The following is a 55691-nucleotide window of genomic DNA, read 5'->3' on the forward strand; positions in this document are numbered from 1 at the left end:
CGAGCGGAAAGCCGTCGTCGTCGGTGAGCGCGGCCAGCTTCGCCAGACGCTCCGCCGCCGCCGCCCGCAGCCGCGGCGAGGCCTGCGGGTCCACCGTGGTGGCCCGGAGCTCGGCGACGAGCGCGGACACCGACAGCGGGCGGCGCGGCCGGTTGGTGATGTCGACGGGCTCGACGCCGAGCTCGGCGAGGAAACGGGACGGCTGGTCGCCGTCGTCCGCCGGGGCCTTGACCGCCGTGACCACCAGACGCTCCTTGGCCCGGGTCGCGGCCACGTAGAACAGCCGGCGCTCCTCGGCCAGCAGCGCCCCCGGGCTCAGGGGCTCGGCGAGGCCGTCCCGCCCGATCCGGTCCGCCTCCAGCAGGGAGCCCCGGCGGCGCAGGTCGGGCCACAGCCCCTCCTGCACCCCGGCCACCACGACCAGGCGCCACTCCAGGCCCTTGGACCGGTGGGCCGTCAGAAGCCTTACGGCGTCCTGCCGCACCGTCCTCGTGGTCAGCACATCGGCCGCGATGTCCTGTTTCTCCAGCTCCTCCAGGAAGTTGACCGCTCCTCGGTGCCCTGCCCGGTCCTCGGCGCGGGCCGCCGTCTCGAACAGCGCGCAGACGGCGTCCAGATCCCGGTCCGCGTTGCGCCCGGCCGCCCCTCCGCGCCGCGCCGCCCGCTCCAGCCGCCCCGGCCACGGTGTGCCGTCCCACAGCTCCCACAGGGCCTGCTCGGTGGAGCCTGCGCCCGCGAGGAGTTCACGCACCTTGCGCAGGAGCGTGCCCAGGCGCTGCGCCCCCCGGGCGTGGGCGGGGTCCATGGCGACCAGCCGCTCGGGCTCGGCCAGGGCCTCGGCGATCAGCTCGTCCGAGGGCCTGACCACACGCGGACGCCGACCGCCGGAGTCGAGGGTGTTCGCCTCCCGTTCCTCCTCGCGCAGCGCCCGGCCCAGGCGGCGCAGGTCGGAGGCGTCCATGCCGCCGAGCGGGGAGGTGAGCAGCGTGATGGCGCTCTCGGTCGTCAGCGCGTCCTCGGTGGCCGCGCGCAGGGCGAGCAGGAGGGGGGCGACGGCGGGCTCGTCCCGCAGGGGCAGGTCGTCGCCGTCGATCTCCAGCGGGACCCCGGCCGAGGTCAGCGCGCGCCGCACCCCCGGAATGGACCGGGCGCCCGCGCGCACCAGGACCGCCATCTCGCCCCAGGGCACCCCGTCCTCGAGGTGGGCCCGGCGCAGGATGTCGGCGATGTTGTCCAGCTCGGTGCCGGGGGTGGGGAAGGTCAGCGCCTCGACCGTGCCGCCCTCGCGGGAGGCGGTCAGCTCGCGGTGCGCCCTGACCGCCTCGGCGGGCAGCCTGCCCAGGGGCATCCGCCGGGCGACGGTCCGCGAGGCGGCGAGCAGCGTGGCCCCCGAGCGCCGGGACACCCGCAGGACCCGGACGTCGGCGGGCGTTCCGTCGCTTCGGGGGAAGTGGTGGCGGAAGCCGAGGATGCCGTTGACGTCGGCGCCGCGGAAGGCGTAGATCGACTGGTCCGGGTCGCCGAACGCCACCAGGTCGCGGCCCCCGCCCGCCAGCGCTCGCAGAAGCCGCACCTGCGCCGGGTCCGTGTCCTGGTACTCGTCCACGAAGACGGCCTCGTAGCGCTCCCGCAGGAGGAGGGCCACCTCGTGCTCCTCGGCGAGCAGGACGGCGCGGTGGACCAGCTCGGCGTAGTCGAGCACCCCCTGGGCGTCCAGGACGTCCAGGTACTCGGCCAGGAACCCCGCCGCGGCCCGCCAGTCCGGCCGCCCGGTACGGGTCGCGAAGTCCTCCAGCGACCTCGGGTCCAGTCCCAGCTCCCGGCTGCGCGCCAGCACCGCGCGCACCTCGTCGGCGAACCCGCGGGTGGTCAGGCAGGCCCTCAGCTCGTCCGGCCAGGACACCCCGATCCCCGGCTCCTCGGCGTGTCCGGCGAGGAGCTCGCGGACGACGACGTCCTGCTCGGGGCCGGACAGCAGCCGCAGCGGGTAGCTGAACAGCTCGGGGTCCTGGTGGGAGCGCACCAGCGCGTAGCAGAAGGAGTGGAACGTGGTGGCCTGCGGAGCCCGGGCGGCCCCCATCCGCAGCGCCATCCGGTCCCGCAGCTCGACGGCGGCCCGGCGGCTGAAGGTGAGCACGAGGATCCGCTCGGGGGAGGTACCGCGCCGGATCCGCTCCGCGACGGCCTCGACGAGCGTCGTGGACTTCCCCGTACCGGGCCCGGCCAGGACCAGCAGCGGGCCCGCCCCGTGCTCCACCACGGCCCGCTGGGACCCGTCCAGCTCGGGCGGCGCCGGTGCCTCGACGGCCGTGCGCACCAGCCGGTACGGCGAGGAACCGGTGAGCGGTGGTGCGGGCGAGGTCACTGTGGGGTCGTCCCGAGAGGATGTGGCGCTGGTGGTCTGTGTGGCCGAGGTGACGACGATACGTCGCCGGGGCCGTGCCGCTCACCGCTCTCCCCCGTGCGGGCGACGTGGATGGCATGGGAACCCGCGCGATGCCGGAAGCTGGAAGCGTGGGAGATGCGAAAGCGACGTCAGTCGCCGAGGGAGCCGTCCCAGCGCGCCCGGGCCAGATCGACGCGCGGCAGGTGGTCCTTGCCGGAACGCCCCCGCTCACGCAGCGGGGTCCCCTCCTCGCGGTAGCGCTCCAGCGCACGCAGCTCGTGCCCGGGCAGGAGCCGGCCGTCGGCCCGCACCACCCGCCACCACGGGACGGGCGCGCCGTACAGGGCCATCACCCGGCCGACCTGGCGGGGGCCGCCCTCCTCGAGGTATTCGGCGATGTCGCCGTAGGTCATCACCCGGCCGGGCGGAATGCGCTCGGTCAGGTCCAGTACGCGCTCGGCGAAGTCCGGCAGGTCGCCGCCCGTGCCCCGACCGTCCCGCTCGCCCGGCTCCGGGTCGTACTCGCGGTGCTCGCTCATCCGGCACATCCTGCCGCAGCACTAGGACATCGAGGGGCGGTTCCCCGGGGCGCGAGCCGGGCTCGACGACGGGTCGAGACCCCGCGAAGCCGGGCCCACGGCCCCCCTGACTTGCCCCCCGGATCCCCCCTGCTGCCCACTGCGGCGCCCCCGACATGTCACCATCGTCCCGGCGGTGACTGGTGATACGAGACCAAAATGACACGACGGACCAGGGTGCGGAGACCGTGAAGGGGTCCCGCGCCCATGTCGTCGCGCCCGAATCCGAGGCCGGACGCCCGAGCAGCGCCCAGCCGGGCGCAGAACGCGACCCCGGCTCCGCCGAGTCCGGGAACGCCCGGGACCGTGGCCCCTCCGAGGCATCCGGGGAGCCGCAGGACACGGCGAAGGCCGGGAAGCCGCGAGAGCCCGGCACGGGCCGGGACCGCTCCGCCGCGCAGGACTCGGCCGCGGCCGCGGACCGCCGGGAGAACGGGGAGGCCGGGGCGTCCGGGGAAGCCGGGAGGCCGGACCCGGGCGCGGGCCGGACGGACGCCGCGGAACCCGGCTCCGCCGACGGCGCGGGCGCGGGCGCGAAGGGCAGGGCGGCCTCCGGGAGGCCCGCCGCGCCCGAGGACTCCGGCGCCGCCCAGGGATCCGGCGAGTCCGGTGGCGGCCAGAAGGGCGGCGGCGCCGACGGCGCGGGTCCGGCTGCCCCGCCGTCCGAGTCCGAGAAGGTCTCCTCCGACGAGCCGCTGCTGCCCGCTCGGGTCCACCGGCCGATCGATCTCATCCGGTTCTTCATGGGGGCCCTCGGCATCGCCTTGGTCCTCGTCGTCGCCGGGATCGCCAAGGGCACCACCTCCGGGCTCGAGGCCGACATCCTCGAGGGGACCAAGAAGGCCCCGGCCCTGCTGATCAGCTTTGCCGGGTTCGCCTCCAGCATCGCCGTGCTCATCGTTCCCGTCGCCTTCGCCATCGAGCGGCTGATCAAGCGCGACGGCCTGCGCGTCGCCGACGGCGTGCTCGCCGCCGTGCTCGCGCACGGGGTCTCCCTCGCCACCGACCTCTGGGTGGCCGAGGCCGCCCCCGAGTCGGTGCGCAACGCGCTCACCCAGCAGGCACCCGGCAGCCTCGGACTCACCGACCCGGTCCACGGCTACCTCGCACCGGTCATCGCCTATATGACCGCCGTCGGGCTTTCGAAGCGCCCACGCTGGCGGGTCGTCCTGTGGTTCGTCCTCATCCTCGACGCCCTCGCCGTCCTGCTCGGCGGCTACACGACCCCGTTCTCGATCATCCTCACCCTGCTGATCGGCTGGACCGTCGCCTACGGCACCCTCTACGCCGTCGGCTCCCCCAATGTGCAGCCCACGGGCCAGACCCTCCTCGCCGGGCTGCGCCGGGTCGGCTTCTCGCCGGTGCGCGCCCTCCGCGTCGAGGACGGCGCGGGCAGCCAGGCCGCCGAGCACCGCGAGTACGAGCGCGGCCGCCGCTACCTCGTCGAACTCGAGGCGGGGGCCCCGCTCGACGTCACGGTCGTGGACCGCGAGCGCCAGGCGTCCGGTTTCTTCTACCGGGTGTGGCGCCGCCTGCAACTGCGCGGGATCACCCAGCGCCGCAGCCTCCAGTCCCTGCGCCAGGCGCTGGAGCAGGAGGCGCTGCTCGCCTACGCGGCCATCGCGGCCGGAGCGAACGCGCCCAAGCTCATCGCCACCTCCGAACTCGGTCCCGACGCGGTGATGCTCGTCTACGAGCACATCGGCGGCCGCTCCCTCGACGCCATCCCCGACGAGGAGATCGGCGACGAACTGCTGACCGGGGCATGGAAGCAGGTCAAGGCCCTCCAGTCCCGCAGGATCGCGCACCGGCGGCTGGTCGGGGAATCACTCCTCGTCGACCGTTCCGGCGCGGTGTTCCTCACCGAGCTGCGCGGGGGCGAGATCGCCGCGGGCGACCTGGTCCTGCGGATGGACATCGCGCAGTTCCTGGTCACCCTCGCCCTGCGAGTCGGCCCGGAACGGGCTGTCGCCTCCGCCTCCGCCGTCCTCGGCCCCGACTCGGTCGCCAACTCGCTCCCGCTCCTGCAGCCCATCGCGCTCAGCCGTGAGACCCGGGCCACCCTGCGGCAGCTCAACAAGGAACGGGCCCAGCGCGAGCGCGAAGCGGTGATCGCCGCCTCCCGCACCGGTGAGGAGGCCGCCGACAAGGCCGGAGGGGACCGCAAGGCGGCCAGGAAGGCCGCGCGCAAGGCGGAGAAGCGGGCCATAGACCAGGCGCTGGAGGAGGCCCGCGAGGAGGACCTGCTCTCGCGGATCCGGCAACAGGTGCTGCTGATCCGCCCGCAGGCCCCCGTGGAGCCGGTCCGGCTCGAACGCATCCGGCCGCGCACCCTCATCAGCGTGATCGCGGGCGCGTTCGCCGCCTACTTCCTCCTCGGCCAGATCTCCCAGGTCAAACCGGCCCAGCTGTTCGCCGAGGCCGACTGGGGCTGGGCGCTGGTCGCCGTGTTCGGCTCGGCGCTGAGCTATGTGGCGGCGGCGCTGGCGCTGGCCGGGTTCGTCCCCGAGCGGCTGTCGTTCGGCCGGACGGTGCTGGCGCAGGTCGCCGGCTCGTTCGTGAAGCTGGTCGCCCCGGCGGCGGTCGGCGGAGTGGCGCTCAACACCCGGTACCTCCAGCGGTCCGGCGTCCGGCCGGGACTCGCGGTCGCCAGCGTCGGAGCGTCGCAGCTGGTCGGTCTGGGCTTCCACATCCTGCTGCTGCTGACCTTCGGCTATCTCACCGGCACCGAGGAGTCCCCGTCGCTGTCGTCCCCGCGCACGGTGATCGCGGGCCTGCTGACGGCCGCGGTGCTCGTGCTGGTGGTCACCGCCGTCCCGCAGCTGCGCAAGTTCATCTCGACGCGGGTGCGCTCGCTGTTCGCCGGTGTCGTGCCGCGCATGCTCGACGTGCTCCAGCGCCCGTCGAAGCTCGCCACCGGGCTCGGTGGCTCGCTCCTGCTGACGGTGGCGTTCGTGATCTGCCTGGACGGATGCATCCGGGCGTTCGGCGGGGAGCTGAGCTACGCGAGCATCGCGTTCGTCTTCCTCGCGGGCAACGCGCTCGGCTCGGCCGCGCCCACCCCGGGCGGCGTGGGCGCGGTGGAGCTCGCACTGTCCGGTGGTCTGATCGCCGCCGGGCTGCCGAAGGAGATCGCCACACCCGCCGTGCTGCTGTTCCGGCTGCTGACGTTCTGGCTGCCGGTACTGCCGGGCTGGCTGTCGTTCACCTACCTCCAGCGCAAGGAAGCGCTGTAGGGCCGCGGAGGACGCGGAGGCCCGAGGGGGGAACGCCGGGGGCGCTCAGCGGCCGGCCGCGTTGCCATAGGTGTGCTCGACGGGCAGGCGGACCACCAGGCGGCGCTCGGCGACCATGGCCCGGCGGAACTCGTCCCAGTCCGGGTGCTCCCCCACGATCGCCCGGTACACCTCGACGAGCTCGTCGACCGTGGCATCGCCCGGGTCCTGGGCGACCGGCGTCAGCTCGGCGGTCCCCTCGGCGACCAGATACGACCAGAAATCCTCACTGGCGACATGGAAGCTCGCGCGCGGATCCCGGCGCAGATTGCGGGTCTTGGCGCGGTCGTCGGTGACCGAGACACGGATCACGCGGCCGATGTCGTCGTAGGCGAAGGCGACGTTCGACAGCTGGGGGCGGCCGTCGCGCTTGAGTGTGACAAGTACTCCCCGGCGCCTGTCGCGCAGCAGTTCATCCATGCGGACAAACGTAGACCTCGCGGCCGGGCGGGGGGATCAACGACGTCGACTGTCCCGGCGGGACCGGTGGTGGCACGGCAAGGTCGAGGGCTGGGTGTCGGACGGATGGCACAGACGTCCGGCCACCGCGGGGTTGCCGCCGCCCCGAGGAATTTCCCGATCGGCGATCTTCCTGCATCCCAGGTGGTGGCCAAGTGCCCCCTCGCCTCGCCATGCTGGGGCGATGCCCAAGGTGAATATCTCTCTCGATGCCGAGCTGGTGGTCGAGGTCATGGTGCTGGCCGGGGTCGGGAGTCCGCAGGACGCCGTCGAGGTGGTCGTCCGCGACTACATCGAGCGGGCGCACCGGACCGAGGCACGGGTGGAGGCGACGGCGGAGGGTCTGCGGGAAGTGGAGACCAGGCCCAGGGGGCAGGAGGGATGATCCGGCGAATCGGAGCCGAGGAGCGCCGGGCTCGGCTCGGCGTGCGGCACCGGCTGGCCCTCTCCGCCCGCGCGGCGACCCCCGAGGAGGTCGCCGACGCTGTCGTGGCACTGCACGCCACCGACCCGGCCACGGTGTTCCTGGCGGCGGGGGCACGGCTGCGGGAGCCGGGGCCGGGCCCCGTCGAGCGCGCGCTGTACGAGGACCGGACCCTGGTGCGGATGCACGGCATGCGCCACACGATCTTCGTCCTTCCGGCGGACCTGGCACCCGTCGTGCATGCCTCGACCACGCGGGCGGCCGCCGTCAGGGAGCGTTCCCGGCTGGTCAAGCACCTCGCGCAGTGGGCGAACCTCGACGAGCGGTGGCTGGGCGAGGTCGAGGCGGGCACCCTCGCGGCCCTGCGGGAGCACGGCCCGGCCACCGCCAATGAACTCGCCGTCCGGGAGCCGCGTCTGCGCACCCGGATGGTGGTCTTCCCGGGCACGGCTCAGGAAGGCCCGCAGGGCGTCTCCACGAGGATCCTGAGGGTCCTGGGCATGGACGGCCGTATCGTGCGCGGCCGTCCGCGCGGGGGCTGGACGAGCGGGCAGTACGAGTGGGCGCTCGCGGAGGAGCTGCCGGAGCCGTCGCCCACGGCGGCCAGGGAGGATCTGGTCCGCCGCTGGCTGGCCTCCCACGGTCCGGGCACGGCCGCGGATCTGAAGTGGTGGACGGGCTGGACCCTCACCGATGTGCGCAAGGCGCTGTCCGCCGTGGGCGCGGAGGAGGTCGGGCTGGACGAGGGGCCCGGCTACGTCCTGCCCGGTGACACGGTGCCGACCGCCGAGCCCGAGCCCTGGGCGGCGTTGCTCCCGGGCCTGGACCCCACCCCGATGAGCCGTCGGCACCGCGACTGGTACCTCCCGCAGGAGCACCGGGCCGACCTGTTCGACCGGTCGGGCAATATCGGCCCCACCGTGTGGTGGAACGGCCGCATTGTGGGCGGCTGGGCCCAGCGCCCGGACGGTGAGATCGTCCGCCGCCTGCTGGAGGACGTGCCGCGGGAGGCGCGGGAGGCGATCGACGCGGAGGCCGCCCGGCTGGCCGGCTGGGTGGGGGAGGTCAGGATCACCCCGCGCTTCCGCACCCCGCTGGAGCGGGAGCTGTCCGCGTAGTCCTTTCCGTGGACCTGTCCGCGCAGGACCTGTCCCCCCGCAGGGCCTCTCCGCGTAGACGTGCAGGCGTGGACCTGTCCGCTGTGCCTCGGCGCCGACTCACCTGTGCCACGGCGACTCACCTGTGCCACGGCGCCGGACCCGCCGACGCACCGCGGCCCCGTCTCCCTCGGGTTGAGGGAGACGGGGCCCGGCGCAGGATGGCTGTCGAACGATGGCTACGGGACGCGGTCGGCGCGGACGCCCGGTGGAGCGGGCGCCTAGTAGACCGGCTTCTCGGGCTCGATCTGGTTCACCCAGCCGATCACACCGCCACCGACGTGGACGGCGTCGGAGAAGCCCGCGGACTTCAGGACGGCGAGTACCTCGGCGGAGCGCACACCCGTCTTGCAGTGCAGGACGATCTTCTTGTCCTGCGGCAGGCCCTGCAGGGCGGTGCCCATGAGGAACTCGTTCTTCGGGACGAGCCGCGCGCCCGGGATGCTGACGATCTCGTACTCGTTGGGCTCGCGGACGTCGATGACGTCGATGTTCTCTCCCGCGTCCATCCACTCCTTGAGCTGCTTGGGAGTGATGGTGGACTCGCGAGCGGCCTCCTGGGCCTCCTCCGACACGACACCGCAGAAGGCCTCGTAGTCGATGAGCTCGGTGACCGTGGGGTTCTTGCCGCAGACCGCGCACTCGGGGTCCTTGCGGACCTTGACCTGGCGGTAGGTCATCTCGAGGGCGTCGTAGATCATCAGACGGCCGACGAGGGGCTCACCGGTGCCGGTGAGGACCTTGATGGCCTCGGTGACCTGGATCGACCCGATCGACGCGCACAGGACGCCGAGCACACCGCCCTCGGCGCAGGAGGGGACCATGCCCGGGGGCGGGGGCTCCGGGTACAGGCAGCGGTAGCAGGGACCGTGCTCGGACCAGAAGACCGACGCCTGGCCGTCGAAGCGGTAGATCGAACCCCACACGTACGGCTTGTTCAGCAGAACGCAGGCGTCGTTGACCAGGTAGCGGGTGGCGAAGTTGTCCGTGCCGTCCACGATCAGGTCGTACTGGGAGAAGATCTCCATGACGTTGTCGGCCTCGAGGCGCTCCTCGTGGAGGACGACGTTCACGTAGGGGTTGATCCCGAGAACGGAGTCGCGGGCCGACTCGGCCTTCGAGCGGCCGATGTCCGCCTGGCTGTGGATGATCTGGCGCTGCAGGTTCGACTCGTCGACCTCGTCGAACTCCACGATGCCGAGGGTGCCGACGCCGGCCGCGGCCAGGTACATCAACGCGGGCGATCCGAGGCCGCCGGCGCCCACACACAGCACCTTGGCGTTCTTCAGGCGCTTCTGCCCGTCCATCCCCACATCGGGGATGATGAGGTGGCGGGAGTACCTGCGGACCTCGTCGACAGTGAGCTCTGCAGCAGGCTCGACCAGGGGTGGCAGCGACACGGGGACTCCGTTGGTCGGTGGAAGTACGTTTTCTCTTCCCCGTAACAGTGCCACGGCCGTCGGCATTCCGAGACACAGGGTCCGTAGAGCGAGACACACGGTGGCCGTATCCCGGGCAGTCCGCGAATTGCCCGCTTCGACCCGCTTTGCCCCTCGCGATCCGCGAGGGTCAGCCGGTGCACGGCGGCGGGCCGTCACGCACCGACCGCACCTGCTGCGCCCAGTACCCCGGCAGCCCCTCCCACGGGTCCGCGCCTGTCCGGTCGGTCAGGTGGACGGTGGCCGCCCCCTGCCACCGGGCCAGCCGCAGGGCCGTCTCCATATGGGCTCTCGGGACGCCGTGCACGAGGTGGCAGAACCGCTCCGGCGGGTGGTTCTCGGTCCAGGCGGCCGGCTGCGCCCACCGGTACCGCGACCAGGGGCCCTCGAACGTCACCAGCTGGTCGGCCGCCTCCAGGTAGCCGGGATCGGGGTACGCCCCATGGCCGGAGACGATGTGCGCCCGCCCGGTCAGCGCGCGGAGCCTGGCCACCGTCCTCCGGTACTCCTCCAGCGCGTGCCCGTCCAACGGCGCCCGGTCCAGGTAGTAGCCGTCCACGCGGTACCACTCCAGATACCGGCCGGCCTCCGGCAGCAGCTCGCCCGCACGGCGGCCGCCGCGGGCGGCGTCGAGCAGGCCGAGCAGCCGCACCCCCGCCTCACGCAGCCGGGCCGCGGCGTCGAGGAAGAGCGGGTCGGGGCGGACGCCCGGCCCCCGGTGGACATTGATCACGACCCAGTGCAACGGGGTGCCGGGGCGGGTCAGCTCCGCCCACTCGCCGGGGGCGAAGAGGGGATGGGCGTAGGCGAGCACGCCGAGCCCGAGCCGGTCGAGGGGGACGCCCGCGCGCCGGGGAACGGGAAGGTGCCTGCGCCCGGTCCGGGAGAGGGCCGGGCCGGCACCCGGCGTGCCGGGGCCGGTGCCGCCGGTGCCGCCGGTGCCGCTTTCCGGGGCGCCGGGGCCGCCGCCGGCCCTTCCCGGGGCGCCGGGGCCGCCGCCGGCCCTTCCCGGGGCGCCGGGGCCGCCGCTGCTCCTTCCCCGGGCGCCGGGGGCCGCCGCTGCTCCTTCCCCGGCCGCCGCCGGGGGGCCGTTTCCCGGGGTGCGTCTGCCAGGGGTACCGCCGCTGTCCGGGGTGGGGGTCAGACTCGGCATGCCGCCTCCATCCACACATCCGCCAGGGACTCGTCCATCCCGATCCGGGCCCGCCAGCCGAGCCGGTCCCTGGCGGTGCGCACATCGGCCTGCTGCCACACCCCGCAGCCGTCGAGCGGGCGCCGGTCGCCGTCGGGGCCGAGGTCGCCGGGCTCGTCGAGTTCGAGCAGGCGGCCGGTGAAGCCGGCCGTCCTGGCCAGCGCCGAGGCCGCGTCCCGCAGGCGGACGGCGTGGCCGGTGCCGATGTTGATCACCCCCTGCGCCGCCGAGAGCGAAGCCGCGTGCACCGCGCGGGCCACGTCACGGACATCCACGAAGTCCCGCAGCACCGACATGCCGCCGACCTTCACCTCGCCCTCCCCGATCTGCATCGCCCGGCGCAGCGAGTCGGCGATGCGGCCGAGCGGGGTGCCCAGCGGGGTGCCGGGGCCGATGGGGGTGAAGACCCGCAGGACGACGGCGTCGAGTCCGGAGCCGAGGACGAGTTCGGTGGCGGTCAGCTTGCTCACTCCGTAGGCGCCATTGGGCCTGGGCAGGGCTTCCTCGCCGGTGGAGGAGCCGACCGGGGACGGCCCGTACTCGGCGGAGGAGCCGATCTGTACGAGCCTGGCGGTACAGGTGCTGCGGCGGACCGCCTCGCAGACGGTCGCCACGGAGATGGTGTTGGCGCGCACGAGGTCGCGGGCGGTGCCCACGGTCGTTCCGGCGCAGTTGATCACGACTCCGGGCTGGATCGCGTCCATGAAGCGGGCGAGCGCGCCGGGGCTGCCGGTGGAGAGGTCGAACCGGACGTCGGCGCTGTCGCGGCGCCCCAGTGCGGTGAGCTGGACGGCCGGGTCGGCGAGCAGCCGGTCGGTGACGTGCCGGCCGAGGAATCCGTCCGCGCCTAGGAGAAGAACCCTCATGGTGTCGCGTTCCTTTGATCTTGAAGAGTGGGTTGGAGCGGTGAACTGTGGCTCGAGGCACGACCGAGGGCGCGGAAGCCGTGGGCGAGCAGCGCGAGGGCGGCGGCCGAGCAGGTCAGGCCCTGGACGGCGCCGGGGTGGGTGGCGAGCAGTCCCTCGTGGGGATGGGTGAGGGCGGCGCTCGCGGCGGCGAGGGCGAGGGCCGCCGCCTGCAGGGCGCAGGCGAGGGCGCAGCCCAGGCCCGCGGCGGCCGGGTGGCCGTGCACGGTGAGCAGGCGGGCGAGGAAGAACAGCAGCCCCAGGGCGGCCGAGGCGGCGATCCCGGCCGGGTCGGCGCGTCCGGTGGCGAGCAGGTCGGCGGCGGCGAGCAGCCCGAGAAGGCAGGGCAGGAAGAGCAGGACCGCGCCCGCGACGAGAGGGCGCACGGCGGCGGCGAACTCGCGCAGGCTGGGCGCGGGTGCGAGGCGGGACCGGGCCTTGCGGGCGAACCACGCCGCGCACCAGGCGGCGGGCAGGACGGCGAAGGCCAGGGCGGTGGTCCGGGCGACGGCGGCCGGGTCGGGATGGAGGGCTTGGAGGTGGGTGGGCGGCCGACCGGACAGGCCGATGGCCAACGCGCGCTCGCCGAGCAGCGAGAACGCCGCCAGCCAGAGAGTCCACAGCCACTGGCCGGGCGACGAGAGCGCCGCGCCGCGGTGCAGCGGCCCCCGGCGCAGGCAGAGCAGAAGCGCCGACCCGGCGGCCACGGCGGTGAGGACCCCGGCCACGAGCTCATCGGCCGGGCGCAGCCGCATGGTCACCGCGCCGGTGAGGCAGCAGAGCCCGGGCAGGAGATGGACGAGTGGCATGACGGCGGTGCGCTGGGGTTCAGCAGCGCGGTGCTCGTGGCCGGGCGCGCGTTCCCTGGGCACCCGGGCGTAGAGCTCCTCGGCGAGCGAGAACACATCCCGGTGCCGAAAGTCCCAGGCCACCCGGTCGGTGATGCCGTGGGCCTCGAGCCCGGCCGCGATCTCCAGGGGATGGGTGGCCCGAGCGCACAGCTCACGATGGCGGTGCATGAGAACCCGCACGGGATCGGCGGGGCCCCGACGGCGAGAAGCCTGAGTCGCGCTCAAGACCGCACCTCCGAAGCCCCGACGCCGAGCGGCCGGCACTCGTCGAGCGCTTCGGGCCGCGGGAGCGTCTCGCGGTCCACGAGGGCCGGACCGTCCGTGAGGGGGGCCCGCTCCTCGTAGGGCTCGTCCGCGAGGCTCCCGTGGTCCACGAAGTGGGCGCCGTCCGTCCAGTGCTCGGGCTCCTCGAAGGGCTCGCCGTGCTCCAGGGCCTCGCGGCCTGCGAGCGCCGCACCTTCATCACGGCGCGCACGGCCCTCGACCGGCTCCCGGTCGGCGTGGTGTACGTGGTCCTGCGACCGGTCGTGCGCCCCGAGAGCGGCGCGGTCCTCCAGGAGGTCGCTGCGGTCCAGGAGTCCGGGCGCCGCCGGAGCCTCGTGGGTGCCGTCGTCCAGCAGCTCGGCGGGCTCGAACGCCCCGCCCTGCGCCGCGGCTTCGCCGGCCCACCTCGGGGCGTGTCGGTCGGCCTTGCCCGAGGTCCACCTTCCTGGGACGTGGGGCTGCGCAGGGCGGGTGAAAGGGGACTCGGCACTGGGGGCCGGGCGGGCCGGGCAGTGCGAGACCAGGTCCAGGTAGATCTCCCGGAACGCCTCGACCGTCCGTTCCACGGCGAACAGTTCCTGGGCCCTCGCTCTCGCCGCAGCTCCCAGCCGGTCCCGGCGTTCCCGGTCCTCCAGCAGATCGAGGCATGCCGCCGCCAGCGCCTTCGGGTTGCGTGGCGGGACCACCAGGCCGGTGCCGCCGATGACCTCGCGCACGGCGCCCGCGTCGGTCGACACCGTCGCCCGGCCGCAGAACATCGCCTCGACCAGCGTCCCCGGGAAGCCCTCCACGATGCTGGAGAGCACCACCACGCTCCCGGCCGCGTACGCGTCGCGGATCGTCGGGACCTCGGGCGTACCGATGTCCTCGAAGGTCACCGGGCTCTCGCCGACGCTGCGGGTGTCCTGCGCCTCGTCGGGGAAGAGCTGCGCCGCCAGCGTCCGGCAGTGGGCCAGGTAGGGCTCGCTGCCGCGCCGCACCGGGCCGATGATCCGCAGCTTCGCGTGCGGCAGTTGCTGCCGCACCCCGGTGAAGGCGTGCAGCAGCGCGGCGATGTCCTTGGCGGGTTCCAGGCGGCCGACCCACACCAGCGTCGGGTCCTCGGGCTCGTCCCCGGCCGGGGCCAGCCGGGAGGCGTCGATGCCCGGGTACACGGTCCGGATGCGGGAACGGTCGGCACCGCATCGTTCCTGCCAACGCCGGTTGTGCGTATTGCCCGGCGTGGTCAGGTCCGCCCGGCGGTAGATCTCGCCCGCCAGCAGCCGGTGGAACGCCGACAGCAGCGCCCGCACGGGTGCCGCCGTGCCGTGGCCGCGCCCCGCGACATACGCGTCGCGCAGCTGGATGCCGTACTCGGTGACCAGCAGCGGGGTGCCGAAGAAGCGTTTGGCCACGAGCCCCGGCAGCCCCGCCAGGCCACCCGAGGCGGCATGGCACAGATCGGCCCCCGCCAGCCCGTCCTCGTCGTACCAGGGCGCGGACAGCGGCCGGAGCCTGCGCTCCAGCAGTTCCGTGGCCGCTATGAGGTCGCAGACTCCCGCGGTGGCGACCGCGGCGGGCGCGCCCGCCGCCCCGCACCGCTCCTCCAGCGCCCGCAGTGCCTCCTCGGAGCGCAGGAAGGGTCCCAGGGGCCCCCGTTCGCGGGCGAGTTCGGCCAGTCCGTACAGCCCCGAGGCGAAACGGTCCGCCACGCGGGACGAACCCTCCACGGCGTCCCCGGCGGTCAGCGCCCCCAGCAACTCCCGGTAGTGCGCGAGGTGTTCACGCGCCCGTCGGCCTCCCACCGCGGTCCCGCCGTGCGCCGGGCCCCCCAGCGCCTGCGTCCGCACACCGCGCACATTCGCGGGCAGCCGGCCCTCGTCCCTCTCACCGGGCCCCCAGCCCAGGGTGTAGACCTCGAAGTCATGGCCGGGCATTGCGCGGACCAGCCGGTCGCACCAGGCGCCGGGGCCACTGCTCGCATACGGATAGCCACGTTCCGTGATCAGTGTGATGCGCACGGCGGCATCTCCCTCGTGGACAGTCGGGCCAGTGGACGATCGGGCCAACGGATCGGGTCCCGCACGACGTTAGGCCCGCACACCGATGGCGCGACGGACGGTTGTCCACCGCGCCATCAGAAGGGGTGAAAGCCCGTAACCTTCCCGGCGATCATCCGTTAGTTCGCGGCCAGGGCTCGGCGGGCCCGCCTGCGCGCCGCGGACTCCCGCGGGTCCAGCACGGGGACGGCCGCCAGCAGCCCCTTGGTGTACGGGTGCCGCGGCGAGTCGTACACCGCGTCGGCCGCGCCCTGTTCGACGACCCGGCCCTGCCGCATCACCGCCACCCGGTCGCTGACCTGGCGCACCACCGCGAGGTCGTGCGCGATGAACACCAGGGTGAGCCCGAACTCCTCGCGCAGTTCGCCGAGCAGCCGCATCACCTGCGCCTGCGTGGTGACATCGAGGGCGGAGACCGGCTCGTCGCACACCAGCAGCCGGGGCTTGGGCGCCAACGCCCGTGCGATGCCGACGCGTTGGCGCTGCCCTCCGGAGAACTCGTGGGGATGGCGCTCGTACCAGTCGGGGTCGAGCCCCACCCGCTCCAGCAACTCCCGCGCCCGTGCCACGATCTCCCGCTCGGTCAGTGCGCCCTCGGCCCGCAGCGGGTCGGCGATCGACTCACCGATGCAGCGCCGGGGGTTGAGCGAGGAGGCCGGGTCCTGGAAGACCATCTGCATCTCCCGGCGGAACGGACGCAACCGCCGTTCGCTCAGCCGGGTGATGTCGCGCCCGTCGAGGACCAGACGACCGGACGTGGGTTCCAGCAGGCGCACGAGCATCCGGCCCAGCGTGGTCTTCCCGCTGCCCGACTCCCCCACGACGCCCAGCGTCTCGCCGCGCCTGATCTCCAGCGAGACGTCCTCGACCGCGCGCACCCGCGAGCCCCGGCGCCCGAAATCGCGGCCGAGTCCGTCCACCGAGACAAGGATCTCGGGATCGGAGACGGTCCTGGGCGGCCCGGGGGCCTCCAGCCGGGGCACGGCGCCGAGCAGTTCCCGGGTGTACGGCCGCCCGGGTGCGCCGAGGACGCGGTCCACCGGTCCTCGTTCCACCTCCCGGCCCTCCCGCATGACCAGCACGTCGTCCACGCTCCCGGCCACCACACCCAGGTCATGGGTGACGAGCAGGAGCGCCATCCCCGTCTCGGTGCGCAACTCGTGCAGGAGGTCCAGGATCTGCGCCTGCACCGTCACATCCAGGGCGGTCGTCGGCTCGTCCGCGACCAGCAGGTCCGGCGAGCAGGACAGCGCCATCGCGATGAGCGCGCGCTGGCGCATCCCGCCGGAGAACTCGTGCGGCCGTGCCCGGGCCCGCCGCGCGGCGTCGGGGATACCGACCCGGTCCAGCGACTCCACGGCCCGCCGCCGGGCCGCCTTGCGGGAGGCGCCGGTGTGCACCCGGTACACCTCGGCAATCTGGTCGCCGACGGCGTAGTAGGGGTCGAGCGAGGAGAGCGGGTCCTGGAAGACGAGCGCGGCCCGCGCACCGCGCAGCCGCCGCAGCTCGGCGTCGGGCGCGTTGAGCACATCGGTGCCCGCCACCCGCACGGAGCCGGTGAGCTCGGCGCCCGTTCCGCGGTGCAGTCCCAGCAGGGAGAAGGCGGTGGCGCTCTTGCCGGAGCCGGACTCCCCGACCAGGCCGAGCGCCTTGCCCTTCTCCAGGGTGAAGCCGAGCCCGTCGACGGCCCGGACGGTGCCGCTCTGCGTGGGGAAGTCGATGGTGAGGCCGTCGACCTCCACCAGGGCGCCCGTCGTACCGGCGCCCGTCATGTCAGCACCACCCGTCGGTCGGCCACCGCGTAGAGCACGTCCGCGAGGGCGTTGGCCACCACCACGAAGAATCCGGTGACGAGCACCAGGGCGACCACGACCGGCAGGTCCACGGCCTTCACCGAACGCACCAGCAACTGGCCCACCCCGGGCAGCCCGAACATCGACTCGGTGAGCACCGCGCCGCCGAACATCGTCCCGAAGTCCAGGGCGCTGAGCGCGATGACGGGTGGCAGGGCGCCGCGCAGCGCGTGCCGTCCGACGATCCCGCGCTCCCCCACGCCATGGGCGCGGAAGGTGCGGATGTGGTCCTCCGCGAGCGTCTCCAGCATCGAACTACGGGTCAGCCGGGCGTATTTGGCGGACTCGACGAGCGCCAGCGCCACCCAGGGCAGGAGCAGGTTCCACGCCCACTGCTCGGGATCCTCGGTGAACGGCACATAGGTCGGGAACGGCAGCCACCTCAGATGGGCGCAGAACAGCATCATCAGCAGGAGCCCGACGATGAAGACGGGTGTGGCCGTCCCGGCGAGGGTGAGCAGGGTCAGCACCCGCTCGGTGAGTCCCCCTCGCCGCAGCGCGGACAGCAGCCCGGTGCCTATGCCGAGCAGGAGCCAGATCACCATGGCGCCCAGCGCCAGCGAGCCGGTGACGGGCAGGCGCTGGGTGATGAGGTCGGTGACCTGCTGGTCGTTCTGGTACGACAGCCCGAAGCACGGGGCGCCGCAGTGCTGGACGGAGGTTCCGGTGCTGTAGTCGTGCCCGGCGGCGATCCCCTGGAGGAAGTGCCAGTACTGGGCGGGCACGGGGTCGTTGAGGCCGAGTTGTCCACGTACGGACTCGACCTGGATCGTGTTGCATCGCGGCCCGCAGGCCAGCCGTGCCGGGTCGCCCGGCATCAGATAGAACAGCGCGTACACCAGGGCGGACAGCGCGAACAGCACGAGCACCATCCCGGCGAGGCGCCGCAGCAGATGGCCCGTCACCGGCCCGCTCCCTTCGACGTGCCGACGCCCAGGCGGGAGGCGGCGCGCGGGTCGAGTGCGGTGCGCACCCCGTCGCCGAGGACGGTGAAGGCGAGCACCGTCACGAACAGCAGGGCGGCGGGCAGGAGAACGTACATCGGGTCGGCGCGGAACCACATCGTGGCCGTCGACAGCATCTGCCCCCATGACGGGGTGGGCGGCTTCACGCCGACGCCGAGGAACGACAGGCCGGCCTCGACCACGATGTTGGTGGGCAGCAGGATCGCCCCGTAGGTGATGACGGGCGCGGCCAGGGACGGCAGGAGCTCACGCCGTGCCACCCGCCATGGCCCGGAGCCGCCGAGGCGGGCGGCGGCGACGTGGTCGAGGCTTTTGAGCGTGAGCGTCTGGGCGCGGACGATCTTCGACGTTCCGGCCCAGCCGAGCAGGGCGATCACCAGGGCGAGCAGCACCGGACGGGGAAAGCCCGACGGCACGACCGCGAGCAGCGCGATGGCGAACACCAGGTGCGGCAGGGCGAGCATGACGTCGGTGGCGCGGCTGAGCAGGCTGTCCACACGGCGGGGTCCGAGCCCGGCCAGCAGGCCGACGGCCACCCCGATGAGCACCTGGACGAGGGTCGCGCCGACGGCGACGCTCAGCGAGACCCTCGCGCCGGTGATCAGCCGGGCGAACAGATCACGTCCGGTGCCTGGCTCCACACCGAGCCAGTGGTCCGTGCTCACCCCGCCGAACGAGCCCTTGGGCACTCCGCCGGCCGCGGAGTCGACCAGGGTGTCGTGGTAGGCGTCGGGGTCCTGGCCCTCCAGTGCGGTGAGCGCCGGGGCGGCCCACGCCGTCAGCGTGAGCAGGGCGATGACGGCGGCGGCGGCGACCGTGCCGCGCCGGGCCCGCAGGCGCCGCCAGACGTGCCGGGCCCCCGAGGCGGGGACGGCCGCGGCAACGGCCGGCCCCGCCTCGTCGGCGACGAGGGTGTCGGCGCTCACCTGACGGCGACCTGGGAGACGTCGAGGACGCCGGTCCAGTCGCTGATCACGACATTCTTGATGTCCTTGCCGACAAGCCGCTTGTAGACGGGGTGGAAGAGCGGGACGGTCAGGGCCCGCTCACCGATCCTCTTGTCCAGGGCACCCCAGCGCTTGGCGGCGGCCTTGAGGTCGGTCAGCTTGTTGATCTCGTCGATCTCCTTGTTGACCGCCGGGTCGTTCAGCAGGCCGCTGTTGAAGTTGTAGCCGTCCTCGACGATCTGGCGCCCGTCGAAGATGGGGGCGAGGAACGGGCCGCCGGAGGGCCAGTCGGCGCCCCAGCCGGTGAGGAAGAGGCCCGGCTCGGTCCCGACCGAGTGGATCCTGTCGGAGAAGTCGTTGTGCTCCAGGCCGTTGAGCCTCACCGTGATCCCGGCCCGCTTGAGCGCGTCCTGCACGGCGGTGGCGACCTCGGGCCCCTGCTCGTCCTGCTTGGTGGTGTCGTGGGTGAGGGTCACGGTCAGCCGGCCGTCCTTGTACCCGGCCTCCTTCAGCAGTTCCCCGGCCTTTGCCGCGTTGCCCTTCCTGCCCGCCGGGAAGTGGTCGTAGGGCGTGTGGCCGAACGACGCCTGCTCGGGCAGGTACGTGGTGGCGGGCTCGGCGAGCGAGGAGCCGCCGACCGCGTTGACCGCCGTGGTGCGGTCGACCGCGTAGGCGATGGCCTGGCGCACCTTCGGGTTGTCGAAGGGCTTCACCTTCGGGTTGAACGCGATGTAGTCGGTGTAGCCGAAGTGGCCGGTGCCCACGCGCTTCTTCAGCTGGGCGTCACCGCCGACGACCTGGGCGAGCTCGGCGGGGCCGAGGTTGGTGTCGGTGGTGACGGCGGCCGCGTCCTTGCCGCTGCCGGTGGACAGGCGCTGGTTGATGACGGCGGCGTCGAGGCCGGAGCGGACGTCGATCCGGTCGGGGTAGGCCTTGCGCTCGTCGTCGGTGGCGGCCGACCAGTGCTCATTGCGCTCGAGCACCAGATGCTCTCCGTCGCCCTCGTTCTTCACGACCTTGTACGGGCCGGAGGAGATGGGGTGCTCCTCGTACTTGGTGCCGTTGTCCTTGGCCTTGGGCACGGGGGCGAACTGGGTCTGCGTGGCGAGGTACGGGAACTCGCCCTCGGGCTTGTTCAGATGGAAGACGATGGTCTTCTCGTCCGGGGTCTCGATGGCGTCGAGTCCCTTCTTGTCCTTGTAGGGGCCGCGGTACCGGGCCCCGCCGACGAGCCAGTCGCGAAGGTAGGGGGCGCCACCGGACAGCTCGGCGGCGAACGAGCGCTCGATGCCGTACTTGATGTCGCCGGAGGTGATGGGCGAGCCGTCCTCGTACTTCAGGCCGTCCTTGAGGTGGTACGTCCACACGGTGGCGTTCTTGCCGGGAGTGCCGAGGTCGGTGGCCAGGTCGGGGACGACCTTGGAGCCCGCGGCGCCGTTCTCGCGGTTGCGGGTGGTCAGGGTGCGGAAGACCAGGGAGGGGACATTGCCGCCCCCGGAGGTGTACAGGCGGGCGGGGTCGAAGTCCGACTGCGCCTGCTGGTTGAGGACGCTGAGCGTGCCGCCCCTGGTCGGCTTGCCGTCCGAGGAGCCGCCCTCGGCGTCGCCGCCCTCGGGACCGCACGCGGCGGCACCCGCTGCCAGGGCCAGGCCGACGGATGCCGCTGCCAAGCGGCGCGATATGACGGACAGTTGACGCATCGGAAGAAGGCCTCTCGATTGCTGCGAACGGGGTGGAGCGCAGGCAGCAGCGAGCGACGGTCCTCCGTCGGGGCTTTCGTGACGCAAGCCCCCGGCACCGGGAGCGGCCGTTGCGGGGTGGCAGTTGCCGGTGGGCCGTTTGCCGGGGGTGGGCCGTTGCCAGGGTGCCGTCACGGGGAGGGAGCGGGTGTGCGCTGCGCCTGCGGCGGGAGAAGTGCCCGGGCGCACGGCCTCACCGGGAAACGCTCGGTGAGGCGGCTGGTCGCGCCGGGCAGGCGTCAGCGACAGAGGATGTCGGACACACTGTGCACGGCCACACCGATCAGCGCCAGCTCGATGGCCGCGCGCTCGGCGGTGTGACGGTGCGACATGCCCAGAACTCTGACCGAACTCCCGCCCGATGTCAAAACAGCGCAGGTCACAGGCATGGCCGCGGTGACGAACCCTCGGGGACCGCTTGTGTATCGACCCTTGTGGATCAGCCCTCGGGGATCAACCCTTCGGGAAGGGCCAGGAGTTGGGCCGGCAGGTGGCGCTGCCCGTGGTGAGGAACTTGGTCTGCTGCATCATGACCGGGGCGAGCGCGCCGTTGGCCGGGCAGCCCTCGTGGCCGTGGCCGAGCCGGTGGCCCACCTCGTGGTTGATGAGCATCTGGCGGTAGCCCAGCATGTCATTGCCGAAGGTCTGTGCGCCCTGGGCCCAGCGGAAGGCGTTGATCATCACGCGCTGGGTACTCGCCGAGTCGCAGCTGACGTGGTCGATACTGGTGTCGAGGCCGGACTTGGCGCACCAGGCGTCCGTGGTCCCGGGGCTGGCCAGCGTGACCACGAAGTCGGCCGGGCCCTTGGAGACGCGCTCGAAGCGCATCGTTCCGCCGTGGCCCCAGCTGCGGGGGTCGTTGAGGGTCTCCTGCACGAAGTCGGCGAACAGGGTCCCGTCCAGGGGGAGGTCGCGCTCGACGTCGACGCGGTAGCGGAACAGGCGGCCGGTGGTGCCCGGCGCCTTCGCCGAGCCGCCGATCCTGGCGAACTGGCCGCTCAGGGTGACCGTGTCGGCGAGGGGGAACCTGACCCTGAGCCGGTCGTGCAGTGTCGGCGGCCCGCCGTTGCCGATGGGGGCGTTGGACGGTGTGGGCCGGTCCTGGGAACGGGAGGTCTTGCTGTCGTCGCGCTGCACCTGCCCGCTGGCGACCGCCTCGCCGCTCTTGGCACCGCCCCCGGTGAACTGGCCCGTGACCACGACGGCGAGGGCGGTGACCACGGCCGCGGCGGCCACTCCGCCGAGCGCGCGCTTGCGCGGGGCGCCGGAGGGCCGGTTCTCGCGGTCCTCGCGGTCCGTGCGGCGGTCGCGGGACGGGGGCCCGCCGTCCGCCGCGGTGGCGAAGGACCCGGCCGCGCCCGCAGGAGTGCCCGAGGCGTCGAAGCCCGCGCCGGCCGGCGGGCCCGAGCCGTCGAACAAGGCGACGTCCTCGCTGCGCGGGCCGAAGCCCCCCTGGTGGGAGGGGACGGGACGGGCCTGACGGTACGTCCGTTCGGTGGCTACCGGTGAGGCCGCCTGGCCGTACGGCCCGTACGCGCCGTACGGGCCGGCCGGGCGCCGAACGGCACCGGCGGCCGTGCCCTCGATGTGCTGCGGATGGCCGGGTAGGTCACCGACGTCGTCGGCGCGGCTGTGCTCGGACGTCTCTGACGTCCCGTGGGAGGAGCGGGGTGGGTGGGATGGACCGGAGCCGTCGTCGACGACGGGCTCACGGCGGGATCCCCGGCCGGAGGCTCGCCCGGCACGCTCGCCGCCGGACTGCTCGCCCCGGCCACGACTAGGAGCACTGTGACGTCCCACGGCGCGCTCTCAACTCCTGCCCGAACTAGGTTTGAGGTCGTCGGCCCCCAGTAGTTCCCTGACTCCGCGGGACACCACTTCGGGGTGCTCAAGCATCGCCACGTGCCCGGAGTCCGGCAGAACCAGAAGCCGTGCGTCGCTGAAGACGGCGCAAGCGCGCCGAGCCATGCGATATGAGACGAGTTTGTCACGAACTCCATAAATGAGAAGAACCGGCACTTTAATCTGTTCGGCCTGTCGCCATAGCGAGTCACGCCCTGCGGCGAGGTACGAGGTGACGACCCCGCGCATCGAACGGGCCATCACATCCCAGAAATAGGGCAGCTCAACCCGCCTTTGGTACTCCCGCGCAGCGGCGGCCAGCTCCTGCTCGGTGACCTTCGACGGGTCGCCGTAGCAGGTCTCGATCGTCACTCTTACGCGCCGTTCGGCCGACCACCCGCGTGTCGCGCGGACGAAGAGCGCCGGCACACCCGGAAGACCGACCAGCGCCGTCGGCAGGGCCGAGCGCTTCGGAGGGAGCTCGGGCAGGGCTGGCGAGATCAGGGTGAGAGTGCGGACCAGATCGGGCCTGGTGGCCGCGATCCTGACGGTGACGGCTCCGCCGAGGGAGTTGCCGAACAGGTGGACGGGGCCACGCCCGGAGGCCTCCATGTAGCGGATGGCGGCCCCGGCCAGACCCTCGGGCGTGTAGTCGCTGTCGTCCGGCGGCGGGGAGTGGCCGAAGCCCGGCAGGTCGACCGCCTCGCCGTCGACGCGGTCCTTGAGCAACTCCATCAGCGGCAGCCAGTTCAACGAGGACCCGCCGAGACCGTGCACGAACAGCGCGGGCTCCAGCCCCTCCCGGCTCGGCCGCTGCGCCCGCACCGCGAGGGTGGCACCCGGCACCGGAACCATGGTCAGGCTCTGCGGCGCCGCGGGGTCGTCGGCGAGCGTGGTCGGAGTGTCCACCGGAGCTGTCGAACCGTGCGCCTCGGTCGGCGATTCGGTCGAAGCCATGAGTCGGACCATCTCCTCGAACTCTGATCGGGTCCGATCGGAATTCATGTGACTCCGATCGAAGTGGAACGATCACCACGCGGGTGCTGCGGGGCCAATGTTACGAGACGATATAGATGAGTGTCCGTGTGTTCGCACTCACAGCCTCGGGCCATGGCGTCACGGAACGGGACGGATCGGGCGAGAAAGGGGCGTGTGGCACCCCGTCGGCCGGGGCAGCATCGTCCTACGCTCAATCGTCCTACGCTCAAAGAGGGCACCACGGCCCACGTACGTCGCCGACACGGGAGGCAGACCATGTCCGACATCACGGACCCGACCGAGCCGGAGGCGTTCGAGGACGAGATCGAGCTCGTGGAGGTCGGCATCGAGGCGCCCGAGGCCGATGCCGCCGAGCAGCACCTGGAGATTTTCCCGCATGGCGACGAGCCGCTCGCGATCGACGAGACGACCGAGGCGGATCCCGCGGACGCCGCGGACCAGCACCGCGTGGTGGATCTGGACGACGAGGAGTACCGGGGCTGAGGGGGTTGCGGCAGATTTGTCCGCTTCCAACAAGTTCCACCACGTGAGATTCTGCGCCCGCGCTTCCCACACTGCGGTTACCCAAAAGTACGATGGCGCCCAGAGCACGTAGAGCTCGCGGTTCAGCGAATTTCCCCTAGGAGGCGGCGTGACGGCCATAGAGGACACCGAGGCGCGCCCGCGCGGCACGCGCCTGCCACGCCGTGCGCGCCGCAACCAGCTTCTCGGCGCCGCCCAGGAAGTGTTCGTCGCCCAGGGGTACCACTCCGCGGCGATGGACGACATCGCGGAGCGCGCGGGCGTCAGCAAGCCGGTGCTGTACCAGCACTTCCCCGGAAAGCTGGACCTCTACCTCGCCCTGCTCGACCAGCACTGCGAGGCCCTCCTCCAGGCGGTGCGCGGGGCCCTCGCGTCCACCACGGACAACAAGCTGCGGGTCGCGGCGACCATGGAGGCGTACTTCGCCTACGTGGAGAACGAGGGCGGCGCCTTCCGGCTCGTCTTCGAGTCCGACCTGACCAATGAGCCCGCGGTGCGCGAGCGCGTCGACCGGGTCAGCGTCGAGTGCGCGGAGGCGGTCAGCGAGGTCATCGCCGAGGACACCGACCTCCCGGCCGAGGAGTCGATGCTGCTGGCGACCGGTCTGTGCGGCATGGCGCAGATCACCGCCCGGTACTGGCTCTCTCGCGAGGGCAAGCTCCCCCGGGACGCCGCGGCCAAGCTGATCTCGTCGCTGTCCTGGCGCGGTATCGCCGGCTTCCCGCTCCACAACGCCGACCCGCTCCACAACGCCGACCCGCTCCACAACGCCGACCCGGGGCACAACGCCGACCCGGGGCACTGAGCCGGGCTCGGGGCACTGAGCCGGGCCGGTCGGCGAACCGCCCCGGCACGGGACCGCGGCTTCGCTACCGGCGTACACACCGCGAGCACGGACGTCGCCGGTCACAGTTAGTCTTTCCCCCGTACGGCGCGCAACGGTGCGCATCCACTGACCGTCGGAGGGACATAGCCGTGGAGGTCAAGATCGGCGTGCAGCACGCGCCGCGCGAGATCGCTCTCGAGAGCTCGCAGTCTGCCGAGGAGATCGAGCGTGCCGTCGCCGATGCTCTCGGTGGGACCACGAGACTGCTCACCCTGGTCGACGAGCACGGGCGACGCATCCTTGTCCCGTCCGACCGCCTCGCCTACGTCGAGATCGGCGAGCAGGCCGTCCGCAAGGTCGGCTTCGGCGCGCTCTAGCTCCAGGGCCTCCAGCTCCGTCCAGGGCTGCGGCCCGCGTGCGATCCCGCGGCGATCCGTACAGGGGCGAGTCACGAGGATGTGGGACGGCGTCCGCCTCCGGTCAACACCGGGGACGGGCGCCGTTCGCCGTGGGGGAACAGGCTGTTCATCCGATGCCGGGCGTACTCGGCGTCGCGCGGGGGTAGTACCGGTACGACCGTTTTGATCCGCCCGCGGGAGAGTGGCCATGCTGCTGGAGACCATCGGCTTCGCCGTGATCGGCATCGCCGTCGCGTTCGGCGCGACGCGCGCGCTGGCCGACCGGCTGCCGTCCCCGCTCCTGGTGTCGGGGACGGGCGCCTGTGCCGCGCTGCTGGGCGGCTGGGTGGCCAGGACCGTCTTCGGGGCAGGCCACGCCCCGATCACCTTCGCCCTCGCCGCGGCCGTCTCTGTCGCCCTCGTCACACTGCTGATCAAGCCCAAGGGCCGCGCCCGCCCGCCAGCGGGCGCGGGCCCCGCTCGCGCCTGAAGGACTCGTAGGACCTCGGAATACGTGGACCCGGCAGATCCCGGGACACCCCGGGGACTCCGGGACACCCCGGGGACTCCGGGACACAGCCCCCCATGCCCCTCGGGAGACACAGCGCCCGGGAGGCATGGATCTCGAGGGAAGCGGACCCCGAGAGAAAACGAGAGAAAGAACGAGAGAGAAAGAAAAGAGAAGGGGACGCCGGGAGAAGGGCACCTCCGGGGAGCCGGGGATCAGGCCGCCAGGCCGAGAGCCGCCATCCGCTTGGTGTGCGCCTCGGTGATCCGGGTGAACATCCGGCCCACCTCCGCGAGGTCGAATCCTCCCGCCACCCCGCCCACGAGCATCGTGGACAGCGCGTCACGGTCCGCCACCACCCGCTGCGCCTGGCTGAGCGCCTCACCCATCAGCCGCCGCGCCCACAGCGCCAGCCGGCCGCCGACCCTCGGCTCGGCCTCGATGGCGGCCCGCACCTTCTCCACGGCGAACGAGGCATGCCCGGTGTCGTCGAGCACCGCGAGGACGAGCGCCCGGGTGTCGGTGTCCAGGCGCGCGGCGACCTCTCGGTAGAAGTCACTGGCGATGGCATCGCCCACATATGCCTTGACCAGCCCCTCGAGCCAGTCGGAGGGGGCGGTCTGCCGGTGGAACTCCTCCAGCGCCGCGGCGAACGGCTGCATGGCCTCGGTCGGCTCGGCACCGACCGCGGCGAGCCGGTCCCGCAGCTGCGCGAAGTGGTGGAACTCCGCCGACGCCATCGCCGCGAGCGCGGCCTTGTCGTCCAGCGTGGGGGCGAGCTTGGCATCCTCCGCAAGACGCTCGAACGCGGCCAGCTCTCCGTAGGCCAGCGCGCCGAGCAGGTCCACGACGGCGGCCCGGTACTGCGGGTCGGCGGCGGCCTTCTCCCAGTCCAGGGAGGTGATCGAGTCGGCGTTCTCCTGAGGCGTGTCCATGCAGCGCACTGTAGTGCGCCGGAACCCCCGGGGAACCACCCCGCACAAGCCCGTGAGCAGGGGGTGGCGAAACTTGATCGGGTGCAGATGCGCCAAGCCGGGGTACAGTGGTAAAGAAGCCCGCCGGATTCGGCGGGTGATCGCATGAATGCGGATGCCCGGTCGGTGGCCCGATCGGCTCCGGACCGACCGCCCTCCCGCCAACGGGCAGGAGGGGCCCGCTCGCGGCATCGCGAGGGCCGTGCCCTGTGACACCTCCGGCTGACGCCGGTGGCACATGAGGCCGGCGCCGCGCGGCGCGAGGCCCGATGTTCCGGCACACAGCTGGATGAGGCCCGTGCCCGGCGCGCGGTCAGTACCCGACGACGGGTGCCTGACCCCCCTCGCCGCTACGCATGCCGCGTCTCACAGAAGAGGCATAGCATCCTGACTACGTTCAGAGACTTGGGGATCCTCCCCGAGACCGCCGAGGCCCTCGAGGCCGTCGGCATCACCAGTCCCTTTCCCATCCAGGAGATGACCCTCCCCGTCGCCCTCAGCGGCAGCGACGTCATCGGCCAGGCCAAGACCGGCACCGGCAAGACACTGGGCTTCGGCCTCCCGCTCCTCGAGCGTGTGACGGTCCCCGCCGACGTCGAGGCGGGCCGCGCGTCGGCCGAGCAGCTCACCGACACCCCGCAGGCCCTCGTCGTGGTGCCGACCCGCGAGCTGTGCCAGCAGGTGACCAATGACCTGCTGACCGCGGGCAAGGTGCGCAACGTGCGGGTTCTCGCCATTTACGGCGGCCGCGCCTACGAGCCCCAGGTCGAGGCGCTGAAGAAGGGCGTCGACGTGGTCGTCGGCACCCCCGGCCGCCTGCTCGACCTGGCCGGCCAGAAGAAGCTGCGCCTGTCCACGGTGAAGTCGCTCGTCCTCGACGAGGCCGACGAGATGCTCGACCTGGGCTTCCTGCCCGACGTCGAGAAGATCATCCAGCTGCTCCCGGCCAAGCGCCAGACCATGCTGTTCTCCGCGACCATGCCGGGCCAGGTCATCTCCCTCGCCCGCCGCTACATGTCGCAGCCCACGCACATCCGCGCCACCGCGCCGGACGACGAGGGCGCCACTGTGGCGAACACCACGCAGCACGTCTTCCGGGCGCACTCGCTCGACAAGGTGGAGCTGGTGGCCCGCATCCTCCAGGCGGAGGGCCGCGGCCTCGCCATGATCTTCTGCCGCACCAAGCGCACGGCCGCCGACGTGGCCGACCAGCTGGCGCAGCGCGGCTTCGCCTCCGGCGCCGTCCACGGCGACCTGGGCCAGGGAGCGCGCGAGCAGGCCCTGCGCGCGTTCCGCAACGGCAAGGTGGACGTGCTGGTGTGCACCGACGTCGCCGCTCGCGGCATCGACGTCGAGGGCGTCACGCACGTCATCAACTACCAGACGCCCGAGGACGAGAAAACGTACCTGCACCGGATCGGCCGCACCGGCCGCGCCGGGGCCTCGGGTACCGCGATCACGCTGGTCGACTGGGACGACATCCCCCGCTGGCAGCTGATCAACAAGGCGCTGGAGCTCAGCTTCAACGAGCCCGAGGAGACCTACTCCACCTCCGCGCACCTCTTCGAGCTCCTGCGGATCCCCGAGGGCACCAAGGGGATACTCCCCCGCGCGGACCGCACCCGTGCGGGTCTGGACGCGGAGGAGGTCGAGGACCTCGGCGAGACCGGTGGCCGCGGCCGCAAGCGCGGTGGCGGCTCCGCCCCGGCCGAGAAGACCGCGGACAGCGCCCGCCCCAAGCGCAACCGGCAGCGCCGCCGCACCCGCGGCGGTGTGCCCGCGGACGGCACCGTCGTTCCCACGGCCGAGGCCACCGAGGCCCCGTCCGTCGAGTCGGCACCCACGGGCTCCCCTGCCTCCGAGGAGCCGGACGAGCCCAAGGCCCCCCGCGCCCGCCGCCGCACCCGCGGTGGCAGCACGGTGAAGGCACAGGCCGCGGCCGAGCAGACCCCGGACGCCCAGGCCGACGCCGGCACCGCGGACCCGTCCGCCGCCGAGGAGGCCAGGGCTCCCCGCCGCAGGCGCCGTACCCGTCGTGGCACCGGCTCCTCGGACGCGGCGACGGCCGCCGAGGTGTGAGCGGGTCGCGGCGGGGGCCCGAGAGGGCCTGACGGCGGCCCGCCAGGGCCCGAGGCGAACAGCCACTGAACGGCCGGATCTCCCCACCGCGGGAAGGTCCGGCCGTTCGGTGTCCGGTGTTAACAGGCACTCCACCCGTGCCGGGGGGCGCTTCGCGTAGCCTCTGCCCCATGAGTTCGCCGCCCTTCCTCCAGTTGCCCGGACTCGCCCACGCACGCTCCGTGGAGACCTCCCGAGGGGTGTTCGCGGCGCACGAGGCCGCCGCGCCCGGACAGCCACGGGGGACGGCGCTGCTGGTGCCCGGGTTCACCGGCAGCAAGGAGGACTTCATCGCGCTGCTCGAACCGCTGGCCAAGTCCGGCTACCGGGTGGTGGCCGTCGACCAGCGCGGGCAGTACGAGACCGGCGGGCCCCGGGACGAGAGCGCCTACGCCCGCGGTGAGCTGGTCCTCGACCTGCTCGCCCTCACCGACGCCCTGTCCGAGCGGGGTCCCGTGCATCTGCTGGGCCACTCGTTCGGGGGGCTGGTCGCCCGCGCCGCCGTGATCGACCACGGTCCCGAGCGCTGGGCCTCGCTGACCCTGCTCAGCTCGGGCCCCGCGGCCATCGAGCCGGGTGACGCGGCCAAGGTGCGGATGCTCCTCGACGCCATTCCCCTGATGGACATGGAGTCCATCTGGCAGGCCAAGGCGGATCTGGACGCGCCCGAGGAGACCCCGCCGACCTCCGATCCGGTCATCGAGGAGTTCCTGCACCGCCGCTGGCTGGCGACCGTGCCCGAGCATCTGATGGCGGTGGGCGGGCAGCTGCTCACCGAGCCGGACCGGGTGGACGAGCTGGCGGAGGTCGACATCCCCGTGCTGGTGGCCTCGGGCGGGACCGACAACGCCTGGCCGGTGCCCTGGCTTGACGAGATGGCCCGGCGGCTGCGCGCCTTGCGCGCGGTCATCCCGGACGCGGGCCACTCCCCCAACGCCGAGTACCCGGCGGAGACCGCGTCGGCGCTGGTCGCCTTCTGGGACAGCGTGCGCTAGGAGCGGTTCAGCCCTCTCAGCGCCGTTCGGAGCCTTGGAGCCTTAGAAGCCTTGGAGCCTTGGAGCCTTAGAAGCCTTGGAGCCTTCGGAGCGATCGGAGCCTTCGGAGCGATCGGAGTCCTCGGCGCCGAGACGCTTCAGCGCCGTTCGCCGGCTCTCAGAACTGCTGTTGAAGGTGCTCCCAGAAGCCGTCCCGCAGTGTCCGCCGAAGATCGCCATGGCCGCGCAGCGAGTGCTGGAGCATGCCCTCGGCCTCGACCAGCAGCTCCTGGTCGATGGTGCCGGGCAGGAACGGGTGGTTGGGGAGGAGGTCGGCGAGGTTGTCCCGGCCCCGGGTGGCCAGCCACTGGGCGGCCACACGTGCTCCGACGAACCGGACGTCCTCACGCGTCGGCACCGGGCCCTGCCCGCCGGCCGAGGACGAGGGGATGTAGCCGTAGGGCCCGCTGACCGAGCCGGGCGGCGCGGTGCGTACCGGGCGGCGGGTGAGATACGGCTTGCAGAACTCCAGGTCGAAGGTGCGCTGGCTGTCCGCCTCCCACAGCAGCGGGTCGGCCTGGTTCTTGCCGTAGACGGCCTCGATGCCCCACAGGTGCACCCGAGCCCCGAACCCCTGCGCGGCCTCGACCACGGAGACGAGGTCCTCGTCGCCGCTGATGAGCACGGCGTCACTGATGGCGCGGTGGCGGGCCAGGGACTCGAGGTCGCCGCGGATGAGGGAGTCGACGCCCTTCTGCTGGTTGTGGGCGTTGAGGTTGCCCAGGCGGACCTTCACATCCGGCAGCTCGGCGATCTGCCGCTGCTCGACCGTGGGGACGCGCTGGCGGGCGCCGTCGTACCAGTAGACCCTCAGCAGCCTGCTGTCCGGGAAGATCTTGCGCGCCTTGTCGATGAACGCCTCGATGAGGTGCTCGGCGTCGAGGTCGAACGCCTTGCGGTCCTCGGTGCCGACCACGAGCCGCCCGGCGGCCGCGTACACATACCCGGCGTCCACGAACACGGCGTGGGTGGACGGCGTCGTGGCCACCTCGGCCAGGACGCGGCGCAGCAGGTCGTTGGTCTCGACCAGCTCGCGGCGGATGGCCGTCACCTGGTCGGTGACCGGCTCGGTGCCGGGATCGGTGGCGACGGCGGAGGGGGCGTCGTCGTGTCGCGCATGGTTCATGTCCGGCCATTCTGCGGGGCTGCCCTGGGGTGCCACAAGCCGCCGGATTCATTAGGCAGTCAAGAATTTTCCTTAGCGTACGGAATATTTTCTCTCCTACATCGGTTGGGAACTGTGGATGCACCGACCGTTACTGCTTGTACGTTCATTGTCACCGCAATGGCCTACCCGGCGCGGCCCGCTGCCGGTAAACCGCGCAATCTACCTTTAACGGTCGGGCAACCGCTCCGACGCAGTGGTTCACCACTGTGGGAGACCGCAGACGAAGGGAGCAGTACATGGACTTCGAGATCATGCGCCTGAACGACACCGACGGGGCCGCCGTCGACCGCACTGTTGCGGACGCCGCCACCGTTGACGAGCTCGTTCAGCAGGCGGCCGCGACCGGCCAGCGCCTGTACATCCGGCCTCTCCAGGCCTCGGCGGCGTGATCGGCACGCGTGACCCGGACTTCGAAGCGCCCCGCGTCCGACGCGGGGCGCTTCGGCTGTTTTCGGCCATGCCCGCCCGGGCGAGCCGACGTGGTGCCCGACTGCGCCCGACTGCGCCCGACTGCCCCGCGCATCGCGACGCGGTGGGTGAGGGGCCGCCCAAGGGTCAGGAGGGGCCGTTCCTGATGAACTCGAAGATGCCGTTGACGACCTGCTGGACCGCGATCGCGGACAGCAGCATGCCGGACAGGCGGGTGACCAGGACGACGCCGCCGTCCTTGATGACCCGGATGATGGCCAGCGAGTACCTCATGGTGAGCCACAGCACGGCATGGATGGCGGCGATGGCGACCCAGACGGAGGCCTGCTCGCCGAAGCCGCCGGCGTTCTGCACCGCGAGGATGACGGTCACGATGGCACCGGGGCCCGCCAGCAGCGGCATACCCAGCGGCACCAGGGCGACATTGACGTCCTTGGTCTGAGTGGGCTCGTCGGCCTTGCCGGTGAGCAGGTCGAGCGCGATGAGCAGGAGCAGCAGACCGCCGGCGACACGCAGAGCGGGCACCGAGACATGCAGGTAGTCGAGGATCTGCTGGCCCGCGATGCCGAAGACGGAGATGACGCCGAACGCCACGAGCACCGCCTGCCACGCCATCCGGCGCTGGACCTTGGTGGCACGGCCGCTGGTGAGTGCGAGGAAGATCGGGATGATCCCGGGCGGGTCCATGATCACGAAGAGCGTGAGGAAGACGGATCCGAAGACGGTGACGTCGAAGAAGTTCATCGGTGCGGGACTTGCCTCAAGTGGTGGTGCTGAACGGGGACTGCCGCGCGGAGCGGCGGCGGGCGCAGCGGGGGCCGCGGTGGCGAGGGAGCGCTGGTCGGGAAGGAGGGGCGGGCGCTATCGGCCGGTCAGCGGGGAGGCTCCCGTCGCACGGCGGACCAGTTCGTCGAAGGCCTCGGGGTCCGTCGTGTTCTCCCCGAGCGGCACGGTCTTGCGGCTGCCGTGGTAGTCGCTGGACCCCGTGGTCAGCAGCCCCGCGTCCGCGGCCAGCGCGCGCAGGTGCTCCCTGGTGGGCGCGTCGTGGTCGATGTGGTCGACCTCGATGCCGTCGAGGCCGGCGGCGGCCAGCTCGGCGATGACGCTCTCCGGGACGACCTTGCCGCGCTTGACGGCGGCGGGGTGGGCGAAGACGGTGACGCCTCCGGCCTGCTTGACCAGGCGGACCGCCTCGAACGGGTCGGTCTCGTGCTTGCTGACGTAGGCGCGCCCGCCCGGCCCGATCCACTCCGGGGTGAACGCGTCCTCGATGCTGCCGCACACGCCCGCCTCGATCAGCGCGGTGGCCACGTGCGGGCGGCCGACCGAACCCGACCCGGCGATCCGCCGCACCTGCTCCCAGGTGATGGGTGCGCCCAACTCCCGGCAGCGCTCGACCATGGCCTCCGCGCGGCGGAAGCGGTCGTTGCGGACGAGGTCCATCTCATGCGCGAGCGCGGGCTCTTCGGGGTCGAAGAGGTAGGCGAGCATATGCATGCTGACCCCCGCGACCCGGCAGGACAGCTCGGCCCCGGTGACCAGCGTCAGCGGTGCGTCCAGCTCGGCGAGCGCCTTGGCGGCCTCGGCGTGCCCGCCGACGGTGTCGTGGTCGGTGAGGGCGATGACGTCGAGACCGGCACCGGCGGCGTTGCGGACGAGTTCGGCCGGGGAGTCGGTGCCGTCCGAAGCGGTGGAGTGGGTGTGCAGGTCGATGCGCACGGCGCTGGCTCCAGGCTCGGGACGGTGAGGGGTCGCCCCAGGATAACGCCGGGCGCGGACCCGGCCAGGGTGCCGGGAGACGGGAGCACCGGGCCCGAAGCCACGCGGGGCCGGGAGCCGTCCTGCCGCGGCGGGGGTCAGGACAGGATTCGCGGGGAGAGGGCTCCGCAGGGGAGCAGGTCCGCCTCGGCGCCGGCGTCCCGCAGGTCGGTGAGGACGAGTTCGTCGTAGAGCAGGAGCCCGGACTGCTCGGGCCAGACAACCGCCCACAGCCATATGCCGCAGGCCTCTCCGGCGAAGACGGCACGGTCGGTCGGGGCGCCCTTGACCAGCCACAGCGGGGTGGGGCGCCCGGCCGCGAGCACCTTGGCCTGGGCGGGGGCGTCCACATTCAGATAGGGGCCGGGGTCGGGGCCGTCCACGCCCGCGTAGTGCGCACCGAGGCCGACACCGAGTTCCTCGGCGACGAGGATGAGCTCTCCGGGGCCGCCCAGCGGGCTCGGCCCCGAGCAGGCCACCGCGCTCGCACGGCCACCCGACACATCGTCACCCGCGTACGCCACGCCCGTGAAGAGCCAGCCGACCGGGAGCGGCCAGGGCATCCAGACGGGGACACGGGACCGGTTCACGACGACCCCGAGGCCTTCGACGCTCGGCGGGACGACCGGTTGCAGCGGGTACACCGACCCGTGTACGTCGCACTGCCAGGAATCCGAGAAGAGACCGGGCGCCCTGACCCGGCCACCGCACTTCGGGCAACTGGGTTCGCCCCTCATAACGCCCAACGGTCCTCCCGAACCGTCCCTTGCGTCAAGGACGATCACCTTTTCGGAGCGTCGGGGGGCGGGAATATTCGCCGCAGATATACATGTGTGTTGCACTAGTTAATTTAGCTAAGGTAATGTGTTCGGGCGGCAACCACACAGCGGTGCATCGGCCCGCCGACGACCAGGGAGGCAAACCCCGTGACCAACGATCCCCTCGACAAGGGCAGTGGCGGCCTTCTGCGCCAGCCCCTCGCGGTCTGGGCGACGGCCGGGGCGGCCGTCGTCGCCTTCATGGGCATCGGTCTGGTGGACCCGATCCTGCCCTCCATAGCCAAGGGCCTGGACGCCACACCCGGCCAGGTCTCTCTGCTGTTCACCAGCTACTTCCTCATCACGGCCCTGGCGATGCCGGTGACCGGCTTCGTCTCCAGCCGCGTCGGCGGACGCCGCACCCTGCTCGCCGGCCTGGTACTCGTGGTGGTCTTCGCCGGTCTGTCCGGCACCTCGGGCTCCGTCGGCGAACTCGTCGGCTTCCGCGCCGGCTGGGGCCTGGGCAACGCGCTGTTCGTGTCCACCTCGCTCGCCGTCATCGTCGGCGCGGCCACCGGCGGGAGCGCCGCGGCGATCCTGCTCTACGAGTCGGCGCTCGGCCTCGGGATGGCCTGCGGCCCACTGGTGGGCGCGGTCCTGGGCGACATGAGCTGGCGTTACCCCTTCTTCGGCACCGCCGCGCTGATGGCGATCGGCTTCCTGGCCATCAGCCTGTTCCTGGAGGAGCAGCCGAGGCCCGCGCGCAGGACGTCACTGCTCGACCCGGTCAAGGCCCTCGGGCACGGCGGGCTCGCCTCCGCGGCGGCCAGCGCCTTCTTCTACAACTACGCGTTCTTCACGATCCTGGCGTTCACCCCGTTCGTGCTCGACATGAGCCCGTACCGCTCCGGCGCGGTGTTCTTCGCCTGGGGTGTGCTGCTGGCGGTCTTCTCGGTCCTGGTCGCTCCGAGGCTCCAGGAGAGGTTCGGATCGCTGAAGGTCCTCGTCGGCAGCCTGCTGCTGCTCTGCGCCGACCTCGTCGTCCTCGGCTACGGCGATCACACGACGGCCGTGGCCTGCACGGTCGCCTCCGGCGCCCTGATCGGCATGAGCAACACCGTCTACACCGAACTCGCCCTCGGCGTCAGCGACGCGCCGCGCCCGGTGGCCTCGGCGGGCTACAACTTCGTCCGCTGGTTCGCCGCCGCGGCGGCGCCCTTCCTCGCACCGAAGATCGAGAGTCACACGAGTGCGGAGACGGTCTTCCTCGTCGCGGCGGGCGCCGGTGCCGTGGCGGCGGCCATCGTCGGTGTGCGGCGCGCACAGCTCACGCACGACGCGAAGGAGCACGTCGAGGCGCGGCAGCGGGGCACCGACGGGACCCGGGCTCCGGCCGAGCCCGCCACGACCACCGCCTGAGCAGGCGTCGACCCCGCGTCCAGCAGGCGCCGAGCACGCGTCGAGCGGTCCGCTCAATCGTCGAGCGGGACGGTGCGGCGCGCGGGATCGCGCAGGTCCGTACCGTGCCGCAGCCAGCGTTCCTGGAGGGAGGCGGCGCCGTGCACCCGTTTGTACGCGGCCTCGTTGGCCGTCATCGGCAGCAGCGGCAGGAAGCGCACCGGATCGGCCGGCGCGTCCAGCTCCAGGTCCTCGACCAGTCCGCCGGGCTCGGCGACGAGCACGGCCGAGAACGGGGCGTCGGGCCAGAGGGGTTCACCGATGTCGAGCGAGGCGCCCGGCGCCACCACCAGGCCCTCGACCTGCGGGGAGGCGGCCAGCACGGCGAGCGGGCGCAGCACCTCGTCACGGCCGCCCTTGACGGTGAGCACGAGTTCGGCGCGCGGGCCGCGCACGGGGTCGGCGACGGCCGCGAGGGGATCGTTCATCGGCCGGTACGACATGCCGAGGGTGGCGTAGCGCACCAGCGCGGAGCCGTCGGCCGCGGACTCGGTGAAGCGCAGCACCTCGATGCGCTCCGTGCCGAGGAACGTCACGGCCGCGCGGCCCGCCGGCTCGCCGAACGTCGAGGCCAGGCGGGCTTCCACCAGCGTGAGTACGTCGTCACCCATGGGGTGAGCTTATGCGGAGAGAGCCGAACAGCCTTTAATCCCCACCCTCGCAGTGGCCGAAACATCTTCCTGGTACCGTTGACTGTCGGCCCGGTTGCGAGTGTCCTGACACACCGTCTGAAACACCGCCAGGACTCCGAGGTCACGGCAGGTACGGGGAGTTCGAGGACATCGGGCTCGAAGGACATCCCCCAGCGGGGAACGGCCGAGGGAGGTGGGGCTGCAATGGATCCAAGCCGACCGTGCAGTACCGGCAGCTCTCCCGTCCGGCATTCCGCGCGCTGATCTGATCCCCCGCAGGACGTCGCCGTTCCCGTTCCGGGCCCCCCGGCCCGGTCGGCGGCCGCGTCGCCCCCAGCGCCTCCCCATGTCGTGCTTGGCCCCGCCGACCCCGGCGGGCGCCTCTCGAGCGTGAGCGTTTCCCCTTCCCCGGGCCTGCCTGTGCCCGGACCGGGAAACCCATGACGGCAGAGCTCCCTCCGCTTCGCCCCAGCAGTACACCCGGCGATGAGCCGCCGCCCGGGACCCCGCGTCCCGGCCCGCGTCGGCCTGCCCCGCGAAGGAGCTTGCGATGTCGATGATCCGCGACCTGCGCGCAGTGGTCCGCCCCGCCTTCCGGCGCGACCACCTTCCCCGCACCGCCGTCCACCCGCGCTCCAGCGCGATCGTGGACTGCGCCGTCTACCGCGACGGGCGCCGGCTGAGCGAGCACTGCCGGCAGGGCGACGCCCTCAAGGAGGTGCGGCGCAGCGGCGACGGCTTCGTGTGGATCGGCCTGCACGAGCCCACCCAGGAGGAGTTCGCGGGGATCGCCGCGGAGTTCGGCCTGCACCCGCTGGCGGTCGAGGACGCCGTGCACGCCCACCAGCGCCCGAAGCTGGAGCGCTACGACGACACCCTCTTCACCGTCTTCAAGACCATCCGGTACGTCGAGCACGCCGAACTGACCGCCACCAGCGAGGTCGTGGAGACCGGCGAGATCATGGTCTTCACCGGCCGGGACTTCGTCATCACCGTGCGGCACGGCGGGCACGGCTCGCTGCGCTCGCTGCGGCACCGGCTCGAGGGCGACCCCGAGCTGATGGCCAAGGGCCCCTCCTCGGTGCTGCACGCCATCGCCGACCAGGTGGTGGACGACTACCTCGCGGTCGCCGTGGCCGTGCAGGACGACATCGACGAGGTGGAGATCGAGGTCTTCTCCCCCGTCGCCGCGCAGCCCGCGCGCACGGGTGCGCGCGCAGCCGCCAAGCGGCGGGGCGCCGACGCGGGGCGGATCTACCAGCTCAAGCGCGAGGTGCTGGAGTTCAAGCGGGCCGTCTCCCCGCTGCTGCGGCCGATGCAGATGCTCTCCGAGCGCCCGATGCGGCTGGTGGACCCGGACATCCAGAAGTACTTCCGGGACGTCGCCGACCACCTGGCCAGGGTGAACGAGCAGGTGGTCCAGTTCGACGAGCTGCTGAACTCCATCCTCCAGGCCAACCTCGCGCAGGTGACGGTCACGCAGAACGAGGACATGCGCAAGATCAGTGCCTGGGTGGCCATCTTCGCCGTCCCCACGATGATCGCGGGGCTGTACGGGATGAACTTCGACCACATGCCCGAGCTGCACTGGCGCTACGGCTACCCTGCCGTTCTCGCCGCCACGGTGATGATCTGTGTGGTCATCCACCGCGGCTTCAGGCGCAACGGCTGGCTCTAGCGGGGTCGGGCCCGGCTCCGGCGGGGCCGGTCGCCGCTCCGGCGGGGCCGGCCGGGCTCGCGCGGAGTCCGGCCGGGCTCCCCGGGCCCCCTCCGGCGGGGTACAACCGCCTCGGGCGGGTCTATAGTCCTCCTCGAGCGGAGGCAACCGTAACGCCTGGTGCTGCGTCATCACCTCTGGCGGCATGCAAACAAAACCGCTAATCCGTGATCAGCCAGGTCCAGCAGGGCGAAATGACCAATACCGACAACAGCCCCCGGCGACGCGAACTCCTTCCGCGCCGCTGCTCGAAGCTCGCTCGGCGCAGCGCGGCGGTGCCCGTGTGGTATCTGCGCGTCGTGGGCGCGCTGAACCTGGTCTGCGGCGTCTCCATCTCGCTGCGGAACCAGGTCGACCACCACAACAGCGGCCAGTACTTCACCCCGTTCATGTTCTTCGCGGGGTTCAGCTCGGCCGCCGCAGCGATCTTCCTCGGAATGATGCTGCGGCGCCGCAAGAACGCCGCGTGGATCACGGTCACCGGGCTGGTGGGCGGTTATGTCGCGCTGTCGGTGTGGGCGCTGTGCTACCACGACTACTCCCAGCACCCGTTCAACTGGGCCTCCACGGCGGTCTCGCTGGCCGTCCTGGTCTTCACCGTCCTGGGGCGCAGGGAGTTCTACGCCAAGGGCGACCGCACCAACCCGCTGCTCGCCTCGTACGTCCTGGGCGCGGGTGCGGCGATCGCGGTCCTGGTGGGCACCACGCTGGTCACGGCGGTCGGCCCGGACAAGGCCGACGTCAACGACCGGATCATGTTCGTCGTCCTGCGCATGGTCACCCTGATCCGCACCGACGACTTCCCGCAGCTGCATGTGCCGCACTGGGTGGACCTGTCGATCAACCTCACCAGCCTCGCCCTGCTCCTGCTCGTCCTCTACGCGCTCTTCCGCTCTCCGCGCGGCAAGGAGCTGCTGAGCGAGGAGGACGAGGGGCGCCTGCGCTCCCTGCTGGAGCGGCACGGCGGGCGGGACTCGCTCGGCTACTTCGCGCTGCGCCGCGACAAGTCGGTCATCTTCTCCCCCAGCGGCAAGGCGGCCGTCACCTACCGCGAGGTGGGCGGGGTCAGCCTGGCCTCCGGCGACCCGATCGGCGATGTCGAGGCGTGGCCGGGCGCGATCGAGGCATGGCTGGCCGAGGCCCGCGAACACGCCTGGATACCCGCGGTCATGGGGGCGAGCGAGGAGGGCGGAACGGTCTACGCCAGGCATGGCCTCGACGCCCTCGAACTCGGTGACGAGGCCGTGGTCGAGGTCGCCGAGTTCACCCTCGAGGGCCGTGCGATGCGAGGCGTCCGGCAGGCGTACAACCGGGTCCAGCGGGCCGGATACACCACCGTCGTCCGCCGCCACGCGGACATCCCCGAGGAGGAGATGGCGGTCCTGCTGGAGCGGGCCGACCAGTGGCGCGACGGCCAGACCGAGCGGGGCTTCTCCATGGCGCTGGGGCGGCTGGGCGACCCGGCCGACGGGCAGTGCGTGATGGTGGAGTGCTACGACGGCGAGAAGAAGCTTCGGGCGCTGCTGAGCTTCGTCCCGTGGGGGACGAAGGGGCTGTCGCTGGACCTGATGCGCCGCGACCGCAACTCCGAGAACGGCCTGATGGAGTTCATGGTCCTGGATCTGATCCAGAACTCCAGCGCCGTGGGGGTGAAGCGGGTCTCGCTGAACTTCGCGATGTTCCGGTCCGTCTTCGAACGGGGCGCCAGGCTGGGCGCGGGACCGGTGCTGAGGATGTGGCGGGCCGCGCTGCTGTTCTTCTCCCGCTGGTGGCAGATCGAGTCGCTGTACCGGGCCAACGCCAAGTACCGCCCGATCTGGGAGCCCCGCTACCTGCTGTTCGACAAGAGCGCGTCCCTGCCGAGGATCGGTCTGGCGAGCGCCAGGGCCGAGGGGTTCGTCACCCCGCCAAGTCTGCTGTCGCGGCGCGGCGGCGGTCCGCGCTGATCACCGTCGCGAGACCGCCCAGGATCACCGCGAGCGCCGGGTAGGCGGCGACCGGCGGCATCTGCCCCAGCCACAGGGCGGCGATCAGGGCGGCGCCGGGGGTCTCCAGCAGGATCGCGGTCGAGGTGACCGACGGGCCGAGGCTGCGCACGACGCGGTTCAACAGCGAGTGGCCCAGCAGTTGGGCGGTGGCCGTCAGCAGGAGGAGCTTGAGCCAGGTCTCGGCGGAATAGCCCGCCAGCGCCTGGCGCAGGGCCACGCAGGTGACGCAGAGCAGCACCGCGGTGGTGGCGTAGCAGACGAGGGTGTAGGCGACGGTGCCGACGGTGCGCCGGACCTCGGCGCCGAGGAGCACATAGCCGGCGGCGGCCATACCGCCCGCCAGCGCCAGGGCGTCCCCGGCGAGGGCTCGGGAGGAAAGGGACAGATCGACGCCGGTGAGGATGAGCACACCGACGAACGCCACGCCCGTACCCGTCCAGACCAGGGCGGGGGAACGCCGCCCGCGCAGGCGCAGCAGCAGGGTGGTCCAGATCGGGGTGGTGGTCACCAGGGCGGTGGAGGAGGCGACCGAGGTCATGTGCAGGCTCGGCAGCCAGACGCCGAAGTGCAGGGCGAGCAGGAGACCGGCGGCGATCGACAGCAGGACGGCGCGGCGGCCCATCCGGGCCAGTTCCTCGCGGTGGCGCAGGAGGGCGACGGGGGTCAGGACGCCGACGGCCATGGCGTTGCGCCAGAAGGCGATGGCGAGGGCGGGGGCGGCGGTGGCCGCGATCAGCGGGGCGGACAGCGAGACCGCTGCGATGGCGACGGCGAGCAGCGCCAGGTCGATCTTGGGCGCGGAGTGCAGGCCGGGGTCGTGGCCGGGGTCCTTCGTCGGCGGGGGACCGCCGCGCAGGGCGGCGGGGGCGGGGGAGCCTGTCGGGACGGCGGGCACGGCGTTCCTCGGGTGGGTCTCGTGGGTGAGCGCGGTGGTACAGGGTCAGCGTAAGGGGCTTGGCAGGCCCAAGGAACTGTCCTGATCACCTGCTGAGACGGCCTTCGAGGCGGGCTGCCGGGAGTCCGCGTACCCTGCGGGCATGACACCGGTCGATCAGGCGCTCGTGGAGGAGTCCGCGAAGAAGTCAGGGCTCGTGTGGGTCCGCGTTCCCGACGGATCCCAGCGGGCACTGTGGCACGTATGGCACGACGGAGCCGTCCACGTGGTGGGCGACGGCGACGAGCAACCGCTCTACGGGCTGCAGGACGGCGCCGAGACGGCGGTCACCGTGCGCAGCAAGGACAAGGGCGGGCGGCTGGTGAGCTGGCCGGCGCGGGTGGTGGAGCCGTCGCCGGGCAGCGAGGGATGGAAGGCGGCGGTGGAGGAGCTGAAGGGCAAGCGCCTGAACGCTCCGGACACGGACACGCTTCTCGAGCGCTGGGCATCGCAGTCCCGGGTGCTGCGCCTCGAGCCGACGGGCCCATTGGCGGAGGGCCCCCAGTCCATGCCCTCCTCGGCCCACGCGGCCCCTCCCGTGGCCTCCGCCGCCACCACCCGCCGCCCCGCCCCAGCCGCCCTCCCCCGCCTCCTGACCCGCCGCGGTCGCAAGCCCTGAACCGCCGGGCGGCGGCCCCGGCGCCGCGGGCCCTGACGGCTGCCCGGCCGGGCAGCGGTTCTCGTTGCCGACCGCGGGCCGCCGCCGCTGGTCCGGCGGTCGCCCCGCCGGGCGGCGAATCGAACTGCGCGGACCGGGTGGGTCGGCGGTGTCCCGTACCCCCGACCCGCCCCCGCGCCGCTTGGGCCTAGTCCGCTACCTGTTCTGGTCTGGGGGGGACCGGTTCGTAGCGTTTGCCGTAGTCGACGAAGTCGATCGAACCCGAGATCGGGGCGGTTCCCGCTGTCTCGATGCGAAGCAACTGCGGGGCGCCGTCCGCCGAGACCCAGACCGTGCCGCCGTAACCCCCCGTCGCCTTGGTGTGGAGGGGGACCGCCGGGCGGCCGTCCAGATCGGACTGCTCCTTGCCCTTCGCCGGAGCGCCGGCGCCCTTCGTCAGACGCGCGATCAGCTTGTCCGCGTACGTGTTGGCTATCAGCCCCTTGAACGACACCACGTCCACCGGCGCCTTGACGTACTTGTTCCGGTACTCCGCCGCGAAGTTGCTGCCCCCGACCGCCGCCCAGAAGTCGTACGGCGCCTTGATCCACACCTCGTCACCGACCCGGAGCACCCGCGCCGTGCTCTCCCCCGCCGAGATCGTCCCCGAACTCCCGCTCCCCGACTGCCCGAAGCGCATGTCGATGCGGTAGCTCCGGCCCAACCCGTCCGTGACACTGCCCCGGACGTGCACCGACGCCTCCGCCGTGTTCGCCACGGCCTCCTCCAGCGCCCGCTTCGCCGTCAGGTCGCGCACCGGGCTGCCCGTCGGCGGATTCGTCGCGTACGCCTCGGACTTGGGCTGCGTCCACGGACGCGTCGCCGGTTCGCCCGCGGCACAGCCGGCGAGCCCCGCCGCGGTCAGTGCCGCACCAGTCGCCGCTGCCGCCATGCGGCCCACACCTGAACGCACCTGCCCCACCCGCACCTTCCGAAGTCGGCCCCTCGACTGTGGACCCTATACGCGCAAGCGGAAGGCCCCGTAGCCGCCTACTGGCCGGGCTGTCCAGAGCCGGAGATCTGCTCGCCGTAGTCCACGATGTGCTTGGCATCGGGCGCCTTGAGCTCGAAGTCCTTGTTGTAGTCGCTCAGTTCGAGAGTCCCCGCCCCACCCGCCCGGCTGTAGCGCAGGGGATAGGGCTCCCCCTCCAGGGCCACCTCGACCGTGCCGCCCCTGCCGCCGTCGGCCGTCAGCGCCACGGTCCGCCGACCGTTCACCGTGCCGTGGTCGCCCTCGGCCAGCTCGCCGTCGAGCACGAAGAACCCGTCCAGCAGCACCTTCAAATCAGTGAAGCCGCTGAGCTTCTTGTACGACGGGTCCTCACTGGGGACCTTCACATATTTGCCCTCGAGCTTCGCGGCGGCGTCGCCCTTGCCACCCGCCGCGCCACCCGCGCCGTTCTTGTGGCCGCGGTAGAAGTCGCCGTCCGCCTTGAGGAAGAGATCCTTGCCCACCTTCAGCAGCTCGAAGGTGCTCCCCCCGCTGCTGACCTGGCCGACACCGCCGCCCTCCTTCAGCCGCATGTCGAGCCGGAACCTCTTCCCCTGGCTGACCACCGTCCCGGCCATGCGCACGGACTTCGCGCTCTCGGCCGCCGCCCGCGTCTTCGCCTCGATCCTGTCCGGGGCGAGCCTGCCCACCCCGTTCGTCCCGGCGTCCGGATCCTTCTCCCCGCCGCAGCCGCTCAGCAGCACCCCCGCGAGGGCGCAGCCGGAACCTACGACAAGTGCGTACCGGGATCGCGGGATCACGTCGTTCATCCTCCGGCGTGGTGGGTCGCTGGCGGTGCGGCTCAAGAAGGTACCGCACGGTAGCGGGGGTGCCGACAGGCCCGTCGGGCGGGGCTGCCCGAACGGACCGTCCCGCCGGGCCCGGCCCCCCACCCGCCGCTAGCCTGGGAATACTGCTCCGCGACGGCATCGAGGAGGGCTTGGCATGAGCTCGGGCGCCCCGCGGGTGTTCATCTCCCACCTCTCGGGCGTCGCGGTCTTCGACCCCAACGGCGACCAGGTGGGCCGGGTGCGCGACGTCGTCGCCATGCTGCGCCCGGGAGCCCTTCCCCCGCGGGTGCTGGGACTCGTGGTCGAGGTGGTCAGCCGACGCCGGATCTTCCTGCCCATGACCCGGGTGACCGGCGTGGAGTCCGGCCAGGTGATCACGACCGGTGTGCTGAACATGCGCCGGTTCGAACAGAGGCCGACCGAGACCCTCGTCCTCGGGGAGATGCTGGACCGCCGGGTGAAGCTGGTGGAGACCGGCGAGGAGGTCACCGTCCTCGACGTGGCCATGAGCCGGGTTCCGCGCGGCCGCGACTGGATCATCGACAAGGTCTTCGTGCGCCGCGGCAAGGGGGGCCCGCTGCGCCGCAAGGGCGAGACCCTCACCGTCGACTGGTCCGCCGTGACCGGCTTCTCCCTCCCCGAGGAGGGGCAGGGCGCGGCCAACCTCCTCGCCACGTTCGAGCAGCTGCGCCCCGCCGACCTCGCGAACGTCCTGCACCATCTGTCGTCCAAGCGCCGCGTCGAGGTCGCCGCCGCTCTCGACGACGAGCGGCTCGCCGATGTGCTGGAGGAACTGCCCGAGGACGACCAGGTGGAGATCATCGGCAAGCTCAAGGACGAGCGCGTCGCCGACGTCCTCGAAGCGATGGACCCCGACGACGCCGCCGACCTGCTCTCCGAGCTCCCCGACTCCGAGGCCGAGCGGCTGCTGGGACTGATGGAGCCCGAGGAGGCGGAGCCGGTGCGGCGGCTGCTCTCCTACCCCGAGTACACCGCCGGCGGCATGATGACCACCGAGCCGATCGTGCTGGAGCCGGACGAGACCGTCGCCGACGCGCTCGCCCGTGTCCGGGACCCCGATCTGTCCCCCGCGCTCGCCGCCCAGGTCTACGTCTGCCGTCCGCCGACCGAGACGCCCACCGGCAGATACCTGGGGATCATCCACTTCCAGCGGTTGCTGCGCGATCCACCGTTCACGCTGGTGGGAGCGATGGTCGACGACGACCTCCAGCCCCTGCCGCCGGACACCCCCCTGCCGCTCGTGACCAGCTATCTGGCCACCTACAACATGGTGGCCGCCCCGGTCGTGGACGAGGACGGCCATCTGCTGGGCTCGGTCACCGTCGACGACGTCCTGGACCACCTCCTGCCCGAGGACTGGCGAGAGTCCGGGGTTCACGGCGGAGAGCAGTTCCTCAATCGCCGGCGCTCCGCCGGGCCGGGCACCGGCAGGGAGGGCGGCGCCCCCGGCGGCACCGGCACCGCCAGGGGCACCCGCCGCCCCAACGATCGGGGACCCGCGGATGCCCGCTGACCGCGACGACCGCCTGCGTCCGCCGCACGCCGAGCCACCGCGCGGACGCCGCTCCCCGCCGCAGAGGGGCAGCGGCAGCACACCCTCGCGCACGCTTTCGCGCCGGGCCCGTCTCGACCAGCCGAGGACGCCCCGCGGCGGCTGGCTCCAGCTGCCCAGCTACGACCCCGAGGCGTTCGGCCGTCTGTCCGAGAGGATCGCCCGGTTCATCGGCACGGGCCGCTTCCTGGTCTGGATGACCGTCGTCGTCGTGGTGTGGATCGTGTGGAACGTCGCGGCGCCCGCCCCGCTGCGTTTCGACGAGTACCCGTTCATCTTCCTGACCCTGGCCCTGTCGCTCCAGGCCTCCTACGCGGCGCCGCTGATCCTGCTCGCCCAGAACCGCCAGGCCGACCGCGACCGGGTCAACCTCGAACAGGACCGCGCCCGCAATGAGCGGGCCATCGCCGACACCGAGTACCTCACCCGCGAGATCGCCGCCCTGCGCACGGGGCTGGGCGAGGTCGCGACCCGCGACTACCTGCGCTCGGAACTCCAGGGACTGCTGAAGGATCTTGAGGACAACCGCCGCCGGGTGGACGCCCACATGGACTCCGACGAGTAGGTCGTACCATCGTTGGCATGGCTACCGATACTCCCCCGGACTCCCTCCGGGAGGTACCCCCAGGCTCCGCTCCGAGCGAGGACGCGGTGCGTGCCGCGCTCGCGACGGTCAACGACCCGGAGATCCACCGCCCCATCACCGACCTCGGCATGGTCAAATCGGTGGACATCGCGAGCGACGGGTCGGTCGGAGTCGGGATCTACCTCACCGTCTCCGGCTGTCCCCTGCGGGAGACGATCACCCGTGAGGTGACATCCGCCGTCTCCAAGGTGGCGGGCGTGACCTCCGTGGCCGTCGAGCTGGATGTGATGAGTGACGAGCAGCGCCGCGAACTCACCACCTCGCTGCGCGGCGGCCAGGCCGAGCGGGAGATCCCGTTCGCCCGGCCCGGCTCGCTGACCCGCGTCTACGCGGTGGCGTCCGGCAAGGGCGGTGTCGGCAAGTCGTCGGTCACGGTCAACATCGCCGCGGCGATGGCCGCCGACGGGCTCAAGGTCGGCGTCGTGGACGCGGACATCTACGGCCACTCGGTGCCGCGCATGCTCGGTGCCGACGGCAGGCCCACACAGGTCGAGAATATGATCATGCCTCCGTCGGCGAACGGTGTGAAGGTCATCTCGATCGGCATGTTCACACCGGGCAACGCCCCCGTGGTGTGGCGCGGCCCGATGCTCCACCGCGCCCTCCAGCAGTTCCTGGCCGATGTCTACTGGGGCGACCTCGACGTCCTTCTCCTGGACCTGCCCCCGGGCACGGGCGACATCGCGATCTCGGTCGCGCAGCTCGTTCCCAACGCCGAGATCCTCGTGGTGACCACGCCGCAGCAGGCCGCGGCCGAGGTCGCCGAGCGGGCGGGAACCATCGCCGTGCAGACGCACCAGAAGATCGTGGGCGTCATCGAGAACATGTCCGGCCTACCCTGCCCGCACTGCGACGAGATGGTGGACGTCTTCGGCACCGGAGGCGGCCAGCGGGTCGCCGAGGGGCTGACCAGGACCACGGGCGCCAGCGTTCCCGTGCTGGGCGCCATCCCGATCGACGTACGGCTGCGCGAGGGCAGCGACGAGGGAAAGCCCGTCGTGCTCACCGACCCCGACTCCCCGGCCGGCGCCGCGCTGCGCTCGATCGCGGGCAAGCTGGGCGGCCGCGCCCGCGGCCTCGCCGGACTCTCACTGGGCATCACACCCCGCAACAAGTTCTGAGCCCAGGGCTCGGACGCACGAGCACCCGAGGAAGCCCCCGCGTCACCGCGGGGGCTTCTCCTTGATGAGCTCTGCTCGGTGGGCTCTATTTGATGAGCTCTGCTCGGTGGGCTCTCGTTTGGTGAGCTCTCTTGGTGGAGCGCGGGGAGGGGCGTCAGTCCCGGTACTCCGTGATGTCCTTCACCACCGAGAAGCCCAGGCTGTACGCGCTCATGCCGCGCCCGTAGGCGCCCAGGTGCACCTCGTCGGTCTCGCCCGCGAGCACCCAGCCGTACTCGGACTCGCGGTAGTGGAACGCGGTCGGCACCCCGTCCACGGGCAGGGTCAGCTTCGACCAGCCCGCCCCGCCGAGGTCGTCGGCCAGCTCCCACGCAATCGCGGTCTGCTGTTCCGTCCAGTCCTGGCGCAACGAGCGCTCCATCTGGGCGGGCCAGGTGCACGACAGCAACCCCGAACCGGCCAGCCAGGCCACCGACGACACCGAGGTCGCCTCGAGAACGCCGGTACCGTCCGCGCTGTGCCGCACCGGGCGGCGCGAGAGCGTCACGGTAACGGCGAACCGTCTGGTGTCGTGCTCCTCGAGGTTTTTCGAGGGTTCGTCCCCGTGGCCGAGGGAGCCGTGCTCCACCGTGCCGTCGGCGCTCGTGCTCGTGTGCATCAGCCAGCGCCGCCCCGAGTACGTCTCGTCCAGCCCGTACCAGGGGAACGCGGCCAGGAGGTATCCGTCGACCCGCGGCTCGTCCTGAGGACCGGCCGCCTCCACGGAAGCCCCCCGAGCCCCCGCACGACTCTTGGTCTCCATCGGTGTGGCGCCTCCTCGATTCCTGCGTCGGCGTCGACCGTGGGCTGGCCGACCCTCCCCATCCTGAACCACTCGGCCGCTTACGCGGTGGACATTCGAGCAGCCGAAACATACGGAGGATAGCGACATGGGTGGACACGCCCGGAACCGCGGGTCGGATTCCAGGTGGAACCGGCCTCGTACGTGCCCGCGATCAGGTGGCGTCGGCGTCGAACGGCGGCCGCTCGTCCGGGTCCGTGTTGTCGCGTCCGCCCCGCTCCGGCGCTCCGGAGGAGCCCTTGGAGAGGTTGGGGCGTCCGCCCCGGTCGGAGGACTCGGACGACGAGGAGGACGAGGGCGAGGAGGACGAGGACGTGAGCCCGGTCAGCTCGTCGAGGTCGAAGCCGTTCCTGATCTCCTTCAGGCCCAGGTCGTCATTGTCCAGGAGGTTCTTGCGCACGAAGGTGCGCGGATTGAGGTCCTCGAATTCGAAGTCCTTGAACTCCGGGCCGAGTTCCTTGCGGATGTCCTCCTTGGCGTTGTCGGAGAACTCCCGCACCTTCCGGATGAACCGGGCCACGTCCTGGATCACCTTCGGCAGCTTCTCCGGGCCGAAGACGAGCACGCCGAGGACCACGAGCGCGAGTAGCTCGAGAGGCCCTATGTCAAAGAACACCTGCAGCTCCTTGTGACGTGCACGGCACGGATCAGCGACCAACGGTGCATTCGGTCCAACAGTAACCGCAGGGGCGCCTCCCGGTCAGTCCCCCGAGGCCCTGTCCAACGTGACGTCCACCTGCCGTTCATGACCGTCTCGCTCGACGGTCAGCCGCATCGTGTCGCCGGGCTTGCGGCTGCGGATCTTGACGATCAGCTCCTCCCCCGTGTGGACCGGCCTGCCGTCGACCCGGGTGATGACGTCCTCCGGCTTGAGCCCTGCCTTGTCGCCGGGGCCGCCGGGGGTGACCGGCTTGCTGCCGCCGACGCCCTTGCCGACCTGCGCGCCGTCCCCGTCGTAGCTCATGTTCAGCTGGACGCCGATGATCGCGTGGGTGGCCCGGCCGGTGTTGATCAGCTCCTCGGCCACACGTCTGGCCTGGTTCACCGGGATGGCGAAGCCGAGCCCGATGCTGCCGCCCTGGCCGGCGCCGCCGAACGGGGAGGCACCGCCGCTCGCCGAGCGGATGGCGCTGTTGATGCCGATGACCTGGCCCCGCGTATTGACCAGCGGGCCCCCGGAGTTGCCGGGGTTGATCGGGGCGTCGGTCTGGAGCGCGTTCACATACGAGATGTCGCTGCCGTCGCCCTCGCCGCCGGCCGCGATCGGCCGGTCCTTGGCGCTGATGATGCCGGAGGTGACCGTGCCCTCGAGGTCGTAGGGCGCTCCGATGGCGACGACCGGATCGCCGACCTGGACGGAGTCGGAGTTGCCGAGGCTGAGCGGGTGCAGTCCGTGGACACCGCCGACCTTGATCACCGCGAGGTCGTAGCCCGAGTCCCGGCCGACGATCTCGGCGGCCCTGACGGTGCCGCTGTTGAACGTGACTGAGATGTCGCCTCCGCGGGCGGCCGGCTCGACGACGTGGCTGTTGGTCAGGATGTGGCCCCGGCCGTCGATGACGAAGCCGGTGCCGGTGGCCTCCTTGCCGGAGCCGCGCACATGGATGTAGACGACTCCGGGCAGTGTCGAGGCGGCGATCCCGGCCACGCTGTCGGGGGCGCGGTCGACCTTGTCCGGCGGGGCCTGCGGCAGCTCGACGTCGCTCACGCCGCCGTTCTCCTGGACGGCGGCGCCGACGGCTCCGCCGAGCACGCCCGCGAACAGGGCCACGAGCAGGATGCCCACGATCATCCGGCCCCTGCCGCGCCTGCGGGGCGGTGGCGGCGGCAGGACGCCCCAGGGCAGGGGGCGCTGCCAGGGGGCGTAGTGGCCGCCGAGCGGCACCGCGAGCGGCTGCGGGCGCGGGTGGGGCACGATCGGCTGGGGCAGCGCGTGCTGGTGCGGGGCGGGGTGGTGCCGTGCGCTGGGGTGCTGCACCGGCGGCGCCGGGGCGTAGGGGCCGGGGCCGCCGTAGGGAGGTGTGCCGTAGGGGTCGGGCCGGAAGGCAGGAACGGTGTCGGAGACCGGGGCAGCGTAGGGGTTGGTGTCCCCCACGGCCTGCGGGACGGTGGCGTCCCCGTCGACGAGCGGCGCCACGGCGTGCGCCAACGGCTGCTGGGCGGTGACCGCCTCGCTCTTGTCGAACGAGACGGCCGAGGGCCGGTCGCCCTCGGCCACCAGTCGTGTGGGCTGCGCCTGCGGCTCGGTCTCCACCCGGAACCCGGTCCCGGGCGCCCCGGCGCCCTCCGGCCGGCTCCACCACTTCGGCCGGGCGGCCTTCCCGTCGAACATCTCCGCTCCCCTGCTGACACTCACCCACGCGGGCACCACGACAGATTCAACCAGCCGTGGAAGGCCCTAGGGGAGCTGCCCGTGCTGAGTCGGCACGGAGGGGGACGCCAAGGGGGTGGAGGAGGAGCCGGGGGTGGAGGAAGACCCGGAGGACGACGACGCGGCGGGCGGGGACACGGCGGACGGGGACGACGACGGGCTGCGGGGAGCGACCCGGAAGGGCTGCTGTACGGACATCAGCGACACCGGCGCGTTGAGCACGAAGGGCGACCCCAGGCCGGCGGAGCTCTGGAGACCGGCCGTGACCTCCATCGCGCCACTGCCGCCGGACACCGGGCTGACCGCCGTGACGGGGCTCACCGCGCTGCCGGGCTCGTCGGTCCGCCCGCCGGCCGCCGGCTCGTCGACCGGCACCGCCCCGAGGGCGACCGCGGCCATCGACAGGGCGCCGGCGGCCGCGAAGGCGAAACGGCGGCCCCGGTGGTGCGGGGGACGGCCGGAGCGGGCGATCTCGTGGATGCGGAAGCCTCCGGAGCCCGGACCGCCCAGCAGGCCCCCTTCGTCCCCTCCGGGGAACGCCGGGGGCTCCAGGGGGCTGCGCCGACGGGACACGGTGCCCTCACCGGGAAGACCCGGCTGCTTGGTGAAGCCTCCCTGGAAAGGGAGGTCGCCCAGGCCGTCACCTCCGAAGGGCCCCTGGTCGTCGCCGTCGCCCGTGCCCGGCAGGCCCTGCAGCCGGGCCATGAGACCGGCGGAGGGAACGGGCGCGGCGACCGCGGCGGCCGCGAAGACGTCTTTCAGCCTGCGCTGCTCGTCCGCCTCCTCGCGACACCGGTCACAGGTCGCCAGATGAGCGAGGACGCGCTCGCGGGCATCATGGCCGAGCTCTCCGTCGACAAGGGCGGCGAGCCGGTCACCGAGATGCTGTTCCGCGGGGGTCGGCGCGGGCTCCACGACGGGCGTCGCTGCACGGGTGTACCCGGCCGTACGGCGCTCGGGTGCCCCGGACGCGGTCTCTTTCCATGCCCCCGTACCCGGGGCGCTCACGATCTTCCCTGCCCGGCCGAATCACCGGCTTCCAGACCGGCGGTCGCCAGGTCGGCCGCACGCTCGGCACGGGGGGAGGGCGCACGGTGCTGGAGCGCGGCACGCAGATGGGACCGGCCGCGGTGGATACGGCTGCGGACCGTGCCCAGCTTCACGCCGAGAGTGGCGGCGATCTCCTCGTAGGACAGACCCTCGATGTCGCACAGGACGACGGCCGCGCGGAACTCGGGCGCGAGGGTGTCCAGCGCCTGCTGGACATCGGCGTCGAAGTGCGTGTCGTTGAAGTGCTGGGCGGGGGAGGGCTCACGGCTGGGCAGCCGCTCGGCGGCGTCGTCGGCGAGCGCGTCGAAGCGGATGCGCTGGCGGCGGCGGACCATGTCCAGGAACAGATTGGTGGTGATCCGGTGGAGCCAGCCCTCGAAGGTGCCCGGGGTATAGGTCGACAGCGAGCGGAAGACCCGGACGAACACCTCCTGGGTGAGATCCTCGGCGTCGTGCTGGTTGCCCGTGAGACGGTACGCGAGGCGGTACACTCGCGCGCTGTGCGTGCTGACGATCTCTTCCCAGGTGGGAGGCGTCCAGCCGTTGGCCGCCGGGTCCGTGTCGAACGTCGCCGTGGCGGCCTGCGGGGCCGGGCCGGTGTCTGCGGTGTGGTCGCGCGGACCGTCAGCGGTGTCGTTCACGGATTTCGGCTCGACGGCCGACCTCAAGAAGCGCCTGCGCACTCCCCGGTCACCGCCCGCAGCCGCACCTCCCCTGCCGGCTCCGAGCCTTTCGGCTCTGCTCTCGAGTAGAGCCCCTACCATATCCGCCTCACCCGTTAGCTCCGGATAAACGACTTCGCCGGCACCCGCCGCTCCCCCAGAGGAGAAGCCCTCTTTGGTCACCGGCCTCACCTGCACCAACGCCTGGGTGCCCGGACGGGTTCCCACCGATGTCGATACAGTCGCCGTCCAGGAAGCACACGCAGCGACAGGAGAGGGCCATTACCGGCAACCGGCAGGCGAGCTGGGCGTTCGCCGAGGGGTACGTCGACGAGATCGACGCGCTGGCCACCGCTCGCAGCCGTGCCCGCGCGGCCGGGATCAGGGCGGTCTCCCCGGGCACGGGCGCGGCCCTGCGGCTGCTGGCCGCCGCCACCGACGCCAAAGCCGTCGCCGAGATCGGCACCGGCTTCGGGGTCTCCGGCATCCACCTGCTGCACGGCATGCGCCCCGACGGCGTACTGACCACCGTGGACACCGAACCGGACCGCCAGCAGCTGGCCAAGCAGGCGTTCGCCGCCTCGGGCTTCGCCGGCAACCGGGCCCGGTTCATCCCAGGCGCCGCGCTGGACGTCCTGCCGCGGCTCGCCGACGGCGGCTACGACCTCGTGTTCTGCGACGGCGACCGGACGGAGTACCCCGACTACCTCGCTGAATCGTTGCGCCTGCTCCGGCCGGGAGGCCTCATCTGCTTCGAGGGGGTCTTCGCCGAAGGACGGGCCATGGACGCGGGACACCAGGGGCCGGACCTGAAGGCCCTGCGCGAGGTCGTCCGCATGGTCAGGGACTCCGACACCCTGGTCCCGGCCCTGCTGCCCACCGGCGACGGCCTCCTGTGCGCGGTCCGGCGGCCCTAGGACCCGGTCCCGAGGCCGGGCTTCGGGACCGGCCCCCGGTCTCGGGTCCCGGTCTCGGCTCCCCGGCCCCCGGTCCCGGACCCCCAGCCCCGGAAACGCCGGAACCCCGGCGCCTCCCGCCGTCGTGGACGGGACTCACCGGGGTCCGGATTCCGACGGAGCTGCACGGCAGCTCGAGCTGTGGCCAAAGCCACATCGTCGAAGGTCAGCCGCAGGCCTTCTTCAGCGCCTCACCGAGCGCGTCGGCCTCGTCCGCCGACAGCTCGACGACGAGCCGCCCGCCGCCTTCGAGCGGAACGCGCATGACGATGCCCCGCCCCTCCTTGGTGACCTCGAGCGGGCCATCACCCGTCCGCGGCTTCATGGCCGCCATGCTCGTTCCCCTTCCTGAAACCAGCTCATCGCCGCCCGGAAGCATGATCACGTCCGGACTCGAACACATTGGTTCACTGCCATTATCCCGCATCAGCGGACTCCATGACCAACATCGGTCCGCTTCAGTTCGGCAACTCGCCAGCGCAAACCCTCTCAATCCGGGGTTGGGCCTGCGATACTCCGGCGCCCGCGGGCCCCGAGGCGGGTGCGGCGCCCGCAAAGGATCTCCGGCATGCTGTTCGAAACCCAGACCATCGACCGGGAGGAATCCTTCATGGCCGACACCGTGCTCTACGAGGCGGCTGACGGACTCGCGACGATCACGCTCAACCGGCCGGACGCGATGAACGCGCTCAACACCGAGGCCAAGGTCGCCCTGCGGGACGCCGTCGTGCGCGCCGCCGAGGACCCGTCGGTGCGGGCGGTGCTGATCACCGGCACCGGAGGGAAGGCGTTCTGCGTGGGCCAGGACCTCAAGGAGCACGTGGGCCTGCTCGCCGCCGACCGGGAGAACCCGGGCTCCGGCGGCACCTGGAACACGGTCTCCGAGCACTACAACCCGCTGGTCACCGCCATCGCCGGGATGCCCAAGCCGGTGGTCGCCGCCGTCAACGGGGTCGCGGCCGGGGCCGGGGCGTCGATCGCGTTCGCCTGCGACCTGAGGATCGTGGCGGACACGGCCGCGTTCAACACCTCGTTCGCGGGCGTGGCGCTGACCGCCGACTCCGGTGCCTCGTGGACCCTGCCCCGCCTGGTGGGGCACGCCAAGGCCACGGAGTTGCTGATGCTCCCGCAGACGATCCCGGCGGCGCAGGCACTCGAACTCGGCCTGGCCACGAAGGTCGTCGCGGCCGACGACCTGCCGCAGACCGCGAGCACCATCGCGAGGATGCTCGCCGAGGGCCCGACCGTGGCCTACGCGGCGATCAAGGAGTCGCTGGCCTACGCGGCCGACCACTCGCTCGTGGAGTCGCTGGCCAAGGAGGACGAACTCCAGTCCCGCGCCGGGGCGTCGCAGGACCACGCCATCGCCGTCGAGGCCTTCCTGAAGAAGGAGAAGCCCCGCTACCTCGGCCGCTGAGCCCCGGACGCGGCCACGCGCACATGGCAGTCCGCGAGGTGGTCGTCGACGAGGCCGCACGCCTGCATCAGGGCGTACGCGGTGGTCGGGCCGACGAAGCGGAAGCCATGGCGCTTGAGCTCCTTGGCGAGCGCCGCCGACTCCGGTGTCGTGGCGGGGACTTCGGCGAGGGTGCGCGGCGCCGGGCGGCTTGGGCCGTCCGGCGCGTGCGACCAGATCAGCTTGTCCAGGCCCTGGGGCAGAGCAAGTGACGCCCGCGCGTTCGAGACGGCGGCCTCGATCTTGGCGCGGTTGCGGATGATCCCCGTGTCCGCGAGCAGCCGCTCGACGTCGCTCTCGGTGAAGCGGGCCACCTCCGAGATGGAGAACCCGGCGAACGCGGCCCTGAACCCCTCGCGCCTGCGCAGGATGGTCAGCCACGACAGGCCGGACTGGAACGCCTCCAGGCAGACCCGCTCGAACAGCGCGTCGTCACCGTGGACGGGGCGGCCCCACTCGCTGTCGTGGTAGCCCACGTAGTCCTCGGCGGAGTTGCCCCAGGGACAGCGCAGCACGCCGTCCGCTCCCTCGACGGCTCCGCCGGCCAGGGGCCCGGCGCCCGTCCCCGCGACGGACCCCGCGCCCGTCCCGGCCATGACGGCCCCTGCCTCGTCGCTCATCGGGGCTGCTCTCCCCGGCGGTGACCGCCGCTGTCGCCGTGGTGGCCGGCGCGGTCGCCGTACCCGCCCCGGTCGTCGCGGTACCCGCCGTTTCCGTCCTGGTGGGTGCCGTAGCCCTCGTTCCCCTGCTGGGCACTCCCCTGCTGGGCACTCCCCTGCTGGGCACTCCCCTGCTGGGCACTCCCCTGCTGGGCACTCCCCTGCTGGGCACTCCCCTGCTGGGCATTCCCCTGCTGGGCGCCGTAGCCCTCGAAGCCCGCGTAGTCCTCGTAGCCCTCCGGGACCGAGTCCTGGGTCGGCTCACGCGGCCGCTCGGGAGGAGTGCCGGACACCGCTGTCGCCCGGTGGCCCGCGAGGGCGGCCTCCAGTTCGGCGATGCGCGCGTCGCGGTGGGCCAGCTCGGCCGCCACCCGGTCCAGCACGTCGTCCACGTCGGTCATGCGGTAGCCGCGCACGGCGACGGGCAGACGCAGGGTGTCGATGTCGGCGCGGCCGACCGAGCGGTCGAGTGGGAGCGGCTGGTCGAGTCGGTCGTGCTCGGCCTCCGGCAGTTCGCCGCCCCGGCCCAGGGCGACGAGCGCCACGGCCCCGACGACCGCGATCAGAGCGATCAGCATGAACCAGAACAACTCGATCTCCCACTGTGCGGACCGGCGACGACCTCTTGGGGACGATCGTGCCACGATCTGCTGTGTCTGTTGAGCTGCCCTTGGAGGATGCGTGGCACTGCGCCTGGGACGGCGAGAGTTCGGCGCCGACGAACCGGTGATCATGGCGATCGTGAACCGGACCCCCGATTCGTTCTACGACAAGGGGGCCACCTTCGCCGATGCCGACGCCTTCGCAGCCGTGGACCGGGCCGTGTCGCAGGGGGCGGCGATCATCGACATCGGCGGGGTGAAGGCCGGTCCGGGGGACGAGGTGAGCGCCGAGGAGGAGATCCGGCGCACGGTGGACTTCGTGGCACGGGTCCGCGAGCTTCACCCGGATGTCGTCATCAGCGTTGACACCTGGCGGCACGAGGTCGGGGAGGCGGTCTGCGAGGCGGGCGCCGATCTGCTCAACGACGCCTGGGGCGGAGTGGACCCGAAGCTGGCGGAGGTCGCCGCCCGCCACGGCGTGGGGCTGGTGTGCACGCACGCGGGAGGCGCCCGGCCGAGGACCCGTCCGCACCGCGTGGGCTACGACGACGTGGTCGCGGACATCCTCCGGGTCACCCTGGGACTGGCCGAGCGGGCCGTGGAGCTGGGCGTGCGGCGGGACGCGGTGCTGATCGACCCGGGGCACGACTTCAGCAAGAACACCCGGCACTCGCTGGAGGCGACCCGGCGGCTGGAGGAGATGACGGCCACCGGGTGGCCGGTCCTGGTCTCGCTGTCCAACAAGGACTTCGTCGGCGAGACGCTGGACCGGCCGGTG

Annotated in this window: 51 protein-coding genes and 1 pseudogene (2 of these 52 only partly in view); 20 read left to right on the forward strand and 32 right to left on the reverse strand. The window is 72.3% G+C overall.

Going from position 1 to position 55691, the window contains the following annotated elements; translation table 11 throughout:
- Together IEY86_RS10160 and IEY86_RS10165 are read right to left on the reverse strand one after the other, a co-directional pair.
- A protein-coding gene (locus IEY86_RS10160; RefSeq protein ID WP_189131234.1) for an ATP-dependent helicase crosses the window boundary here: on the reverse strand, positions 1-2365 show its 5' portion. It extends 887 nt beyond the left edge of the window; only the first 2365 of its 3252 coding nucleotides appear in the window; the start codon lies at positions 2363-2365; its stop codon lies beyond the left edge, outside the window.
- A 170-nt stretch (positions 2366-2535) separates the two neighbouring features.
- A complete protein-coding gene (locus IEY86_RS10165) occupies positions 2536-2925 on the reverse strand; it encodes an MGMT family protein (RefSeq protein WP_189131235.1) in 390 nt (129 codons plus the stop codon).
- Between the two features lie 227 nt (positions 2926-3152).
- On the opposite strand from IEY86_RS10165, the gene IEY86_RS10170 reads away from it, so the two are divergent.
- Positions 3153-6200 (forward strand): lysylphosphatidylglycerol synthase transmembrane domain-containing protein, encoded by a 3048-nt coding sequence (locus tag IEY86_RS10170; RefSeq protein ID WP_189131236.1) that lies wholly within the window; start codon positions 3153-3155, stop codon positions 6198-6200.
- Between the two features lie 45 nt (positions 6201-6245).
- Here IEY86_RS10170 and IEY86_RS10175 read toward each other — a convergent pair whose 3' ends face one another.
- On the reverse strand, positions 6246-6659 hold the full coding sequence (locus IEY86_RS10175; protein WP_189131237.1) for a PPOX class F420-dependent oxidoreductase: 414 nt from the start codon (positions 6657-6659) through the stop codon (positions 6246-6248).
- A 223-nt stretch (positions 6660-6882) separates the two neighbouring features.
- Here IEY86_RS10175 and IEY86_RS10180 point away from each other — a divergent pair, with 223 nt between their 5' ends.
- A complete protein-coding gene (locus tag IEY86_RS10180) occupies positions 6883-7083 on the forward strand; it encodes a type II toxin-antitoxin system VapB family antitoxin (RefSeq protein ID WP_189131238.1) in 201 nt (66 codons plus the stop codon).
- Positions 7080-8240: a winged helix DNA-binding domain-containing protein gene (locus tag IEY86_RS10185; protein ID WP_189131239.1), complete on the forward strand. Its 1161-nt coding sequence runs from the start codon at positions 7080-7082 to the stop codon at positions 8238-8240. The genes IEY86_RS10180 and IEY86_RS10185 overlap by 4 nt, the downstream gene beginning before the upstream one ends.
- Positions 8241-8500: 260 nt before the next feature.
- Here IEY86_RS10185 and moeZ read toward each other — a convergent pair whose 3' ends face one another.
- The 12 genes from moeZ to IEY86_RS10240 form a co-directional block, all read right to left on the reverse strand.
- A complete protein-coding gene (gene moeZ / locus IEY86_RS10190; protein ID WP_189131240.1) occupies positions 8501-9679 on the reverse strand; it encodes an adenylyltransferase/sulfurtransferase MoeZ in 1179 nt (392 codons plus the stop codon).
- A 169-nt stretch (positions 9680-9848) separates the two neighbouring features.
- Positions 9849-10532 carry a spherulation-specific family 4 protein gene (locus IEY86_RS10195; RefSeq protein ID WP_229698306.1) on the reverse strand — a complete coding sequence of 228 codons (684 nt, stop codon included), beginning with the start codon at positions 10530-10532 and terminating at the stop codon, positions 9849-9851.
- Positions 10533-10858: 326 nt separating this feature from the next.
- Positions 10859-11776 (reverse strand): NAD-dependent epimerase/dehydratase family protein, encoded by a 918-nt coding sequence (locus IEY86_RS10200; protein ID WP_189131242.1) that lies wholly within the window; start codon positions 11774-11776, stop codon positions 10859-10861.
- Positions 11773-12834, reverse strand: a complete 1062-nt coding sequence (locus IEY86_RS10205) for a hypothetical protein (protein WP_189131243.1) — start codon at positions 12832-12834, stop codon at positions 11773-11775. Before IEY86_RS10205 ends, IEY86_RS10200 begins: the two co-directional genes overlap by 4 nt.
- Before the next feature lie 53 nt (positions 12835-12887).
- Positions 12888-14930, reverse strand: coding sequence for a GT4 family glycosyltransferase PelF (gene pelF / locus IEY86_RS10210; protein WP_189131244.1), 2043 nt, complete (start codon positions 14928-14930; stop codon positions 12888-12890).
- Positions 14931-15088: 158 nt separating this feature from the next.
- Positions 15089-16741 carry an ABC transporter ATP-binding protein gene (locus IEY86_RS10215; RefSeq protein ID WP_189131245.1) on the reverse strand — a complete coding sequence of 551 codons (1653 nt, stop codon included), beginning with the start codon at positions 16739-16741 and terminating at the stop codon, positions 15089-15091.
- Positions 16738-17727, reverse strand: coding sequence for an ABC transporter permease (locus tag IEY86_RS10220; RefSeq protein ID WP_189131246.1), 990 nt, complete (start codon positions 17725-17727; stop codon positions 16738-16740). The genes IEY86_RS10215 and IEY86_RS10220 overlap by 4 nt, the downstream gene beginning before the upstream one ends.
- Positions 17724-18713, reverse strand: a complete 990-nt coding sequence (locus tag IEY86_RS10225; protein ID WP_189131247.1) for an ABC transporter permease — start codon at positions 18711-18713, stop codon at positions 17724-17726. The genes IEY86_RS10220 and IEY86_RS10225 overlap by 4 nt, the downstream gene beginning before the upstream one ends.
- Complete coding sequence (locus IEY86_RS10230; protein ID WP_189131248.1) at positions 18710-20434, reverse strand: ABC transporter substrate-binding protein; 1725 nt, start codon at positions 20432-20434, stop codon at positions 18710-18712. Before IEY86_RS10230 ends, IEY86_RS10225 begins: the two co-directional genes overlap by 4 nt.
- Positions 20435-20712: 278 nt before the next feature.
- Entirely contained in the window at positions 20713-20805 is a 93-nt protein-coding gene (locus IEY86_RS38025) for an Ms4533A family Cys-rich leader peptide (RefSeq protein ID WP_373286984.1), read from the reverse strand.
- Positions 20806-20926: 121 nt separating this feature from the next.
- A complete protein-coding gene (locus tag IEY86_RS10235) occupies positions 20927-22273 on the reverse strand; it encodes a DUF3152 domain-containing protein (RefSeq protein ID WP_229698295.1) in 1347 nt (448 codons plus the stop codon).
- A gap of 9 nt (positions 22274-22282) precedes the next feature.
- On the reverse strand, positions 22283-23272 hold the full coding sequence (locus IEY86_RS10240; RefSeq protein WP_189131249.1) for an alpha/beta fold hydrolase: 990 nt from the start codon (positions 23270-23272) through the stop codon (positions 22283-22285).
- Between the two features lie 297 nt (positions 23273-23569).
- Between IEY86_RS10240 and IEY86_RS10245 the strand changes: the two genes are divergently transcribed.
- The 4 genes from IEY86_RS10245 to IEY86_RS10260 all read left to right on the forward strand — a co-directional run bounded on the left by IEY86_RS10245 (position 23570) and on the right by IEY86_RS10260 (position 25550).
- A complete protein-coding gene (locus IEY86_RS10245) occupies positions 23570-23797 on the forward strand; it encodes an Rv3202a family protein (RefSeq protein ID WP_189131250.1) in 228 nt (75 codons plus the stop codon).
- A gap of 148 nt (positions 23798-23945) precedes the next feature.
- Positions 23946-24641, forward strand: a complete 696-nt coding sequence (locus IEY86_RS10250) for a TetR/AcrR family transcriptional regulator (protein WP_189131251.1) — start codon at positions 23946-23948, stop codon at positions 24639-24641.
- Between the two features lie 170 nt (positions 24642-24811).
- Positions 24812-25039 carry a DUF3107 domain-containing protein gene (locus IEY86_RS10255; protein ID WP_189131252.1) on the forward strand — a complete coding sequence of 76 codons (228 nt, stop codon included), beginning with the start codon at positions 24812-24814 and terminating at the stop codon, positions 25037-25039.
- 229 nt (positions 25040-25268) lie between these two features.
- Positions 25269-25550 carry a hypothetical protein gene (locus tag IEY86_RS10260; RefSeq protein ID WP_189131253.1) on the forward strand — a complete coding sequence of 94 codons (282 nt, stop codon included), beginning with the start codon at positions 25269-25271 and terminating at the stop codon, positions 25548-25550.
- Positions 25551-25783: 233 nt separating this feature from the next.
- On the opposite strand, the gene IEY86_RS10265 is transcribed toward IEY86_RS10260, so the two are convergent.
- Positions 25784-26503: a ferritin-like fold-containing protein gene (locus IEY86_RS10265; RefSeq protein WP_189131254.1), complete on the reverse strand. Its 720-nt coding sequence runs from the start codon at positions 26501-26503 to the stop codon at positions 25784-25786.
- A 328-nt stretch (positions 26504-26831) separates the two neighbouring features.
- Between IEY86_RS10265 and IEY86_RS10270 the strand changes: the two are divergent.
- Positions 26832-28621: pseudogene (locus tag IEY86_RS10270) on the forward strand (DEAD/DEAH box helicase).
- A 170-nt stretch (positions 28622-28791) separates the two neighbouring features.
- Positions 28792-29655, forward strand: coding sequence for an alpha/beta fold hydrolase (locus IEY86_RS10275; RefSeq protein ID WP_189131255.1), 864 nt, complete (start codon positions 28792-28794; stop codon positions 29653-29655).
- A gap of 157 nt (positions 29656-29812) precedes the next feature.
- Here IEY86_RS10275 and IEY86_RS10280 read toward each other — a convergent pair whose 3' ends face one another.
- Positions 29813-30820: an NYN domain-containing protein gene (locus IEY86_RS10280; RefSeq protein WP_189131256.1), complete on the reverse strand. Its 1008-nt coding sequence runs from the start codon at positions 30818-30820 to the stop codon at positions 29813-29815.
- 278 nt (positions 30821-31098) lie between these two features.
- Here IEY86_RS10280 and IEY86_RS10285 point away from each other — a divergent pair, with 278 nt between their 5' ends.
- Complete coding sequence (locus IEY86_RS10285) at positions 31099-31251, forward strand: DUF8834 family protein (protein ID WP_189131257.1); 153 nt, start codon at positions 31099-31101, stop codon at positions 31249-31251.
- Between the two features lie 166 nt (positions 31252-31417).
- Here the strand turns inward: IEY86_RS10285 and IEY86_RS10290 are convergent, their stop codons facing one another.
- The 3 genes from IEY86_RS10290 to IEY86_RS10300 all read right to left on the reverse strand — a co-directional run bounded on the left by IEY86_RS10290 (position 31418) and on the right by IEY86_RS10300 (position 33786).
- Positions 31418-32035, reverse strand: a complete 618-nt coding sequence (locus IEY86_RS10290; RefSeq protein WP_189131258.1) for a MarC family protein — start codon at positions 32033-32035, stop codon at positions 31418-31420.
- A 117-nt stretch (positions 32036-32152) separates the two neighbouring features.
- Positions 32153-33010 carry a PHP domain-containing protein gene (locus IEY86_RS10295; protein ID WP_189131259.1) on the reverse strand — a complete coding sequence of 286 codons (858 nt, stop codon included), beginning with the start codon at positions 33008-33010 and terminating at the stop codon, positions 32153-32155.
- A gap of 137 nt (positions 33011-33147) precedes the next feature.
- Entirely contained in the window at positions 33148-33786 is a 639-nt protein-coding gene (locus IEY86_RS10300) for a DUF6758 family protein (RefSeq protein ID WP_189131260.1), read from the reverse strand.
- A gap of 189 nt (positions 33787-33975) precedes the next feature.
- Here IEY86_RS10300 and IEY86_RS10305 point away from each other — a divergent pair, with 189 nt between their 5' ends.
- Positions 33976-35226 (forward strand): MFS transporter, encoded by a 1251-nt coding sequence (locus IEY86_RS10305; protein ID WP_189131261.1) that lies wholly within the window; start codon positions 33976-33978, stop codon positions 35224-35226.
- Positions 35227-35279: 53 nt separating this feature from the next.
- On the opposite strand, the gene IEY86_RS10310 is transcribed toward IEY86_RS10305, so the two are convergent.
- On the reverse strand, positions 35280-35876 hold the full coding sequence (locus tag IEY86_RS10310; RefSeq protein WP_189131262.1) for a suppressor of fused domain protein: 597 nt from the start codon (positions 35874-35876) through the stop codon (positions 35280-35282).
- Positions 35877-36447: 571 nt separating this feature from the next.
- Between IEY86_RS10310 and IEY86_RS10315 the strand changes: the two genes are divergently transcribed.
- Positions 36448-37575, forward strand: coding sequence for a magnesium and cobalt transport protein CorA (locus IEY86_RS10315; protein ID WP_189131263.1), 1128 nt, complete (start codon positions 36448-36450; stop codon positions 37573-37575).
- 233 nt (positions 37576-37808) lie between these two features.
- Positions 37809-39560 (forward strand): phosphatidylglycerol lysyltransferase domain-containing protein, encoded by a 1752-nt coding sequence (locus tag IEY86_RS10320; RefSeq protein ID WP_189131264.1) that lies wholly within the window; start codon positions 37809-37811, stop codon positions 39558-39560.
- Here IEY86_RS10320 and IEY86_RS10325 read toward each other — a convergent pair.
- Positions 39514-40497 carry a DMT family transporter gene (locus IEY86_RS10325; RefSeq protein ID WP_373286985.1) on the reverse strand — a complete coding sequence of 328 codons (984 nt, stop codon included), beginning with the start codon at positions 40495-40497 and terminating at the stop codon, positions 39514-39516. The genes IEY86_RS10320 and IEY86_RS10325 overlap by 47 nt on opposite strands.
- Before the next feature lie 142 nt (positions 40498-40639).
- Between IEY86_RS10325 and IEY86_RS10330 the strand changes: the two genes are divergently transcribed.
- Positions 40640-41155: a hypothetical protein gene (locus IEY86_RS10330; protein WP_189131265.1), complete on the forward strand. Its 516-nt coding sequence runs from the start codon at positions 40640-40642 to the stop codon at positions 41153-41155.
- Between the two features lie 187 nt (positions 41156-41342).
- Here the strand turns inward: IEY86_RS10330 and IEY86_RS10335 are convergent, their stop codons facing one another.
- Both IEY86_RS10335 and IEY86_RS10340 read right to left on the reverse strand, forming a co-directional pair.
- Entirely contained in the window at positions 41343-42086 is a 744-nt protein-coding gene (locus tag IEY86_RS10335; RefSeq protein WP_189131266.1) for a hypothetical protein, read from the reverse strand.
- A 98-nt stretch (positions 42087-42184) separates the two neighbouring features.
- Entirely contained in the window at positions 42185-42955 is a 771-nt protein-coding gene (locus IEY86_RS10340; RefSeq protein WP_189131267.1) for a hypothetical protein, read from the reverse strand.
- Positions 42956-43130: 175 nt separating this feature from the next.
- Here IEY86_RS10340 and IEY86_RS10345 point away from each other — a divergent pair, with 175 nt between their 5' ends.
- Genes IEY86_RS10345 through IEY86_RS10355 form a run of 3 tightly spaced genes read left to right on the forward strand, consistent with a single transcriptional unit; the run spans position 43131 to position 46316 of the window.
- On the forward strand, positions 43131-44510 hold the full coding sequence (locus tag IEY86_RS10345) for a magnesium transporter MgtE N-terminal domain-containing protein (protein WP_189131268.1): 1380 nt from the start codon (positions 43131-43133) through the stop codon (positions 44508-44510).
- Positions 44500-45114, forward strand: a complete 615-nt coding sequence (locus tag IEY86_RS10350) for a DUF1003 domain-containing protein (protein ID WP_189131269.1) — start codon at positions 44500-44502, stop codon at positions 45112-45114. Before IEY86_RS10345 ends, IEY86_RS10350 begins: the two co-directional genes overlap by 11 nt.
- Before the next feature lie 17 nt (positions 45115-45131).
- Complete coding sequence (locus tag IEY86_RS10355) at positions 45132-46316, forward strand: Mrp/NBP35 family ATP-binding protein (RefSeq protein ID WP_189131270.1); 1185 nt, start codon at positions 45132-45134, stop codon at positions 46314-46316.
- Positions 46317-46470: 154 nt separating this feature from the next.
- On the opposite strand, the gene IEY86_RS10360 is transcribed toward IEY86_RS10355, so the two are convergent.
- From IEY86_RS10360 to sigE, 5 genes are all read right to left on the reverse strand, one after another.
- Complete coding sequence (locus IEY86_RS10360) at positions 46471-47118, reverse strand: hypothetical protein (protein ID WP_189131271.1); 648 nt, start codon at positions 47116-47118, stop codon at positions 46471-46473.
- Positions 47119-47311: 193 nt separating this feature from the next.
- Positions 47312-47773 (reverse strand): sec-independent translocase, encoded by a 462-nt coding sequence (locus IEY86_RS10365; protein WP_189131272.1) that lies wholly within the window; start codon positions 47771-47773, stop codon positions 47312-47314.
- Positions 47774-47857: 84 nt separating this feature from the next.
- The gene (locus IEY86_RS10370) at positions 47858-49489 is read right to left on the reverse strand and encodes a S1C family serine protease (protein ID WP_189131319.1); all 1632 of its coding nucleotides are present in this window, start codon (positions 49487-49489) and stop codon (positions 47858-47860) included.
- 66 nt (positions 49490-49555) lie between these two features.
- A complete protein-coding gene (locus IEY86_RS10375) occupies positions 49556-50536 on the reverse strand; it encodes an anti-sigma factor family protein (protein WP_229698297.1) in 981 nt (326 codons plus the stop codon).
- Positions 50533-51342, reverse strand: coding sequence for an RNA polymerase sigma factor SigE (gene sigE, locus IEY86_RS10380; protein WP_229698298.1), 810 nt, complete (start codon positions 51340-51342; stop codon positions 50533-50535). Before sigE ends, IEY86_RS10375 begins: the two co-directional genes overlap by 4 nt.
- Positions 51343-51470: 128 nt before the next feature.
- On the opposite strand from sigE, the gene IEY86_RS10385 reads away from it, so the two are divergent.
- Positions 51471-52157, forward strand: coding sequence for an O-methyltransferase (locus IEY86_RS10385; RefSeq protein WP_189131274.1), 687 nt, complete (start codon positions 51471-51473; stop codon positions 52155-52157).
- Between the two features lie 205 nt (positions 52158-52362).
- Here the strand turns inward: IEY86_RS10385 and IEY86_RS10390 are convergent, their stop codons facing one another.
- Positions 52363-52530 (reverse strand): DUF3117 domain-containing protein, encoded by a 168-nt coding sequence (locus IEY86_RS10390; protein ID WP_018381788.1) that lies wholly within the window; start codon positions 52528-52530, stop codon positions 52363-52365.
- A gap of 276 nt (positions 52531-52806) precedes the next feature.
- On the opposite strand from IEY86_RS10390, the gene IEY86_RS10395 reads away from it, so the two are divergent.
- Complete coding sequence (locus tag IEY86_RS10395) at positions 52807-53613, forward strand: enoyl-CoA hydratase-related protein (RefSeq protein ID WP_189131322.1); 807 nt, start codon at positions 52807-52809, stop codon at positions 53611-53613.
- On the opposite strand, the gene IEY86_RS10400 is transcribed toward IEY86_RS10395, so the two are convergent.
- Both IEY86_RS10400 and IEY86_RS38030 read right to left on the reverse strand, forming a co-directional pair.
- Entirely contained in the window at positions 53598-54248 is a 651-nt protein-coding gene (locus IEY86_RS10400) for a DNA-3-methyladenine glycosylase I (RefSeq protein ID WP_189131321.1), read from the reverse strand. The two genes, IEY86_RS10395 and IEY86_RS10400, sit on opposite strands and share 16 nt — an antisense overlap.
- Before the next feature lie 20 nt (positions 54249-54268).
- Positions 54269-54901 carry a DivIVA domain-containing protein gene (locus IEY86_RS38030; protein WP_189131275.1) on the reverse strand — a complete coding sequence of 211 codons (633 nt, stop codon included), beginning with the start codon at positions 54899-54901 and terminating at the stop codon, positions 54269-54271.
- A gap of 142 nt (positions 54902-55043) precedes the next feature.
- Here IEY86_RS38030 and folP point away from each other — a divergent pair, with 142 nt between their 5' ends.
- Positions 55044-55691, forward strand: the 5' portion of a protein-coding gene (gene folP, locus IEY86_RS10410; RefSeq protein WP_189131323.1) for a dihydropteroate synthase. Its footprint extends 165 nt past the window's final position; the window shows 648 of its 813 coding nt (coding positions 1-648); its start codon is at positions 55044-55046; its stop codon lies beyond the right edge, outside the window.

Origin of the sequence: Wenjunlia tyrosinilytica (assembly GCF_014646055.1) — a bacterium.
Lineage (GTDB): Bacteria > Actinomycetota > Actinomycetes > Streptomycetales > Streptomycetaceae > Wenjunlia > Wenjunlia tyrosinilytica.

What these genes read in the sequence shown, in the direction of transcription:
- IEY86_RS10165 (WP_189131235.1), bottom strand. Translation starts at nt 2,925, where the DNA reads ATGAGCGAGCACCGCGAGTACGACCCGGAGCCGGGCGAGCGGGACGGT.
- IEY86_RS10175 (WP_189131237.1), bottom strand. Translation starts at nt 6,659, where the DNA reads ATGGATGAACTGCTGCGCGACAGGCGCCGGGGAGTACTTGTCACACTC.
- IEY86_RS10180 (WP_189131238.1), top strand. Translation starts at nt 6,883, where the DNA reads ATGCCCAAGGTGAATATCTCTCTCGATGCCGAGCTGGTGGTCGAGGTC.
- IEY86_RS10185 (WP_189131239.1), top strand. Translation starts at nt 7,080, where the DNA reads ATGATCCGGCGAATCGGAGCCGAGGAGCGCCGGGCTCGGCTCGGCGTG.
- IEY86_RS10200 (WP_189131242.1), bottom strand. Translation starts at nt 11,776, where the DNA reads ATGAGGGTTCTTCTCCTAGGCGCGGACGGATTCCTCGGCCGGCACGTC.
- IEY86_RS10205 (WP_189131243.1), bottom strand. Translation starts at nt 12,834, where the DNA reads ATGCACCGCCATCGTGAGCTGTGCGCTCGGGCCACCCATCCCCTGGAG.
- IEY86_RS10215 (WP_189131245.1), bottom strand. Translation starts at nt 16,741, where the DNA reads ATGACGGGCGCCGGTACGACGGGCGCCCTGGTGGAGGTCGACGGCCTC.
- IEY86_RS10230 (WP_189131248.1), bottom strand. Translation starts at nt 20,434, where the DNA reads ATGCGTCAACTGTCCGTCATATCGCGCCGCTTGGCAGCGGCATCCGTC.
- IEY86_RS38025 (WP_373286984.1), bottom strand. Translation starts at nt 20,805, where the DNA reads ATGTCGCACCGTCACACCGCCGAGCGCGCGGCCATCGAGCTGGCGCTG.
- IEY86_RS10240 (WP_189131249.1), bottom strand. Translation starts at nt 23,272, where the DNA reads ATGGCTTCGACCGAATCGCCGACCGAGGCGCACGGTTCGACAGCTCCG.
- IEY86_RS10245 (WP_189131250.1), top strand. Translation starts at nt 23,570, where the DNA reads ATGTCCGACATCACGGACCCGACCGAGCCGGAGGCGTTCGAGGACGAG.
- IEY86_RS10260 (WP_189131253.1), top strand. Translation starts at nt 25,269, where the DNA reads ATGCTGCTGGAGACCATCGGCTTCGCCGTGATCGGCATCGCCGTCGCG.
- IEY86_RS10265 (WP_189131254.1), bottom strand. Translation starts at nt 26,503, where the DNA reads ATGGACACGCCTCAGGAGAACGCCGACTCGATCACCTCCCTGGACTGG.
- IEY86_RS10275 (WP_189131255.1), top strand. Translation starts at nt 28,792, where the DNA reads ATGAGTTCGCCGCCCTTCCTCCAGTTGCCCGGACTCGCCCACGCACGC.
- IEY86_RS10280 (WP_189131256.1), bottom strand. Translation starts at nt 30,820, where the DNA reads ATGAACCATGCGCGACACGACGACGCCCCCTCCGCCGTCGCCACCGAT.
- IEY86_RS10285 (WP_189131257.1), top strand. Translation starts at nt 31,099, where the DNA reads ATGGACTTCGAGATCATGCGCCTGAACGACACCGACGGGGCCGCCGTC.
- IEY86_RS10290 (WP_189131258.1), bottom strand. Translation starts at nt 32,035, where the DNA reads ATGAACTTCTTCGACGTCACCGTCTTCGGATCCGTCTTCCTCACGCTC.
- IEY86_RS10300 (WP_189131260.1), bottom strand. Translation starts at nt 33,786, where the DNA reads ATGAGGGGCGAACCCAGTTGCCCGAAGTGCGGTGGCCGGGTCAGGGCG.
- IEY86_RS10310 (WP_189131262.1), bottom strand. Translation starts at nt 35,876, where the DNA reads ATGGGTGACGACGTACTCACGCTGGTGGAAGCCCGCCTGGCCTCGACG.
- IEY86_RS10315 (WP_189131263.1), top strand. Translation starts at nt 36,448, where the DNA reads ATGTCGATGATCCGCGACCTGCGCGCAGTGGTCCGCCCCGCCTTCCGG.
- IEY86_RS10320 (WP_189131264.1), top strand. Translation starts at nt 37,809, where the DNA reads ATGACCAATACCGACAACAGCCCCCGGCGACGCGAACTCCTTCCGCGC.
- IEY86_RS10330 (WP_189131265.1), top strand. Translation starts at nt 40,640, where the DNA reads ATGACACCGGTCGATCAGGCGCTCGTGGAGGAGTCCGCGAAGAAGTCA.
- IEY86_RS10335 (WP_189131266.1), bottom strand. Translation starts at nt 42,086, where the DNA reads ATGGCGGCAGCGGCGACTGGTGCGGCACTGACCGCGGCGGGGCTCGCC.
- IEY86_RS10340 (WP_189131267.1), bottom strand. Translation starts at nt 42,955, where the DNA reads ATGAACGACGTGATCCCGCGATCCCGGTACGCACTTGTCGTAGGTTCC.
- IEY86_RS10345 (WP_189131268.1), top strand. Translation starts at nt 43,131, where the DNA reads ATGAGCTCGGGCGCCCCGCGGGTGTTCATCTCCCACCTCTCGGGCGTC.
- IEY86_RS10350 (WP_189131269.1), top strand. Translation starts at nt 44,500, where the DNA reads ATGCCCGCTGACCGCGACGACCGCCTGCGTCCGCCGCACGCCGAGCCA.
- IEY86_RS10355 (WP_189131270.1), top strand. Translation starts at nt 45,132, where the DNA reads ATGGCTACCGATACTCCCCCGGACTCCCTCCGGGAGGTACCCCCAGGC.
- IEY86_RS10360 (WP_189131271.1), bottom strand. Translation starts at nt 47,118, where the DNA reads ATGGAGACCAAGAGTCGTGCGGGGGCTCGGGGGGCTTCCGTGGAGGCG.
- IEY86_RS10370 (WP_189131319.1), bottom strand. Translation starts at nt 49,489, where the DNA reads ATGTTCGACGGGAAGGCCGCCCGGCCGAAGTGGTGGAGCCGGCCGGAG.
- sigE (WP_229698298.1), bottom strand. Translation starts at nt 51,342, where the DNA reads ATGGTAGGGGCTCTACTCGAGAGCAGAGCCGAAAGGCTCGGAGCCGGC.
- IEY86_RS10385 (WP_189131274.1), top strand. Translation starts at nt 51,471, where the DNA reads ATGTCGATACAGTCGCCGTCCAGGAAGCACACGCAGCGACAGGAGAGG.
- IEY86_RS10390 (WP_018381788.1), bottom strand. Translation starts at nt 52,530, where the DNA reads ATGGCGGCCATGAAGCCGCGGACGGGTGATGGCCCGCTCGAGGTCACC.
- IEY86_RS10395 (WP_189131322.1), top strand. Translation starts at nt 52,807, where the DNA reads ATGGCCGACACCGTGCTCTACGAGGCGGCTGACGGACTCGCGACGATC.
- IEY86_RS10400 (WP_189131321.1), bottom strand. Translation starts at nt 54,248, where the DNA reads ATGGCCGGGACGGGCGCGGGGTCCGTCGCGGGGACGGGCGCCGGGCCC.